Raw genomic sequence first — 56648 nt, 5'->3', positions numbered from 1 at the left:
ACCTCGCGAGAAAGGCCGCATCCGTGCTCAGGTTTATACTATCCTTCTTTGGATCCATCTTTAGTACCATCACCCTTGGCATTGCCATGGTGGCGCTGACCCTTGGGGCGGTATTCTGGATCTATGGTCGCGACCTGCCCAGCCATGAATCCCTGTCGCAGTACCAACCGCCCACCATCAGCCGGATCTATTCGGGCGAGGGGAGGATGATTGACGAATTTGCCAAGGAACGGCGCCTTTTCACCCCGTCAGAGGATATTCCCGATCTGGTGAAGCAGGCCTTTATTTCCGCCGAGGACAAGAATTTCTATAGCCACCATGGCTATGACGCCCGCGGTATCGCCGCCGCCGCCTTCGAGGCGGTACGCTCGCGCGGGGATAATGTGCGCGGGGCCTCGACTATTACCCAGCAGGTGATGAAAAACTTCCTGTTGTCCGGCGACCGCCGTGCCGCGCGCAAGATCAAGGAGATCATCCTGGCCACCCGGCTGGAGGAGACGCTCGACAAGGAACGGATTCTGGAACTCTATTTGAACGAGATTTTCCTGGGACAGAATTCCTACGGTGTGACGGCTGCGGCGCAGACCTATTTCAACAAAACCCTGGGCGAGCTGGCCCCACATGAGGCGGCGGCGCTGGCCTCTATGCCCAAGGCGCCGTCGGATTATCACCCGGTCCGCCAGAGGGAGCGTCTGCTGGCGCGCCGCAACTATGTGCTGCGCGAGATGCGCGAGAACGGCTACATCTCTCAGGCGGTGTATGACGTTGAAGTCGAACAGCCGCTGCGTTCAGTGCAGAATGGCGATTTCGCCAGTTTCCGCACCACATTGCCGCCGCGCGATTATTTCTCGGATGAGATTCGCCGCCAGTTGTCGGAAAACTTTGGCGAGGGAGAATTCTTCACCGGTGGCCTGTCTGTGCGGGCCACTATTGATGCCGAGATGCAGACCGAAGCGGCAGATGCGCTGCGCACCGGCCTGCAAAAATACGACCGCTCACGCGGTGTCTGGATTGGCACTGGTGTGACCCTGGAAGAGGCAGACCTGGCGGATGAAGCCAGCTGGCGCGCGGCGCTGTTGTCGGCAGAGGTTCCACGCGACATCACCCTTGGCGGCAAATGGCTGCCAGCGGTTGCGCTGGAGGTGGGCGACAAGGCCCTGGTGGTTGGCGTCGAAGGCGAAGAGGGCACCGGTGAGGTGCCGCGCGATGATATCAAGTGGATGAAGGGCAGCTTCAAGGACAATATCAGCCGCGGCGATGTGGTACTGGTGCGCGCCGTGCGTGGCGAAGACGGCAGCCTGAAACACTGGTCCCTGCGGCAGGTGCCAGAGGTGCAGGGCGGCTTTGTCGCCATGGATGTCAACACTGGCCGGGTTCTGGCGATGCAGGGCGGGTTTTCCTACCAGCATTCGGTGTTCAACCGCGCCACCCAGGCGCAGCGACAGCCGGGGTCCAGTTTCAAACCCTTTGTCTATGCGGCGGCACTGGACAGCGGCTATAGCCCGGCGACCATCGTTGTGGATGCCCCGATCGAGATCAACACCCCGCAGGGCCTGTGGCGCCCCAAGAACTCTTCCAACAAGTTTTATGGCCCTACACCGCTGCGCACCGGGATTGAGCGAAGCAGGAACCTGATGACCATTCGTCTTGCACAAGAGGTTGGCATGCCGGTGGTTGCGGGCTACGCGGAACGCTTTGGCGTCTATGATGATATGGGGCCTTTCCTTGCCAACTCGCTGGGGGCGGAAGAGACCACCTTGTATAAAATGGTGGCGGCCTATGCGATGTTTGCCAATGGCGGCGAGCGGGTGCAGCCGACCCTGGTGGACCGGGTGCAAGACCGTTATGGCCGCACCATCTATCGCCATGATGATCGCGACTGCGTCGATTGTTCCGCCCCCGGCCTGGCAGCGGGGCAGGCACCACGTATTGTCACCAATCGCGAACGGGTGATGGACCCGATCACAGCCTATCAGCTCAGCTCTATGATGAAGGGGGTGGTGGATCGCGGCACGGCCTCTAGCGTGATCGACCTGCCGGTGCCAACGGCGGGCAAGACTGGCACCACCAATGATTCCCGCGATGTCTGGTTTGTTGGCTTTACCTCCAATATCGTCGCCGGCTGCTATATGGGTTTTGACCAGCCACGGCCGATGGGCCGCGGTGCCTATGGTGGCACCATGTGTGGCCCGGTTTTCCAACAATTCATGGAGGTCGCGACTGAGAAATTTGGCGGCGGCCCGTTTGAGGTGCCTGAGGGCGGTCATTTCATCAAGATCGACCGCTACACAGGCGCACGTCTGCCCGACAGCGCCTCTGGTGCCTATGTGGTGGCAGAGTATTTCCGCGATGGCGCCGAGCCGATCTTTGGTCTCGCCTTTGATGGTGGTTTTGCGATGGGATCGGATCTGCCGCTGCTGGAAGAGGTGCAACAGTCTGGCCGTCAGGTCACCACCTCAAGCGGTGGCACTGCGGTGCTGGGCCCCAAGGCCACCTTTGGCACCATCACGTCGGGGGGGCAGTACTAAGGGCAGGGGACAAGCCATCCTGCCTGCGCCCGCCTGCGGCGTGCGACGTTTTCATGCCTCCGGCGGAGGTATTTCTGGTAAGATGAAAGCGGTAGGTGCAGGCTGCGTTGGGCCGTACGGCATAAGGCCTGTATCTGTGTTGCCTCGCGCTGCGGCGAGGCAGGCTGTCCTTGTCAGAGCTGGCGATCAGCGATGTTCCCATCCTGACAAGGGCGCGAATCATTGCCGTTGCTGCCACTTCGAAAGCCGCTTTTTCCAGAAAGGCCAGTCGGCTTGCCATCCGTCATGTTGGGGTGTCACTATTGGTAAGCTTGCAAAGCCAGCTGTCGGGTTTTGCGAGGCCATGACGCCGGGGGCGGTTTGAATTCCCTGGGCCGGGGGCGGTGCGCTGCTTGCCCGCAGGGGCCGCGTGGTCTATCACCCTTGCTTGATACGTAGTTCAAGGACATGACATGCGCGCTGAAACCCAAAACACCGTGGCCGAGATCGAGAAGTCGCTGGAGCTTCTGGCTCAGCGTCTGAATTGGGAAACGGCCGAATATCGCCTGGAGGAGTTCAACGCGCGGGTCGAAGACCCCAATCTGTGGGATGATGCCGAGGCGGCGCAGAAACTGATGCGCGAGCGGCAGAACCTGGTCGATGCCATTGATACCTATAAGGGCATAAAGCAGGATCTGGCGGACAATATCGAGTTGATCGAACTGGGGGAGATGGAAGAGGACGGCGAGGTCATCGCGGATGCCGAAGAGGCGCTGAAGGCGCTGAAGGAGACGGCGGCGGAGAAAGAGCTTGAGGCCCTGCTGGACGGTGAGGCTGACAGTAATGACACCTTCCTTGAGATCAATTCTGGTGCCGGTGGTACTGAGAGCTGCGACTGGGCCTCTATGCTGGCGCGGATGTATGTGCGCTGGGCTGAGAAAAAGGGCTATAAGGTTGAGCTGCAATCGGAGAGCGCGGGCGAAGAAGCGGGTATAAAATCAGCGGCTTACAAGATTTCTGGCCATAATGCCTATGGTTGGCTGAAATCTGAAAGCGGCGTGCATCGCTTGGTGCGTATCTCGCCCTATGACTCGGCTGCGAAGCGTCATACCTCGTTCAGCTCTGTCTGGGTGTATCCGGTGGTGGATGACAATATCGACATCGAAGTGAACCCGGCGGATATCCGTGTTGATACCTATCGTTCCTCTGGTGCGGGGGGGCAGCACGTAAACACCACCGATTCTGCGGTGCGGATCACCCACCACCCCACCGGGATTGTGGTGACCTCGTCGGAAAAATCGCAGCATCAGAACCGTGATATTGCCATGAAGGCACTGAAATCGCGGCTGTACCAGCAAGAGCTGGACCGGCGTAACGCTGCCATCAACGAAGCGCATGAAAACAAGGGCGATGCAGGCTGGGGCAGCCAGATCCGGTCTTATGTCTTGCAGCCCTATCAGATGGTCAAAGATCTGCGCACCAACCATGAAACCTCGGACACCAAGGGGGTGCTGGATGGTGATCTGGATGGCTTCATGGCGGCAACCCTGGCGTTGAACGTGGCCGGCAAGAGCCGTTCTGAAGCGCAGGGCGACTAGCGCCAAGCGGGCGCAGTGTGACGCCGGGGTTTGCCCCGGTACAGCTTTGGGGACGACCTGGCGGGCGTGAGGAAACTCTTGCGCCCGTTTTTATCTGCCTCGGGCGCGTCGTCAGCGCGGCGGCGCATCACACTGATTTTCAGTGAAAATGAAAGCTGCAGCGCGGGTGCGGCTTTTCAGGCGTGCCTTTGCCCGCTAGGCTGATTTTCAAATAAGTCAGGAGCAGGACTGCAATGTACGACCCCTATGGATCCGCGCAAGAATTGGTGCAGCAACTCAATACTGGTGCCCTGAGCGCAGTAGAGGTGATGCAGGCGACACTGGATCGGATCGACGCGCTGAACCCCGCCCTGAACGCCGTTGTTGCCCTGCGCCCGCGCGCTGAACTGATGGCCGAGGCTGCAGCTGCGGATCAGAAGGCCGAGCGCGGCGCGCTGCACGGGCTGCCCCTGGCAATCAAGGATCTGGCCAATGTGCGGGGCATTGCCTCGACCCAGGGATCGCCGTTGTTCAAGGATTTCATCCCTGATGCGGATGAGCTGTTCGTGGCGCGGCTGCGGGCTGCGGGGGCGATTATGATCGGCAAGACGAATACGCCGGAATTTGGCCTCGGTTCGCAGACCTTCAACCCGGTCTATGGTGCCACCGGCAATCCCTATGATCCGGCGCGCAGCTGTGGCGGATCTTCGGGCGGTGCGGCGGTGGCGTTGGCAGCCGGGCTGGTGGCGCTGGCGGATGGATCTGACATGATGGGCAGCCTGCGCAATCCGGCGGGCTGGTGCAATGTCTACGGGTTTCGCCCGACCTGGGGCTGGATCCCGGCAGAGCCGCAGGGCGATCTGTTTTTACACCCGTTGTCCACCGTGGGGCCGATGGCGCGCAGTCCGCAGGACATTGCCCTGTTGCTGGATGTGATGGCGGGGCCGGATCCGCGCCAACCGCAGGCGCGGGGCAGTTCTGCCACCCTGCCGCTGCCGGATGCCAAGCCGCAGCGCATTGGCTGGCTGGGCGATTGGGGCGGTGCCTTCCCGATGGAGGCAGGCATCCTGTCGACCTGTAGCGCCGCGTTGGAGGATCTGAGAGCATTGGGTCACCGGGTTGAACCCGTGGCGCCGCCCTTTCCGGCAGAGCAAATCTGGCAGTCCTGGATCACCCTGCGCTCTTTTGCGGTGGCAGCGGGGCTACGCCGGTTCGATGACCAGCAGCGCGCAGCGCTGAAAGACACCGCCATATGGGAGCTGGAGCGCGGCCTTGCCTTCAGTGCTCAGCAGATCCAGGCGGCCTCTGATATTCGATCCAATTGGCAGCGCCGGGCGAGCGAGCTGTTTCAAGACTTTGATGCGCTGGTGTTGCCCACGGCGCAGTGCTGGCCCTTTGCGCTGACCCAGGATTACCCGCGCGAGGTCGCAGGCACAGAGATGGACAGCTATCATCGCTGGATGCAGGTGGTCACCCCGGTCAGCCTGCTGGGGCTGCCCTGCCTGGCGGTGCCTGCCGGCTTTGGTGCGGCTGGGTTGCCAATGGGGCTGCAAATCTTTGCGCGTCAGGGGCAGGATCGCCAGTTGCTGGCGCTGGGCCAAGCCTATCATCAGGCAACCGGCTGGCCACAAAAGTCGCCACCACCAGGATCCGCGCCGAACAGTTGATGCGGCCAAAGACCTACAGTCCAGGTCGATAGAGATCAAATCTTCTGGGGAGGAGAACACAGATGGCGGAAAAACCCTTTGGCCTGCCAGAGCTGCGGCCAATGCAGGCGAATATTCTGAAACAGGCGCTGGTCCTTGGCTGGCAGGATTTTTGCCGCAAACCCGCCTATGGGCTGTTTTTTGCCGGGGTCTATGTGGCGGCGGGCTGGTTGATGAGCTGGATCACCCTGCAAACGGGCACCACCTTTTGGCTGGTGCTTGCGGCCATTGGCTTTCCGCTGATTGGCCCCTTTGCCGCCGTGGGGCTTTATGAAGTGTCGCACCGGCTGGAGCAGGGCGAACCGATGAACCCCTCTGCCATTCTGGGGGTGATCCTGCATCAGAGCCGCCGCCAGTTGCCCTCGATCTGTGCGATCATCATCGTGGTCTTTCTGTTCTGGTTCTTCCTTGGCCACATGATTTTTGCCCTGTTTCTGGGGCTGACAACGATGACCAATATTTCCAGCTCGCTAGAGGTGTTCTTGACCGCCAATGGCCTGATGATGCTGGCGGCTGGCAGCCTAGTTGGCGCCCTCTTTGCGCTGCTTCTCTATATGATTACGGTGATTTCCCTGCCGCTGCTGCTGGACCGGGAGGTGGATTTTGTCACTGCAATGATTGCCAGTTTTACCTATGTGCAGCGCAATTTTCTGCTGATGATGCTTTGGGGGCTGGGGATCGCGGTCTTGACCTTTGCGGCGCTGTTGCCGGGGGTTGCCGGGTTGTTCCTTGTTCTGCCGCTGCTGGGGCATGCAACCTGGCACCTCTACCGGTTGATCGCCCACTGACAACGCATTGACCGCTGCCCCGATGTGCCAGAGCGGCAGGTCAGTAAAACGGATCGTCCGGGCGCAACAGATGGCGATGATAGGGTTGCAGATCTTCGGCATCGGCAAAGCCTGCGCTGCGGGCGGTATTCAACGCCGGCCCCATTTTCTGTCCAAGATGTTCGTAGACCATGCGGGTGACCCGCTCTCCGCTGCCATCGCGTACGGTGCGCGCGACATAGCCAAGCCAGAAGTTATTCTCAATCGAGCTGATCCGTGACAGATAGTTGAAAGAATAGGTCATCGCATTGCGCCGCGAGAGGACAAAGGCGACACCATCTTCATGCGCGGTTACAAGGCCGCGAAATTCGCGCATCCTCGGCGTTTCCGGCAAGCCCTGAAAGCGCATGGAGTCGCGGGCCTCATAGCCTTTGATGAATGTGGCTGTGTTGGTTGAATGGAACACATAGACAAGACCAATGATGAATTTGTCACTGTGAATGAAACTGCGCCGGGTAAAGCGGTAAAATCCGGTTGGGAACATGGCCTCAGTCAACTGAGAGATACCATGGCCCAGAAAACCGGCGAGAAAGGGGCTGTCCAGCACCACCGGTTGACGCCCGATTGTGTCGACCGGCTCAAGCAGGATGCGCGCGTCCACGTCAAAGAAGGCGCAGATCCGGTCCAGTGTATCTGGGCGCGGAAAGCTTTCGCCGGACATGTAGCGGTTAAACTGGGTTCTGTTGATCTCTAGGCGGCGGGCCAGTTCAGAAATCGACGGATAGTTTTGCGCCAGCTGACGCAGATTGGTGCCAAACATATTGCGCAACTGCACTGGCGACCGGACCCGACCGCCATCGGTTTGATCTTTTCCGTCGTGGGGTTCTGGCATCTGGCGCTATGTGTCCTGTTGCTGTCGGGGTCTAGTGGATACGAATTCGTGACATCCTGGTTCAATTCTGTGTCAGAAGACTAGCCGGGGTGACACAAAAAGCAATGGTTCGACGCAGTTTTGACGATGTTTAATCCCTTCATTTGCAGCACACTTGTATTACCCAAGATACGAGGTCCGAAATGATTGGAATAGTTCTTTGGAGTGATGCTGCCGCCGGGAAGGGTGTTATCTGGTGTGAAGACCAGGGAGACCTGGCCTTCTATATCCATCGGGGCACCTGTGAAGACCACAAATTAGGTATTGGCGATTGGGTGAGCTTTGAGTTGATCCTGGCTTCTGATCTGCGTTTGGCGCGCGATCTCCGGGTTCTAGAGGAACCTGGTTGCCCAGAGCTGGTTGCCGATCTTGTTGCCTGTGGGCGCGGTGGCATGCCGCTGCCTGCGGATGACCTTGTTGCATCTTGGGAAGATCACAGCCTGGACATTGCGGTCTGTGATGCAGGGCAGGGCGGCTTTCCGGTGCCGCCGACGTCCTGGTCGCAGGGGCCAGCTCTGGCGCGTGACGACCCGAAGGTCGTGCGCTTTCCCACCCGGCATACCAGACGGCGGCGCAGTGCCTGACGGCTCATCCTGCGCTTGATGCGCTGGCGCGTATCGGCCAAAATCCCAATGAAAAAGGCCAGTCCGAAGACTGGCCTTGATACTGGAAAAGGCAGCGGTTGCAGTGTCTCAGCTACCGCGCAGCAGGGCGGCAACGCCGGTGCGTGCCACGTCGGTCAGGCCCAGCGGGCGCATCAGATCGGCAAAGGCATCGATTTTTTCCGGCGCGCCAGTGATCTCAAAAATGAAGCTGTTCAGGGTGCTGTCGACGACATTGGCGCGGAAGATATCGGCCAGACGCAGGGCTTCGACCCGCTTGTCGCCATCGCCCACCACCTTGAAAATCGCCAACTCTCGTTCAACCGAGTCACCCTCAACGGTGAGGTCATGCACTTCGTGTACCGAGACGATCCGGCCCAGCTGCGCCTTGATCTGTTCGATCACCTGCGGCGTGCCGGTTGTGACGACGGTGATGCGTGACATATGGCCGGTATGATCGACCTCGGCGACGGTCAGGCTTTCGATGTTGTAGCCACGCCCGGAAAACAGGCCGATCACACGGGCAAGGACGCCGGGTTCGTTTTCGACCAGAACGGCCAGGGTGTGTCTTTCTTCCTGGTCGGAAAAGGTTGGGCGTAGGTTATAGGCAGAATGCCGGGTAGAGCCTTTTTTGATGTGTAGGGCAGACATTGATGTCCCTTTCTAAAATTCATGCCATGGGGCCTATGGGCCTCGAAGGGCGGCCAACGGGGGCCAAACTGGGCGCCGGGCGTGATCGCCCGGCGCATGTGGTGAATGGCAGGCCTAAACCAGAACCGCGCCGCCAGCCTGGATGGCGCCCTGGGTGTCGGCCTCTCCCATCAGCATTTCATTATGGGCCTTGCCCGATGGGATCATCGGGAAGCAGTTTTCGTGCTTTTCCACCAGGCAATCAAAGATCACCGGGCCATCATGGGTGATCATCTCCATGATCGCATCGTCCAGATCTGCCGGATCTGAGCAAATGATGCCCTTGGCGCCAAAAGCTTCGGCCAGTTTCACAAAATCGGGCAGCGATTCAGACCAGGAATGGCTATAGCGTTCCCCGTGCAGCAGTTCCTGCCACTGGCGCACCATGCCAAGGCGTTCATTGTTGAGGATGAACTGTTTCACCGGCAGGCGATACTGGGCGGCGGTGCCCATTTCCTGCATGTTCATCAGCCAAGAGGCCTCGCCGGCGACGTTGATCACCAATGCATCGGGATGCGCCATTTGCACCCCGATAGAGGCCGGGAAGCCATAGCCCATGGTGCCCAGGCCACCGGAGGTCATCCAGCGGTTGGGATCTTCAAAGTTGAGATACTGCGCTGCCCACATCTGGTGCTGGCCCACTTCGGTGGTGATATAGCGATCATGGTCCTTGGTCAGGGCCTCCAACCGCTGCAGGGCATACTGCGGCTTGATGGTTTTTTCCGACCCAACATAGGCCAGGCAGTTGACCTTGCGCCATTCGCTGACCTGTTCCTGCCATTTGGCAATGGCCTCGCGGTTGACCTTGCGGCCACGCGATTTCCAGACTTTCAGCACATCTTCAAGCACATGGCCCACATCGCCAACGATGGGAATGTCGATGCGGATCACCTTGTTGATCGAAGAGGGGTCGATGTCGATATGGGCCTTTTGCGAATTGGGGCTGAAGGCGTCGATGCGGCCAGTGATACGGTCATCAAACCGGGCGCCGACATTGATCATCAGATCGCAGTCGTGCATCGCCAGGTTGGCCTCATAAAGCCCATGCATCCCCAGCATACCCAACCAGTTGTCGCCCGAGGCCGGATAGGCACCAAGCCCCATCAGGGTCGAAGTGATCGGAATGCCGGTGGCATCGACCAGTTCGCGCAGCAGCTGACAGGCGGCAGGACCAGAGTTGATAACGCCGCCGCCGGTATAGAATACGGGCCGCTCGGCGGTCTCGATGGCGGCGACCAGCTCGGTGATCTCTTCCATGTCGCCCTTGACGGTCGGCTGATAGCGCGAACCGGTTGGTTTCGCCGACTGATAGGTGCCAGTGGCAAACTGCACATCCTTGGGGATGTCGATCAAAACGGGGCCGGGGCGGCCAGAGGTGGCGACATGAAAGCCTTCGTGCAGGGTTGCAGCCAGCTTGTCGGTGTCTTTCACCAGCCAGTTGTGTTTGGTGCAGGGGCGGGTGATGCCAACGGTGTCGGCCTCCTGAAAGGCATCAGAGCCGATCATGAAGGTTGGTACCTGGCCGGTAAGCACAACCAGCGGAATGGAATCCAGCAGCGCATCGGTCAGCCCGGTCACCGCATTGGTGGCCCCAGGCCCCGAAGTCACCAAGACAACGCCGGGCTTGCCGGTGGAGCGGGCATAGCCTTCGGCGGCATGGACCGCGCCCTGCTCGTGACGCACCAGAATGTGGCGAATGTCATTTTGCAGGAAAATTTCGTCATAAATCGGAAGTACGGCGCCACCGGGATATCCGAAGATTGTGTCCACGCCCTGTTCCTTCAGGGCTTCGACTACCATTTTTGCGCCGGTCATTTCACGTGTCATCTGCTTTTTGCTCCAATTGGCGGCATCGTCCATTACGCATAAAAAAAGCCTCCGCTTATTCAAGGGGAGGCGCATGGGTTTGATTGTGGTCTACCGTTACCGGCCCATGCGCTTGGTTCCTACAATTACGACTAGGCTGGTCATGGCCAGGCTCTCCCTGTGTGCTACTGTACTACGTTGCAGCGGACATTATGTCTGCTGGAACGGGGCGTCAACAGGCAAAGACACTGAAAAAGAGTTGATTTGGGACATTTTCTTGCGTGCTGAAGGTTTTTTTTGTAATTAGTGGAAAAATGTGCGGGCCATTTCGGCTGAAAACACCTGCGCCGGATTAAAACTCGTGCCCGGTGCCCTGCAAAACACCGTGTTCCAGAGCATAGCGGGTCAGGCCTGCGGTCGAGGAAATGCCCAGTTTGCGCTTGATGTTCTTGCGATGGGTTTCGACCGTGCGTACCGAGATATCCAGGGTTAGCGCGACCGCCTTGTTGGATTTTCCCTGCGCCAATTCAAGCAGAATGGTCTGTTCGCGCCCGGTCAGGGCCTCGCGTGTCTCGCCATCTTTGGGTTTGAGCGAGCCTTCCGCTCCGGTACAGAGATAACGCTCTCCGCGCACCACCGCATCAATCGCCTGCTTGATTTCTTCGGTGGGTACATCCTTCAGGATATAGCCCATGGCGCCATGGCTCAGCGCGGTTGAGATATATTCGGGGCTGTCATGCATCGACAGGATCACGATCCGGGTTTCGGGCAGGCGCTCCAGGATCAGCTCGGTGGCGCTCAGCCCGCTAAGGCGCGGCATGTTGAGATCCATCAGGATAACATGCGGTGCCAGGGCGGCGGCCTGTTCCACTGCTTCGACCCCATCCACAAGGCAGGCCAGCACCTCGATGTCGTCATAGCTCTCGAGAATGGACTGGATGCCTTCGGCCACCATGGGGTGGTCATCGACGATCAAAACGCGCGTTACATCAGTCATGTCTTTTCCTTTGGCCTTTCTCTGGCCGCTGGTAGCGGTATCGCCAGTCGCCGACCCCCGGGGCTGGTGACGTCAGGATGATTTGACCCGCGGCTCATCGCTTAGGCTTTCCCCCGGTGCCAGCAGGTGGCTCAGGGGCAGGATGGCTTCGATCATTGTGCCGCTCTGGGTGCCACGTGATGACAGAATGCGTAAGGTGCCGTCAAGTTGCTCTATGCGTTCCTGCATATTGCGCAGGCCAATGCCCGCCCCGGTGCGGTCCTGTTCGGGGGGCAGGCCGGTGCCATTGTCAGAAATCCGCAGCGTCGCCCCCTTGGCGTGGCCGCGCAGATCCATCGACATCTCTGTGGCGTCTGCATGGCGTTCGATATTCATCAGCGCCTCTTGGGCAATCCGGTAGAGCGCGATCTTGGCTTCGGCATCCAGCCGGTTGCGAAATACCACTGTGCTGAAGTTGGAGGCAATACCGGTGCGCTGGGCAAAATCATCCGTCAGCGCCTGTAGCGCTGGCCCCAGCCCCAAATCATCCAACACCCCGGGCCGGAGATCACGGCTGATCCGGCGCACTTCGGTGATGGCGGTGGCGAGGTTTTCGATCCCTTTGTCCAGGGGCGGGAGCGCGCGCTGCAGTTCGCCACGCTTGAGCTGCCGACTGGCCGTGTCGAGGGTATAGCGCACGCCGACCAGGATCTGGCTGATACCATCGTGCAATTCGCGCGCCACCCGGCTGCGCTCTTCCTCCTGGGTGTCAAAAACCCGCTGGGTCAGCTCTTTCAGTTTGACATCGGCAAGGCGGCGTTCGCGGATGTTCAGCACCATGCCCGAGGCAAAGACAACGACCAGCGCTGCCAGCGCAATTGCCCCGGTATAGTAGAACGTGCGCTGCACCCGCGATTCCACCTCGGCACGGGCAGTTGCAACCGTGGCCAGCACATCGTCGATAAAGACGCCAGTGCCGACGGCCCATTGCCAGTCTTGCAGGCCGACAACATAGGCGATCATGCGCGCCTCTTCTCCGGTCGAAGGTTTTTGCCACATGAAGCTATGCCAGCCCGCCCCCTGTCGGGCCAGACGGATGAATTCATCTACCACCGGGGTGCCTTGGCTGTCCTTCAGGCCGGTCCAGTTGCGGGTTATGAACTCTGTCTGACGCGGGCTGACAAGATTGGTGCCGTCGTAATCATAGACAAAGAAAAAACCATCGGCGCCATAGATCATAGAAGACAGGATCTGCGTCACCTGTTGCTTGGCCTCTTCGTCGTCGGGCGCGGCGCGGCCATAGATAAAGGAAAACCCGTTGCGCGCCTGGGTCACATAGTTACGCAGCTCGGCCTTTTTGGCCGCCAAGAGCTGCTGTTGCAGGGCCTGAATTTCGCGCTCGGCAGAGCTGCGCGACTCAAACGCGATCAGCAGGGCAATCGCCGCCACCGCAACCACAAGCGGCAGCGTCGCCAGAATTGAGAGCTTCTGTGCGTAGTTTGGTCGAAAAATCATGCGAAAATTAGCCATGCGCCGAATCGTTACGCAATCTCGCAACCGAATCAAAGACCTGGCATTGGCATTTTGCCATGTCGGGTCGTGAAATCGCGACGGATTCGCAAAAATTGGCGGTCCAGCATTCAGGAATGGCCAGTTTTTGCGTCGCCTACGCAGTACTAGGTATTCACAAGCGCCATTCCGCCGCTAGGCTGACGCCACTCGAATAGATCCGTTCGGCCAAAGCCGGACATAGGGACTACTTATGGGAGGAGCACTATTATGGATCGTCGTTCTTTTTTGAAAACCTCTGCGCTGGGCGGGACCGCCGCAGCTGCAACCACTCTGGCCGCACCGGCCTATGCACAGGGTAAGCGCACCCTGACCATGGTCACCACCTGGGGCCGCGGTCTGGCAGGCGTGTTTGACGCCGCGCAGCGCGTTGCCGACAATGTCACCGCCATGTCCGATGGTCAGCTGACCGTTGACATCAAAGCAGCCGGTGAACTGGTTGGCGCGTTTGAAGTGTTTGACGCGGTGTCTTCCGGTCAGGCCGATATGTATCACGGCGCCGACTACTACTTTGTTGGTCAGCACCCAGGCTATGCCTTCTTTACCGCTGTGCCCTTCGGCATGACAGCAACCGAGCTGGCCAACTGGTACTACCAGGACGGCGGCATGGAGCTGCACGACGAGCTGGGCCAGATCTTTGGTCTGAAATCCTTCCTCGGCGGCAACACCGGCGCCCAGGCTGGCGGCTGGTACTCGAAAGAGATCAACAGCCCCGAAGATTTCAACGGTCTGAAGTTCCGTATGCCTGGCCTCGGCGGCAAAGCCCTGGGTAAACTGGGTGCCTCGGTTCAGAACATCCCTGGTTCCGAAGTGTATCAGGCACTGTCTTCCGGTGCCATCGACGGCACCGAGTGGATCGGCCCCTGGGCGGATGAAAAAGCCGGTTTCCAGGAAATCACCAAGACCTATTACACCGCCGGCTTCCACGAGCCAGGTGCCGGTCTGTCGGTTGCGACCAATCGTGACGTCTTTGAAAGCCTGTCGCCTGCGCATCAGAAGATCATCGAAATCGCCTCTGGTGAATGCCACCAGTGGAACCTGACACAGTTCCTGGCCAACAACGGTGCTGCGCTGCAGCGTCTGCAGGCTGGTGGCGTCAAGGTCATGGAATTCCCTGACTCCGTCTGGGATGCTTTCGGTGCGGCTTCGAAAGCAGTCATGGACGAAAACATGGGCGACGACCTGTTCAAGAAGATCCACGACAGCGCGATGAAGTCGATGAAGTCTTCTTCCGCTTGGCAGAACCTGTCGTCCGGTGTGTACACCGCACAGCGCGACCGCGTTCTGGGCTAATCGCCCCTGACGCATCTTTTGGACCCCCCGCCGGGCGCGGGGGGTCCCTTTTTCATTTTTGCCGCAGGCCAGAAGGCAGGGGTCATTCCCATAGGATGCTCATGCTGAGCAAACCGCGCCTCCAACCCGCCGCATGCAATCATCCGAGGGAACAATGCAGGACGACACAGGCATTTCCTTTTTCGGCGCTCTGTTCAACGGCCTGATCTGGCTGGTCCAGAACATCGCCGGCGCCTTTTATAATTTCGGCTACGCCGTAACCCACCCGCAGCTCTGGCTTGATTGGTCTGACAAGGCCTCGATCATGCGCTTTGTTTACTATGGCGGCTCGGTCGAGTTCTTTTTTGTGGTCTTCACCCTGTTTCTGATCCTGACGGCTATTGGCATCTATCGACGCCAGTTCATGTGGGGCATGGTTCGGGTGCTGGAAGGCTTTGCCAACGGCATCGGGCGGTTCTTTGCCTGGGCGGGTCTGATCATGGTGATCCAGCAGATCATCATCGTCTTTATGCAGCGGATCTTTGCGCGCCCAGAGATGAGCTTTGGTCTTGGCATTGCGGTTGAAAAAGACATCAGCTGGTTTGCCGAAGAACTGAAGCTCTACAATGCCTTGGTGGTCTGCCTTTGTGTGACCTACACCTTTGTGCAGGGCGGGCATGTGCGGGTGGATCTGATCTATTCCGGCATCAGTTTCCGCGCCAAGAAGGTGGTCGACATGGTTGGCTCGCTGATCTTCATGATGCCTGCGGCCGTGCTGACCTGGATGTATGGCTGGTACTTCCTGTGGCGCCATCTCATCGTGCCGAAGCCTTCGGCCTCTGACAGCCTGGAACGCCTGGTGATGAAGGCGCGCGCGCTGCGCTGGAACGTTGAAACCATCGGCTTTAGCCCGAATGGCTTTAACGGTTACTTTCTCTTCAAGATCTTGCTGGTGACATTCGCTGGCATCGTCTTTGTACATGCTGCTGCCTTCTTCTATCGCTCCCTGTTGGAGTTCATCGAAGGACAGGGCAGTGAAAATAAATACCTCGACAAGGATACCCTTGGAGAGGGCGAAGAAGCCTATGAAGGCGCTCATTAACCTAAGGGACAGCTGATATGCTTTTCGGTCTTGATGGCGTCGAACTCGGCCTGCTCATCGTATTCCTATGCCTTTTCGGAGGCATCCTTTCCGGCTTCCCGGTGGCCTTTGCCATCGGCGGTGCTGGTATCATCTCCTTCGGGATCATCGCGGCGCTCGACAGCGCCGGGCTGCTGATCCACCAAGCCATTGATACATCGTCTGCGGTGTATCAGGATCTGGTGAACAGCGGGGTGAAACCCGATGTCATTTCGGTCTTCCGCTATCCAGAGCTCCCACGCATTGCAGAACCTGTTTTTGCGCAGGGCTGGGAATATGCGATGGACCGCAACGTTTCCTTCATCGTGAACCGGATGAACGAACGGGTTCTGGCGGGGGCCTCCATTGAAACCCTGCTGGCGGTTTTGATGTTCGTTCTGATGGGGATCACCCTGGAACGGTCAAAAATCGCCAATGACCTGTTGACCACAATGGCGCGGGTCTTTGGCCCACTGCCTGGTGGTCTGGCGGTTTCCATTGTTGTGGTTGGGGCCTTCCTTGCCGCGTCTACCGGGATTGTTGGGGCAACTGTGGTGACCATGGGCCTGCTGGCTCTGCCCACCATGCTGCGCAACAACTACTCGCCGGAACTGGCTACCGGGGTCATCGCGGCCTCTGGCACATTGGGGCAGATCATTCCGCCATCAATCGTCATCGTTCTCTTGGGCACCCTGGCGGGGGATCTCTACTCGACCGCGCAGGAAAGCCGTGCGATGGATGTCGGCTGTTCCGACGCCCTGACCTATCTGGGTGAACCTGCCGTGGTTTCGGTGGGGACATTGTTCCAGGCGGCGCTGCTGCCGGGGATCATGCTGGCGCTGCTCTATGCGCTCTATGCCTTTGGCTATGCGATGCTGAACCCGGAAAAGGCCCCGGCTGTGGCGCTGGAAGCCAGCTCGAACGAGCCGGTCACCCGCAATGAGGCCCTGTTGTGGTTCCTCGGCGCACCTGCTGCCATCATCGGTGGTGCCATGCTTCTCGGCTCTTTCGGGGTGATCGGGTCGCAGAATATCACGGTTTCGGCCTTTTCCGATGCGGGGCAGACCGCGTCGCTGCGGACCAATGTGGGGCCTGACTGTCAGGCCGCCATGATCGATCTGCACGGCCAAGAGGCCTGGGATGCAGCGGTTGCGGAACAGGTGGCGATCGACGCCTCTGGTGGGGTTGCCCAGGCAACCAAGCTGACAGAGGAAGAGTTCGCCCAGGCCCAGGTCGACAAGATTGCAAATGCCGCGCCAATTGGCACTGGGATTACCATTCTTGTGGTCATGCTGGGGCTTGTGCTGGCGATCGGTCGCGGTGTGGCGCCGTCAAGGGATGTCAAACCACTGATCCTGGGGGCGATTGGCCTGCTGCTGGTTCTGTTGGTTGATGTGCTTTTGGTGGCACCAACGACGACACCAGGTGTGACGGTTCTGCTGATGGCCTTGCCGTTCCTGCTGGCGCTTTATGGCGCCCGTGAAGCAGCGGCGCGATGTGCCCGCAATGACCTGATCCGGGTGGTTTTCCCACCGCTGGTTCTGATTGTTGCGGTGCTGGGGTCTATCCTGGGTGGCATTACCAACCCGACGCCGGCAGCGGCGCTTGGGGCCGGTGGGGCGATCATGCTGGCGGCCTATCGTCGCCTGCAGGATGAGGGGCGTTCCGGCAAGATCATCATCTGGGCGACCTTTGCGGTGATGATTGCAATCCTGATCGGGGTGAACTTTGATCTGCGGATCAATCAGGAAAATGTCAGCTTTGAAAGCTGGATTGCCTTCTTCTTTGCTTATGGTGCCTATCTTTATGCGCTCTTTGGTCTGCTTTATGGCTGCTGGGTGTTGTTCAAAGGTGGCGTGCTGACCCCAGTGGTGCGGGAAACTGCCAAGGTGACCTCCATGGTCTTCACCATTCTGATCGGCTCTCAGCTGCTCAACCTGGTGGTGATTTCATTTGGTGGTGAACACTATATCCAGCAGTTCCTGAAGAGCTTTGACAACGAGCTGACGGTCTTCCTGATCGTTATGCTGGTGCTGTTCTTCCTTGGGTTCGTGCTCGACTTCCTTGAGATCATCTACATCGTGATCCCAATTGTCGGGCCGGTAATCTATGGCGGGTCTTTTGACCCCAAATGGGTGACGATCATGGTAGCGGTGAACCTGCAGACCTCCTTCCTGACCCCACCCTTTGGCTTTGCGCTGTTCTATCTGCGCGGGGTGGCACCCAAAGAGGTGACGACGGGGCATATCTATCGCGGGGTTCTGCCCTTCGTGCTGATCCAGGTGGCGGGTCTGGCGATCCTGTGGTTCTTCCCTTCGATCGTGACCATCGTGCCGGCTTTGATCCCGAACTAACCTGTCGGCATGTGTGACATGACCCAAAAGGGCCCCGAAAGGGGCCCTTTTTCTATGCCGACGGAGACCCGCCCTAGGTTCGCGCCGCATACCGCACTACTGAGCGGTACAGGCACCCCAGCGCCGCCCGAGCGGACGCAGCCAGCCAACATTAGGTCTAGGGGGGAGGATATAGCAGGCCAGCCGCCAGGCGAGGCGGGTTAGCGACTGCGGTGCAGCGGGGATTGCGGCAACTGGATATTGGCCACCTGTTCGGCAATGGGATCTGCCGACAGCGGATGGGTGCTTTCGGTAAAATCAGTAGGATCCTGCATCTGTTTCCAGCTGCCTTGATGATAGATCTCAAGGCCTGAAAATTTTTCCTTATAGGCCATCTTGCTGCTGCCCGGCACCCAGTAGCCAAGATAGACATAGGGCAGGCCACTTTCCTGCGCGATCCTGATATGATCAAGGATCATATAGGTGCCAATCGAATTCTGCGGCTGATCCGGGTTGTAAAAGGAATAGACCATGCTCAGCCCATCTTCGAGCACATCCGTCAAAGACACCGCAACAAGTTCGCTGAACTGCGGTTCGCTATATTCTATGACGCGGGTGCGGATTGGCGTTTCCTCAATCATCGCGGCGTATTCAAAGACATCCATATCCGCCATGCCGCCATCGGAATGGCGGCTGTCCAGATAGCGGCGAAACAGGCTGTACTGGTCCTCTGTCGCCCAGGGCGAGGTGGCGCGCCGCTGCAGGTTGGCGTTGCGTTTCAAAACGCGCTTTTGGCTGCGGGTCATGGTAAAGGCGCTGGTATCGATCCGCGCTGACATACAGGCTGAACACTCGGAACAGGAGGGCCGATAAAGCACATTCTGCGAGCGGCGAAACCCCTGTTGTGACAGGCTGTTGTTCAATTGCTCGGCGCCATCCCCCTGCAACGACGTGAACAGCTTCCGCTCCATCCGGTTTTCCAGATAGGGGCAGGGCTGCGGCGCAGTAACATAGAACTGAGGAGCAATTGGAAGTGTATGGCGCATCTGGGCCTTGTTGTGCAGAGGGTTTTCTTGATCATAAGAGGCCCGTACAGGATATCAATGGCCCAGCCCTGTGCAAGCCTGCATTGAGACAAGGTTAAGGCCGGGCCGCTGCCGCGTTATCCCAGGCGGTCAAATCAGGCGCCCGCGGCTCCTTTTGTCAGGCCTCTGCCCGCGCTCAGGCGCGGCGGTTGATCATGACAGTCCCCAGGAGAGAATCGCTCAGCCCCTGGCCGCGCGCGGTGGTCAGCATCATTATCACCGAAATCACCTGCAAGACCGGAATGGCCAGCGACAGGGAATAGCCGGTTGTATGCAGCGTTGCTTGCCCGGCATCCAGACGCCGCCCGTTCAGGGCGCGCAGTTCGATCCCGGCAAAGCGCATCCCTAGGGTGGCAGAGCCATTGGCGATGGTCACGGCGCGGTAAACAAAGCCGATAACCAGATAAAGCAGCGGCCAGATGAACAGGCCGACAAAGGCCGTCAAGAGGACGGTAATAAGGCAAAGCCCGAAAATAAGGATACTGTCGATGACCCAGGCGACCAATCGTTTGGGGGCAACAGAAGCATAGAATTCAGCCTGGTAATCGGGATCGGGCAGGGCGGTCATGAGCGGTCTTTCAAGGTTGTTTCAGGGTAGGGATTGACCCGCGCACCGCCCCTTTGGGCCTTGGTGCGCAGATCGAGAGCCAGCGGTCGGCCCTAGTGGGCCTTGGCGGCGTGATCGTTTTCGTCGTTCTCACCGGTCTCGGGGGCAGTTTCGGGCATTTCGCTGCGTTCGTCCATGAACTGGTCGAATTCAGCCTTGTCCTTGGCATCACGCAAGCGCTGCATAAAGCTCTCAAAGTCATGCTGCTCCTGCTCCAGCCGACGCAGCGTGTCTTCCTTGTAGGCATCAAAGGCCGAGTTGCCAGAGGGTTTCATTGCCGACATTCCATGGCTGGCCCAGGCTTTGCGGCTACGGCTACGGCAGGATTTGTTGAACATACGTTTGCTCCAGATCATGTAGAAAAGCAGGGCAAGGCCGATTGGCCAGAAAAAGACAAAGCCAAGCACCATGGCGGCAATCCAGGCACCTTTGCCTTTTTGGTCCAACCAGGCCTCGCTACGAGTGAACCACCCCTGCTGGCTGTGGGGCGGGGTGGGGGAGGTAATAGCTGTCATGTTCCGTCTCCAGGTTATGCGGTCTTGCGACCGGGCTTGTCGTGTTTGGCACGATGTAAATGCCTTTCACATTACTGCATATCGGATCTGGGTGGACTGGCTTCAAGGGGCTATGTAAATCTTTTTTACATAATGTGAGTAAGGTTCTGATTTAATTCATTATATGTTTGTAGCGGGACACGGATTTCTGCAGCTTCGGACATAGATATTTGCAGCAAATGATTTTTGGCAGCAGATAGCCTCGCGCGCCCCGCTAGCGCATTGATTTGAAGCTTTGCAAGGCCGTTTCAAATGGGTGTAGCGGGACACGGATTTTTTCAACTTTGGACATAGATATCTGCAGCAAACGATTTTGAGCAGCAGATAGCCCCGCGCGCCCCGCTAGCGCACTGACTTGAGGCTTTGCAAGGCCGTTTCAAATGGGGCGTTAAAGGCAGTTTGAAACGGCCCATTTGAAACGGACCTGGATGTGATGGTAATCCGACCTGAGGTGCCCTCCTAGGCGGCCTAGAGCAGGGCTGTGCTCCATACCTATGGCCGGTGTCAGCCCAAAGCAGTCCTCTCTCTGGTGAACTGACACCAGCATTGAGAATACGAGACGGGCGAAAACCGGTCATTCTCGCGTTCGGCTGCGAATGACCATGATTCTCAGAAGAGTCGACACTCGCCCCTTGAGCTCCAGCCTCGGCATTACGTAGGAACACGGCAGTAGGCAGCAGCGTCCAAGGCGCCAATAAGCGCAGGAAAGCAGGCTCCCGCTGGCATTCGGCTAGACTTACCTCTGTACACTGTTGGCAACCCTGCTCCGATATGGTTTGCGGTACTCAAATTCTGAGGACCGCAAACCATTCGCGTAACGAGTCACACTCTTGTTAGATGGCCTCGAGTTGCGTCTGAAACAGCCCCCAAGGACTGCTAAGCTACGCCCGAATTGAGCTGCTCCTGCAACTCCTGAATTAAGTACTCGAATTCGGCTAGGGGCAACTGTCCCAGAATTGCATTCTTCAATGAATTCTCAGTCACCCCCGGCTTCGTTCTATAGCAACACTTTTCATTCAAGCCGGCATCACAGTAATCACAATGAGGGACGCCCGTAGTGCCGCATCCGCCAGGCAATTCCCTTATAAATTGCCTAAGCTCGTTACAGAAACCATCTAAAAGAACCTTTCCCTTTACGAACCGTTTCAAACTAGAGATGGAGGCACTGAGACCATACGGCTCAGCAAAATCAACTAGTGCCTGCCGCTTGGCTTCCAGGCTATGGACCAGCCCAGCGTCGTTGAGACGCCCAACCCCATCCGAATATCTGAACGCAGATTGGTAGTTATCTTCAACAGCTCCTCGCAACGCTTCAACGCTAGCTAGAAACAGGACATCATTTGCATTGCAAAATTTATCGTATGCTTGCTCCGCAACCTGACTGAGACGATCATCTTGTGGCGCATAAGTCGAGTCAGCCAGGCATCTAGTTATAACCGACCTACAAGCGAAATGGCTCTCCATGGAGTAATGCTTGAGGACAACTACATTTCCGTTTTGAGGCATTTCCCCTCTGAAATCACGAACATCTTTATCTATAATCCCAAGAATATTTTTTGGGACATAAGGCCTCAGGTCGTCCTCCTCTTCTAGTTCAGCGAAAAGACGTACAACCTCAGAGCACCCCTCTCCAAAGTTTGCAATAAGTTCAACAGGCTTGAGTACGACATCTCGATCAAGCCTGGAAACAATCCTTTGATAAACTTGAATATCCGTGATGCCCTCTAAGATAATGGCAGCTTGTCCGGACATGATTGCGTCGTTCACAATTTCGGACTTCGTCGGCAATTCGTAGCCGCCATTTTCAACGGTCAACGAGGCTTCCCCCGACTTCAAGTTTGCAGAGTGTGTTTGGGTTTTGACTGATTGCAGGGGAATGCGACGCCGCAATAATTTGGCAGTCTGGAAGAATGCCTTGAAGCAATCCAAGAACTTCGCGCTGCCATTTCAGGTTGAGTGATATTTCCGGCTCATCTATGAAGATAAAGTCACGCCCTCTCCCAGCCGTTGAAATCAGCGTCAGGAACGTAAGAATATGGCGTTCACCACTGGAAAGCTCGCCCAACCCGTGGCGCTCTTCATCAATCTCAATATAGGCACTGCGAGAGCTTTCAACTACAAGCTTCTTTCCAAACTCGAGTTGGTCATTGAAGGCAGACACGATTACGTTGACACCGTCGAGGCTTTCATCCTCAACCTCAAGCTCTCGGATCATATTGCGGAACATGTTAATTAATATCGGATTGTCGTCGGGCGTGACTTGAGCATCATCGGAACAATACAGGTCTAGCGTATTTCGAACCATACTCATGAAGGCATTTTCGTCTGGCCCAGAAAGCGCACTCTCTATTCTGCTCTGGTACTTTTTCAGTGACGCGAGAAATTCAGGTGTTGACTGTTCATCACTTCGGTTGAGCTCAGGGTTCTCGACTAAAGTCGCAATCGTGTCAAACAGAGCGGCCTGAATATTTTTAGTAGTCTTGTAACGCGCTTCTCGATACTGATCCGAGAGGATATCCTCGATATTTTCCATCTTGATAGATTTGAGGTTGAGATGAGCAACGTCGAAATCGATCTCTCTTTGCCTTGAACTGTTTCGGCTCCTTCTTCTCAGAAAATAGGCGAGTTCCGATGATAAATTTCGCATGTCGTCCCGGAACCCCGAATCCCGCGCGATTTCTGAGGGTCTATAATCGTGCGTACCTCTGAAACCCCGTCGAGAATTTTTGCTGTATCTGTAAAGAAAGTCGAAGATAATCTCAGGATTAACGGACAGGTTTTGAGGTGCAATCCCGCGCTCCACACCAATTGAAAGGGACCTTAACTTGTCGAACTCTGGGTACTCTTCAATATGCCACTCATAACCGCTTTCACCGTTAGATTCAGCGTATACGTGATACTCAGACTTTTCGATCTCCCCAACTAGGGTGCAGTCTATTCTTTGAACCTTATTTGCCAAAAGGATTGACTCAGATTGCGAGAAGAATGAACTCATTATTTGAAGCATGGTCGTCTTGCCAACACCATTGGGTCCATACATGACGCTGGTTGGTCCGTCGGCAAAAATCAAATTTGCAGCTCTCTGCTCCGCTTTGAATCCTGATACCTGGAATCTCTTGATTCTCATTTTTCTAAATCTCCTAACGAAGTTTTTTTCGCCGCAACTAAAATTTTGCAAAGGCTCACCTTACGCTGTGCGTGACAATCTCAGCAGTCAAGGTAAATGTCGACGGACTAAGTGGGGACGGCAGCGTTTCTTTTTGGCGTGATGCGGCAAATTCGCTTCAGAGCGCCGTCTCTGGCAGCGTTGGTCTCAAGCTGTCTTTGGCGTGAATGTCGCGGTTAGGCTGCCTGCTGCCCTCCGCTTGATTCTCCCGGCACAGGGGGCCGGTTTGGGTCGCGTGCTTCTTCCATGACTTCTCGCGGTGGCCCTGACTTTGCAAAGTCCGCAATCTGCGCATAGCAGCCAGAACAGGTGTTTAAACACCTGTTCTGGCCCATTTACCCCAGTAGGTCCCGCGCCCCCATCAGCAGTAGATCGGCTCCCAGCGGGGCCAAGGCCCGTTTCCAAAGCTGCAGGGCCGTCTCCCCCGGCAGGATCTGGATGCGCTCCTGGAACCTCCGCCCGCCCGCGACAACCACCGGCCCGCCGTCGACCTGATCGGTGAGCCAGTAGACCGTGCCCCCGGTCATGCGCTGGCTATCGGCCAGGCAATCGCGGATTGCGTGGCGGCCGGGATAGGCGGGCAGCAACGAGGGGTGGTAGCCGATGGCGCCGAGCCGGGCCAAGCGGATGAACCAGCTGGGCAGGATGCGGAAAGAATGGGCCGAGACGATCAGATCGGGGCACCAGGGCAGATCCGCGCCGATAAGGGGCACGCGGCGGTCTTTCACCACGTAGCGCAGGCCAAGGCACTCAGCGGCGGCAATGGGGGCGCGCTCCCCCGGCTCGGTAATCAGGCAGGCCTCAAAGCCCGCTTCGGTGAGGCGCACCAGCACCTCGGCCGCGAGCCAGGAACAGCCAATCACGGCAATGCGGCGGGGGCTACTCTTCGACATATCGAAACCCCTGCACGGCCCGGAAATGCCCGCCAAGCTTGCCGACGATGCCGTTCTTGCGTGTCGCCTTACACCCCAGCGCCGCCGAGGTCTGGTGCCACAGGGGCTGGTTGCGCAGCGCAGCCGCCAGTCCGGGGTGGGAGGTATGGAACAGCGTCGGCAGGGGCTTGTCGTAGCGGTTCACCCCGCGCCGCCACAGCGCCGCCAGTTCATTGAGGAAACGCAGGCCAAGGCCCGCCCCCTGCCATTCCGGCATGATCACCAGACGGCAGGCCCGCGCCTCGACCAGACCGGGGCGCGGGCTGAAGGCGATATGCGCCACAGGCTGGCCATCGACAAAGCCGACATAATAATCGGCCGCCACCATGCGGGGCAGCTTCAGGTAGTGATGCGGCTCAAACAGGGGCCAGTAGGAACCATCGGTCTTGTGAATGTCCATTGTGAGGCTGGGGGCACGTCGAAGACGCCTCCATTTAAACTCGGCCGAGCGGGTGTCGATGACCCAATCCGGCTGCAACCAGGGCACCACATCCTCGTGGCAGGTGACGCCAACAAACTGGCCCGCCCCCCGGCGCCAGCCCTTGGCAAAGGCGGCTGCCCCGATCCGGGCCACCCGGCGGTCGATGGTCGAAGTGAACTCATCCAGGACAGCCAGTTTAGGGCGCTCGCACAGAAGCCGCGCCAGCCCGGCCCTGAACTGTTCGCCATTGGACAGGCAGTGGAAGGGGCGCAGCCAGCTTGGCACGGTGCCAAGCCCCACGGCGGCCAGGGCAGCAGTGACCTGGCCCATCTCCGCCTCGGGCGCAATGGCGTCGATCAGGGCCGCATCCCTAGGCCAGCGCGGTGCCCTATCAAAGCGTTTGCCGAACAGGGCACGGGCGAGAGAGGTCTTGCCGGTTCCAGATGGGCCGACGATCAGGCCGATCTGCCAGGGCCGCGCGGCAAGATCTGCGTCAATGCTCAGACGAAAGTCGGCGTCGCCTTCCACATTGAACATGCTGGACACACGGGCGGCACGGTAGGTTGCAGGGATGGGGGCGGGGTGGTGGATTTCAACCTTCATGTGTTCACCACCTTGCAGCGATGCCCCTGCGCCTTCAGCGCCTCAAAGAGGGCCGCCTGCGCGGGTTCGTCCTCGGCCAGGACAATGATGCCGAACTGCGGTTTATAGCGGTTCCCCTTGGGCTTTCCGGGGGCGCCCTGGGGCAACGGCGGGAGGTCGATTTGTTGAGATTTGGGCATTGTGGCCCTCCTGTCCTTTGCGCTCGGTAGTCTGGCGCTTGGGGGAAGGGCTCGGCGGCCTCAAAACATTATGTGCCTTGCATCTTGGGCACTTGATTGCCAGCAGCCCGGAGAGGGCTTGAGGCTCGAATTTAAATAACAATTTGCGGCACTCGCCGCAACGCTGCTCTTGCAGGAACAAGTGGAATCACCCCATTGAGACCGCACCCTCGCGAGGGGTGGGGCGGCCATGAAGCTTATGCTGGTCGGCGGGGTCAGCTGTTTAATTTTGGCCCCGTGTCGGGGGGCGTTGGCGCGCCCCTCGGCCCCCGGTCATGGCGACCAGGTGCCCCCCTTGTTAGCAATGGACAAAGAGGCGGAAAAACCCGCAAGTTGTTTTGCGCCTTAACCGGCCCCGACGGGTGAATAGCGCACCGGCAGGCCATTATAGGTCAGGCCCTCGATCAGTTCCGGCTTGTCGCTCATGTGGCCAGTGAAGTCCCAAATGGCATCTGTTGCCTGGCCGTAGACAAAGAGGGTGTCTTTCCCAAGAGAGGCGGCCAGCTCCTGCGCTTCGCGGGACAATGTGGCACCGATGCCCTCGCCCCGGCGGCTTTTGTGAACCCAGACCATGATCGGTGTGAAGGCCCTGGCGGCATCAAAGGGGAGGTTTCCCGCTTCGGCCTGCTCTTTCACCCAAGGGTCATTGAGGGACGGAAAGACCATATAGCTACCGATCAGACAGTTGCGCTCGTCCACCGCCAAAACCATCTGCGTGTCCAGATCGACCAGGCCGGGGTAGCGCGCAGCGCGCCCCAGTCCTTCTGCCATCCAATCCTGCATATTCAGAGCGGCAATGGCTTTTTGGCGCATCGCGGCGACGTGTCCCTTGACAAAGGTGGTCATGAATACACCGCCAATCCTGTCTTGAGGGCCTGCATTGCCGACCAAAACCCTGGCCCCAAGAGGGAGGTCAAAATCGCTCATGCCTCGCCCCCCCCCACACAAGCCCCCCCCTGCAAACCTTTTAAAATATACGTCTATCCGCGATCTTCCGGTGCCTTCGGGCCTCTTCCGGCTGCTGCAGATACCGATGTCCAGCTACAGGCTGGATCGGAAAGGGGTGCGCCAAGGCAATCAGCGCAGGGCGCGGGGTAAATTTGCGGTCGTGCTATTCTTCAAAAGAAGACAACTGCGAGGCTTGACCTCCATTTTTCTTTGAAATATCACCTGCACCAAGAGAGCGGGCGTTGTGTAGTGGTAAGACCTTAGCCTTCCAAGCTAATGACGCGGGTTCGATTCCCGCCGCCCGCTCCAGTATCACCGCTGACAACTCCCCCCAAACATTACCCTATGTGACAGACCTGTCTTGTCGTGTTTTTGCTGGACCGTCTGGTTTGGGACTGGGTTGCGACGTTTTAGCCTCAGGCCCTGTCTGAGCCCATATTTCCCTGGTTTGTCGGCACCCAGAGCCCACAGCCGCTTGACCTGCAGGTCTGGCGGGGCCATGAACCTGACTGGACCGCAGGGCGAGGGGCCCTGACAGGGAAATCGGCAAAAGGATCCGGCATGGCGCGAAACAAGGTTTCTCCGACCTCGCAAGAAGAGCGTGAGAGCTCTCGGGAAATTGGCGTTCTGGGGGCGTTGTGGCCCTTTATGCGCCCCTACCGGCTGCTGATGTTTGCTGCCACCTGTGCCCTGGTGATGACCGCTGGTCTGTCGCTGACGCTGCCTTTGGCGGTGCGGCGTGTCGTCGACAATTTCCGGGTGTCGGAAAGCGCCTTGCTGAACCAGTATTTCATGGCTGCGCTGGTCATTGCTGCCCTGTTGGCGGTCGGAACCGGGCTGCGCTACGCGCTAGTGACCCGGCTGGGAGAGCGGGTTGTTTCGGATATCCGCAAAGCGGTGTTTGACCGCGTTATCGGCATGAGCCCGACCTTCTTTGAAAAGATCATGACCGGAGAGGTACTGAGCCGGATCACCACCGACACCACGCTGATCCAATCTGTTTTGGGTTCGTCTGTGTCGATTGCCCTACGGAACCTGTTGATCTTTATTGGTGGCATGATCTTGATGCTGCTCACCTCGGCTAAATTGACCGGCATGGTCCTGTTGATTGTGCCTGCGGTGATTGTGCCGATCATGGTTTTGGGGCGGCGGTTGCGCGGTATCAGTCGCGAAAATCAGGATTGGATCGCGGCCTCTTCGGGCAATGCCGGCGAAGCGCTTGGCGCGGTGCAGACGGTGCAGGCCTTTACCCATGAGGCCGCCAGCCGGGAGCAGTTTTCCAAGATGACCGAGACCGCCTTTGGTGTGTCTGTCACGCGGATCAAAACCCGCGCCTATCTGACTGTGATCGTTATTTTCCTGGTGTTTTCCGGTATTGTCGGGGTGCTTTGGATGGGGGCCAATGACGTGCGCGCAGGCGTGATGAGCGAAGGCACCCTGATCCAGTTTGTCATCTATGCGGTTTTGGTCGCCGGGTCTGTTGCGGCCCTCTCTGAAATCTGGAGCGAGCTGCAGCGCGCCGCTGGTGCCACGGAACGGTTGATCGAGCTGCTGAACGCGACGGATACGGTGAAAGACCCCAGTGCTGCAGCGACGCTGCCCACCCCGGTGCGCGGTGAAATCTCTTTTCAGGGGGTTTCCTTTGCCTATCCGGCACGCCCCGCTGTGCAGGCCCTGGATGATGTGAACCTTGAGGTGAAGCCGGGTGAAACCGTTGCCTTTGTCGGGCCTTCGGGGGCTGGCAAGACCACCATCATCCAGATGATTCAGCGGTTTTACGACCCGGATAGGGGTGCTGTGTTGCTGGATGGTATCGCCCTCCGCGATCTGCGGCGCGATGACTTTCGCAAACATATCGCCATGGTGCCACAGGATCCGGTGATCTTTGCTGCCTCGGCGCGCGAGAACATCCGCTTTGGCCGTCCGGAAGCCACGGATGCCGAAGTCGAAGCCGCTGCCGCTGCCGCCGCTGCGCATGATTTCATCTCTGCCTTGCCAGAGGGCTACGACAGTTTTGTGGGTGAACGCGGTGTGATGTTGTCGGGGGGGCAGAAACAGCGGATTGCGATTGCCCGCGCCATCCTGCGCGATGCGCCGGTGTTGCTGCTGGACGAGGCCACCTCGGCGCTGGATGCTGAAAGCGAACGACTGGTGCAGGCCGCGGTGGACAAGCTGAGCCTGAGCCGCACCACCCTGATTGTGGCGCATCGTCTTGCCACGGTGAAGAAGGCTGATCGCATCGTCGTGATGGAGAATGGCCGGGTGGTTGCCACTGGCACCCATGATGCGCTGGTGGCTGAAGGTGGGCTATATGCGCGGTTGGCGCGGTTGCAGTTCACCGATGGGTTGGCGGCCGAATAGCCGCTAGCCCGGCGTGGCGGGGGCAGGGCGCCTGCCATGCTTATGATTATGCCTCGGTCGGATTGGCCGGGGCGCTTTTACTGCCTTGGTATCGGCCTGTTTTGATCTGCGTCGATTTCTATTGACCTGTATCGCCACGTCAGTTTTCCCTCTTGCCTTGACGTGACCCCGCGCATGCGCTTGCACGCTGCGCCGTTTGGTCCCAAATTGAGCCCAAAGAGGATATCTCCTGGGCATGCCCGGGGTTAGGGGAGGATAGGAATGGCTTTTGCCACGATTGAAGACAGCATTGCGATGGAACAGGAAGCAACCTGGGAGGAACGGGATAACCCGGTAACGCTGTACCAGTTGTTGTCGCGCACCACGGGCAGGTTTCCCAATAACAACGCCGTCAGCTATCAGATCTTTTCCGGCCCCACGGATAAGGCGGAAACACTGACCTGGAGCCAGTTGAAGGATCAGGTCACCCAAGCGGCGAATATGTTCCGCAAGCTGGGCATCGGCGAAAAAGACGTGGTGGCCTATGTGCTGCCCAACAGCAATGAAACCCTGGTAACGATGCTTGGCGGTGCGGTGGCAGGGATCGTCAACCCGATCAACCCGCTGCTGGAGCCGGAACAGATCGCGTCTATTCTGCGCGAAACCAAGGCCAAGGTCGTGGTGACGCTCAAACCTTTTCCCAAAACCGATGTGGCGCAAAAAGTAGCCGAGGCGGTGCGCCATGCGCCGGGGGTGAATACGGTGCTAGAGGTGGATCTGAACCGCTATCTGACGCCGCCAAAATCCTGGATCGTGCCGCTGCTGCGCCCCAAGCTGGAAAACAAGGATAAAATCGCCCACGCGGATTACAAATCCTTCCGTCGAGAGATGCTGAAACAGCCCACCACCCTGGCCTTTGCCGATAGTACCACGGACCGGGTGGCCTGTTATTTCCATACCGGTGGTACTACCGGCATGCCCAAGGTGGCGCAGCACACCTATTCAGGCATGATTTACAACGGCTGGATTGGCGATACGCTGTTGTTCACCGAGAATGACAACATCATGTGCCCGCTGCCGCTGTTTCATGTTTTTGCCTGCCATGTGATCATCATGGCATCGCTGTCTTCCGGGGCGCATGTGGTCTTTCCAACGCCGCAGGGCTATCGTGGCGAAGGTGTTTTTGACAATTTCTGGAAACTGATCGAACGCTGGAAGATCACCTTTATCATTACCGTGCCGACGGCCATTTCGGCCAAGATGCAGCGCCCGGTGGATGCGGATATCTCCACCGTCAAGACTGCTTTTTCGGGGTCTGCGCCGCTGCCGGTTGAACTGTATCGTCGTTTCCAGGACGCTACAGGCATCAATATCATCGAAGGCTACGGTTTGACCGAGGCCACTTGCCTGGTGTCGTGCAACCCGGTCGACGGGGAAAAGAAGATCGGCTCTATCGGCATCACCTTCCCCTATACAGATGTCAAAATCGTCAAGAGTACGGCTGATGGCATGGTCGAATGCGGTGTCGATGAGGTGGGCGAAATCTGCATCTCGAACCCCGGTGTCTATGCCGGCCACACCTATACCGAGGCGGCGAAAAACGTCGATCTCTACTATCAGGACAAATATCTGCGCACCGGTGATCTGGGTCGCTTTGACGCGGATAGATATTTGTGGATTACCGGTCGGGCCAAGGACCTGATCATTCGTGGCGGCCACAACATCGACCCGGCTGAAATAGAAGAGGCCCTGCTGGGCCATGAGGCGGTCGCCTTTGCCGGGGCGATCGGCCAGCCCGATGCCCATTCCGGAGAGCTGCCCTGCGCCTTTGTCGAGCTGGTCGACGGGGCCACTGCCACGGCAGAGGAGCTGCTGGAGTATTGCAAGATCCATGTGCATGAGCGCGCCGCAATCCCCAAACACCTGACGGTGATGGACGAGCTGCCCAAAACAGCTGTTGGCAAGATCTTCAAACCGGATCTGCGCAAACATGCCATCGCCCGTGTCTATAATGACGCGCTGCTGAAGGCGGCCTGTCCGGCGCGGGTAGAGGCGGTGATCGACGATAAAAAGCGCGGCTTGGTTGCTCAGGTTGTGGCCAATGGTGCCAGAGATGGGGATATTGCTGGCGTGCTGGGCGGCTTTACCCGTCCCTGGGAACACCTGCCCGCCGAGACGAGCTGATAGATGGCGGATCGAACCGGGCGGGGCGCCAGGGCGAGGAAAAACAGCCAGGCATCGGGGGCTTTGGCCGTGCCTGGAGGTCCGCGCCTTTGATCAGAAATTCGCCCTTGCCACAGGACGCGCCCCAGCCGGGCGCGTCTTTTTTCTTCATTTGCCATTTCCATCACCGCTTGCTCTGGCCTAGTCTTGCGCCGTGAAACTACCGCTACGAAGGATCGGGAATGGACTACGAACGGCTGATCGACGAAGAAACCTGGGCCTTCATTCGCAAGACCGGGGAGTGCTATCCAGAGGATGCTGTCGCGCAAAGCATCGCCGAGCAGCGCACGCTTTATGATGAAATGGCGCGGGCCTTCCTGGCGGCACGTCCGGCCTTGGTCGAAACCGAAGACCGCCAGATCAGCGCTGCGCCCGGCAATCCCGATGTGTCGCTGCGGATCTACAGCGCGGGCGATCCAACGCGCACGGTACTGTTTTGCCATGGGGGCGGCTTTGTGGTTGGCGGCCTTGAGAGCCACGATGACATTTGTGCCGAAATCTGCGCCCAGACTGGCTATCGCGTGGTGGCCGTGGACTATCGGCTGGCGCCAGAACATCAACACCCGGCGATGTATGACGATGCATGGCAGGCGCTGTGCTGGGTGATCACGACCTATGGCGAGGGGGTTGTGCTGATGGGCGATAGCGCCGGGGCAAATCTCTGTGCTGCGCTGGCCCATGGGGCGCGGGGCGAGGCCGCGGTTCAGGCGGCCATTATGGGGCAGGTTCTGATCTATGGTGCCTTTGGCGGCGATGTGAATGCAGGATCCTACCTTGAACATGCGCATGCCCCGATGCTGACCCGTGACGAGGTGCTGTTCTACCAGGACATTCGCCGCCCCAAGGGCAGCAGTCCCAGCACAGAGGCTGACCCCAGCTATGCGCCGTTGCAAGATAGCGATTTCAGCCATCTGCCGCCCACGGTGCTGGTATCGGCCGATTGCGACCCGGTGCGCGATGACAGCCGCGACTACCGCGACAAGGTGCTTGCTGCGGGCGGCAAGGCCTATTGGGTCAACGAGCCGGGCCTGGTCCATGGCTATCTGCGGGCCCGCCACACAGTGGGGCGCGCCCGCGATAGCTTTGAACGGATCTCTGCAGCGGTAGAGGCCCTGGGGCAAGGGCTTTGGCCCTATGATTAACGCGCGTTGGGGGCTTCGCTGAGAAACGACTGCGCCTTCATTGTATCGGCTACAGGCGCGCCCAGTCGGCTTAGGATGGTGGGGGCCAGTTGACGCTGGTCGATAACATCGTCTTTCGCCGGCCCCTGCGCATCGCCAAAGTAGTAGAGCGCGGTTTCCTGTTGCAGCGCGCTGCGCCCGCCGTGATGGCCGCGTTCGTCCTGGCCATGGTCGGCGGTGACGATCACCTCATAGCCCATCTGACGCCAGCGGCTGATAAAGGGGGCCAGCATTTCATCCATGACAAAACAGGCGTGGTCCATTTCCTGGCAGTCATGGAAAAAACGATGTCCCATACTGTCAAGCGTGCAGGTGTGCAGCATGCCGTAGTTCAGGCCAAAGCGCAGGCAGAGATTGGTCAGGGTGCCAAAGAGATCCACATCCGAGGGCGTCATCTGGTTGGTCAGACCATAGCCAGTCATGGTGTGGAAACGACCATGGTTGATACTGTCGCTTTCGGGTTCGTCATATTCAATATCGCGCACAAAATCAAAAGGGTGGCGGTTGAAAAACTGCGACCAGAAACTGTGCGCCACGGCCCCTGTGGTGCCCCCGGCTTCACGAACTTGGGAAAAGACATCCTTGTGTTCCAGTCGAAAGACATTGCCATTTCCGGTACAGCCATGTTCGGCCGGGGCCACGCCTGTGTGGATCGAGGCATAGCAACTGGCTGAAATTGAGGGCAGCACCGCGCGCTGTTTCCAGACACGGGCGTCGCCGCTGTCGACCCAGCCTTCCAGATTGCCAAATAGCCGCCGAAAGTTGCGATAGGGCACCCCATCCAGAATGATGAGAAGCAGTTTGTTGTCCATGGCGCGAATCCTTTGTCTCTTTGCCCCATCATTGCGATCAAATCTTGAATTGCCATTCAGAAAGTTGATCCTGGCGTGAAATGGCATCATCATAGGGCCGTGATGGCGCGTCACGGCCTACAGAAAGCGCCGCGCCATAGCATCAGGCCCGCGCAATCGCGCGGGCCTGAGCCTGTCATTCGTGTTGGTTGGTGGGGCGCGCTTGGCTCAGTTGCCGGCGCTTTCCATCTTGCGGTTGGAAATCACCTCTTCCAGCCAGCCCAGACGCATTTCCGGCACCGAGCTGAGCAACAGATCTGTGTAGTCGTCAAAGGGCGGGCTCAGCACCTGGGTCTTGCTGCCATAGCGCTGCACCTTGCCCTGATACATCACCGCAATGGTGTCGGAAATGGCGCGCACGGTGGCCAGATCGTGGGTGATGAAGAGAAAGGCAACATCCTCGATCTTTTGCAGGTTCAACAAGAGCTTGAGAATGCCATCCGCGACCAGTGGATCCAGCGCCGAGGTGACCTCGTCACAGATGATCATCTTGGGTTTGGCCGCCAGGGCGCGGGCAATGCAGACCCGCTGCTTTTGTCCGCCTGACAGTTCTGCCGGGTAGCGATCCATGAAGTCTTCGCCCAGCTCGATCTCGTCCAGCAGTTCGATGATCCGCTTGCGTTTTTCCTTGCCCGACATGTTGAAATAGAACTCAAGCGGCCGACCAATGATGGTGCCCACGGTCTGACGTGGATTCATCGCCACATCTGCCATCTGGTAGATCATCTGCAATTCGCGCAGATCCTCGCGCGAGCGTCCCGCCAGATCGGGCGAGAGCGTCCTTCCGGCAAATTCGATCTCGCCTTCGCGCGGCGGCAATAGCCCGGTGATCACCCGCGCAAGGGTCGATTTGCCCGACCCGGATTCGCCCACCACCGCCAGCGTCTGCCCCGGATAGAGATCGACATTGACGTTGTGCAACACATCGAACTGCGTGCCCTTGTAGCGGGCAGTGATATTGCGCACGCTCAGCACGGGATCCCCGGCAGACTCTTTTTCCGCATGTTCAATCGACCGCACCGAGACCAGCGCCTGGGTGTAGTCTTCTTGCGGGGCGTTGATGATCTGATCAACCGAGCCATATTCGACCATATTGCCGTGGCGCAGCACCATGATATCGTCGCTGACCTGGGCCACAACGGCCAGATCATGCGTGATATACAGGGCCGCAACACCCGTTTCGCGGATGGCGGCCTTGATGGCCATCAACACGTCGATCTGGGTGGTGACATCCAGCGCGGTTGTTGGTTCATCAAAGACCACCAGGTCCGGTTCGGGACACAGCGCCAGCGCCGTCATACAGCGTTGCAGCTGCCCACCAGAGACCTGATGCGGATAGCGGTCGCCGATGGTTTCAGGGTTGGGCAGGCCCAGCTTGTCAAACAGATCTCGGGCGCGGGCCTCTGCCTCTTTGCGGCTGAACTTCTTTTGTTCGACAGCCGCTTCGACCACCTGGTCCAGGATCTTTTTTGCCGGGTTGAAAGAGGCGGCGGCAGATTGGGACACATAGGTCACCTCGGCGCCGCGCAGTTTGCGAATGTCGCCAGTGCCCGATTGCAGCACATCGCGGCCATTGATCCAGACCTCACCCCCGGTGATTTTGACACCACCGCGGCCATAGGCCATGGCGGCTAGGCCAATGGTCGATTTGCCTGCCCCGGATTCCCCGATCAGCCCCAGAACCTTGCCCTTTTCCAGATCAAAGCTCACCCCGTGGACAATTTCGATGTCATGGGGTTTTTCACCGGGCGGGTAGACCGTTGCGCCGATTTTCAGGTCGCGGACCTTCAATTGTGGATCGCTCATCCGCGGCCTCCTTTCAGTGAGGTGGTTCGGTTCAGCACCCAATCCGCCACCAGATTGACCGAAATAGCCAGGGTGGCGATGGCAAAGGCCGGCATCAGCGCGGCAGGAATGCCATAGACGATACCTTCGGCGTTTTCCTTTACGATGCCGCCCCAATCCGCCTGTGGTGGTTGGATCCCAAGGCCCAGGAACGACAGGGTCGACACAAAGAGCACCATGAAGATAAAGCGCAGCCCCATTTCAGCCACCAGCGGTGACAGCGCATTGGGCAGGATCTCACGGAAGATGATCCAGATGGTTTTTTCACCACGCAGGCGCGCAGCCTCGACGTAGTCCATGACCTCGATATCCACCGCGACAGCACGCGACAGGCGGAAAACGCGGGTGGAATCCAGGAGGCCCATAACCAGGACCAGCACCGGCAGGGTGACAGGCATCACCGACAGGACAACCAGCGCAAAGATCAGCGAGGGGATCGACATCAAGAGATCGACAAAGCGCGACAGCAGCTGATCAACCCAGCCCCCGGCGACAGCGGCCAGAAACCCGAGCACAGATCCGGTGGTAAAGGACAGGATGGTCGCAGCGGTGGCAACAAAGATGGTGGTACGCCCGCCATAGATCATCCGGGACAGAAGATCGCGGCCAATGCCATCGGTGCCCAGCAGGAATTCGGCGCTGGGGGGATCCCAATAGCCCGTGCTGACCACCTCGGCATAGCCGTAGGGGGCCAGGAGCGGCGCGAAGATGGCGGCAAGAAAGTAAAGTGCGGTAAAGAAGAGCCCAATGGCTGCAGCAAGAGGTATTCTCATTTTGGATGCCTCAGTCTTGGGTTGGACAGGATAGAGACAATGTCGGCGATCATGTTCATGCCGATGTAGACGGCGGCAAAGATGATGCCGCAGGCCTGCACAACGGGCACGTCGCGTTTGGAAACACTGTCCACCAGATATTGGCCCATGCCAGGATAGACAAAGACAACTTCGATCACCACGACGCCGACAACCAGATAGGCAAGGTTCAGCATCACCACATTGACGATGGGTGCGATGGCGTTTGGCAGCGCATGGCGCACAATCACCTGCAGCCCGTTCAGGCCCTTCAGTTCAGCCGTCTCGATATAGGCCGATTGCATCACATTCAAAATGGCGGCGCGGGTCATGCGCATCATATGGGCCAGCACGACCAGCGTCAGGGTCGCGACGGGCAGGGCGATAGATTCCAGTTTGTCGAACAGCGCCGCATCCGGGCGAAAGGCCGTGGCGGTGGGGTAAAACCAGCCCAGTTTGACGCCAAAGAAGAACATCAGGACATAGCCGATCAGAAATTCGGGAATAGAGATTGAGGCAAGCGTGACGCCAGAAATCGCCTTGTCGGGCCAACGTTCGCGAAACCGCACCGCCAAAAGCCCCAGGAAGATCGCCAGCGGCACGGCGACGATGGCGGCCCAGAAGGCCAGGAAGAGCGTATTGGACAGGCGCTGAGAGATGCTTTCGCCGATATCGCGCCCAGAGGTCAGAGCAGTGCCCAGATCGCCCTGCACAAGACCGCCCAGCCAAGAGAGGTAGCGCTGCAAGGCGGGTTCATTCAGGCCAAGTTCGGCACGCAGGTTTGCCAGGGCTTCAGGGGTTGCAGATTGTCCCAGAATGGACTGTGCCACATCCCCTGGCAGGATGATTGTACCGGCAAAAATCAGCCCCGAGACGAGAAACAACAGGATGAGGCCCAACGCAATGCGTTGGGCCAACAATTTGATAATCAGGGGCATCTTATGCCTTCACCCACATTTTCATTGGGGCGTAGGCGTTCATCAGCGGCTGGCCTTTGGTGTTTTCCACCCAGCCACCCAGACGATCCGATGTCGCATCAACAAAATCGTTGAACATCGGACAGATCAAGCCGCCTTCGTTGCGCTGGATTTCGCCCATGTCCGCATACATTTGCGTCCGCTTGGCAGTGTCCAGCTCGGCGCGGGCTGCCAGCAGCAGCTGGTCGAACTTTTCATTGTTGAACCGGGTGTCGTTCCAGTCTGCCGTCGACAGATAGGCGGTGGTGAACATCTGGTCCTGCGTCGGACGACCCCCCCAGTAGCTGGTGCAGAAGGGCTGTGCATTCCAGACCTCGGACCAGTAACCGTCATTGGGCTCGCGCTTGACGTTCAGGTTGATGCCCGCGCTGGCACAGGACTGCTGGAACAGGGCTGCCGCATCTGGTGCGCCGGGGAAGGAGTTATCCGAGGTGCGCAGCAGGATCTCGCCATCATGCCCCGATTTTTTCAGGTGGAACATGGCTTTATCCGGGTCGTATTCACGCTGCTCGGCAGGGGTGAACATCGGATAGGAAGAGTTGATGGGGCTGTCGTTGCCAACAGAGCCATAGCCGTTCAGAACCTTGTCGACCATTTCCTGACGGTTGATGCCATATTTCAACGCCATCCGCAGATCGTTGTTGTCAAACGGCGCGGTGTCGCAGTGCATGATGAACACATAGTGGCCAGGGCCGGATGTGGAATGCACATTGATATTGGGAGCGCGGTCAACCAGTTTCGCCGTCCGGGGTGGAACCCGGTCGATCATGTCAACCTGACCAGACTGCAGCGCAGCAACGCGGGCGGTGTTGTCGTTGATCACGATCAGCTCAATGGTGTCGGCATAGCCAAGGTCGCCCCAGTGGTTGGGGTTCTTTTCGGCGACGATACGCACGCCCATGTCTACATCCTTGAGGATATAGGGACCGGTACCAATGGCGGCGGTGGGATCATCCATGCCACCATTCGGCTGGATCACCAGGTGGTAATCGGCCAGCAGATAGGGAAGGTCGGCGTTGGGCGATTCCAGCTCAATAACAACATTGTTGCCATCGGCCGACACGTTCTTGATGCCGCGCATGATGCCAAGCGCGCCAGACTTGGTGTCTTCGCCCGAATGGCGTTCCATGGTTTTGACGACGTCTTCGGCGGTGACGGATTTACCGTTGGAGAAGGTGATGCCTTCGCGGATCTTGAAGGTCCAGACGCGGGCATCAGCCGAGGCCTCATAGCTTTCCGCTACTTTGCCATCCAGGCCGCCATCGTCGTTCAGTTCTACCAGGGACTCGCCCCAGAGGCGGATCATCATCAAGGCGACCATATTGGTCGACAGGGCTGGATCCAGGCTGTCGGTGGTGCTGCCGCCTTGCAGGCCCATACGGATGGTCCCCCCCTTTTGCGGCTCGGCAGCGTGGGCTTGCGAGGTCAGCAGGGTGCCGGCAGCGGCGGCGCTAAAGCCCAGGGCGGCGGCTTTTGCCATGAAGTCGCGGCGGCTGAGTTTGCCGGCGGCGGCATGGCGTGCCAGAAAATGAAGGTGATCGTTCATCGATGTCTCCCAGTTATTATATTTGCGGCCTGCGATCCCGGAACGCGACCTTGGCGGCAATTTCTTGTATGGTGCGACAAGATTTGCGCATTTGCCGCGACCTCGCAAGCTTTAATAACGACAAGGCCGGGCTGCGGAAACTTTTGCAAAGTTTCACATTCCGCCCGGTGTCGCCTTCTTAAGGTGTCATGCCGCATTTGCGAGGTAAACCAGCTTTTGTAGCGGTATTTCACTTCTGCTGAGTTTTTATGACCTTTGGGACCAAGCCCTGCATTTTTTGGGAAAACTGTCGGGCAATGGGGCGTTTCTTGTAAAACTGATGCGAATCCGACCTCGAATGGTCAAAGAGCGACTCTGTCCTGCCACTGCAGAAAGGACGGGTCTAAGGGGCGGAACCTGGCAAGTCGTCGGCAGTGGCGCGCGCGGCCTAGCGGTCGGCGCTGTCCATCCAGATGGTCACGGGGCCATCATTCAGCAGACGAACCTTCATATCGGCGCCAAATTCGCCGCGTTGTACCGGCAGACCCAGCGCTTCCAGTTGATCGGCAAAATAGAGGTAGAGCGCCTCCCCCTCTGCAGGGGGCGCGGCCGTGGAAAAGCCAGGTCGGTTGCCACGGTGGGTTTCGGCGGCCAGGGTAAATTGGCTGATCACCAGAATAGACCCCGAAATATCCACCACAGAGCGGTTCATCTTGCCGGCATCATCGGTAAAGATCCGCAGCTTGGCGATCTTTCTGGCCAGGTAATCGGCCTGGGATTTGCCGTCGCCCTGCATGGCGCAGATCAGCACCAAAAGCCCGGCGTCGATCTCGCCGATCACCTGTTGATCGACGGTAACCGAGGCTTGCGAAACACGTTGAATGACTGCACGCATGGAGAAAGAACCTTTGCAACCGCCTTTACGGCGGCGGGGGACAGGGGCCAGCGTCTAGTCGCGCCAGTCGGTGAATTCAGGCAGGGCGGCGCGGCTGGTGCGAAAACGATTGGCGGGGTGGTCCGGATCGCCATAGCCAAAGGAAATGGCGCAGAGGATCTGGCGGTCCTCTGGAATTTGCAGCATTTCGTGCAGCAGCGGCGCAAAAGAGGCCACCGCCGCCTGGGGAATGCTTGCCACGCCGACAGCCTGTGCCGCTAGGGTGAAGCCTGCGACAAAACCACCGCAATCCATCGCGCCATATCCTCCCAGATCGTTTGGTGTCGACAGCACCGCGCAGTGGGGCGCGCCAAACAGGGTGAAATTTTCCATCATCTGCCGGGCAGATCCGGCGCGGTCGCCTTTTTCGACCCCGACCGCCTCGTATAATGCCCAGCCGCATTCCCGGCGCCGGGCTTTATATTCATCCAGATAGGCCTTGGGGAAGTCGAGATCAGGACTGTGGCCGCCCGCCATGGCCGCCTGTGTCAGGGCGTGACGCAGGCGATCGGTTTCTGCGCCGCTGGTCACGGTGACTTTCCACGGCTGCGCGTTGCACCAAGAGGGAACTTTCTGGGCGCATCTCAGGATGTCTTCGATCATCGCGCGCGGCAGCGGATCGGGGCGAAAGGCGCGGCAACTGTGGCGGGCGGAAAACAGCGCCTCAAGAGCGGGCAGGCTGGGCAGCGGAGCGGTCATATTATGTCGTCCTGTCATCAGGTATTGGCATTTGTCTTGCGGGTTTCTTGCCCCGGATTTTGGGAAATCATACCGCCGACGGCTAGCTTTGGGCGCCAAAATAGGCGGCGACGCCCAACAGCGCGAGCCCCAGAAGAACGGCACCGGCGATCTTCCAGCTGGAATAGGGGCGTTCGCCCTGAACCCTGCCGCTTTGCCCGTTGATTACAAAGCGATAGGTCTTGCCGCGATATTTATAGGCGGCCATCCAGACCGGCAGCAGCACATGTTTGAAGGTCACGTCCGAAAGCGCCGTGTCGATGTTTGAAATACGCTGGCGGTCGCCGCCGATGTCAAACCGGACGTCGCGTTCGATCACTCGATCCATATGGGCGCGTGCCTCATTAAAGCCCTCGTCCAGGGGGATGGCATAGGCTTCGGCGCGAAAGCCGGCCAGAAACTGCGGCTGATAGGGGGCAAGATGCGACAGATCCCAGGGTTCCAGCGCATCGGTATAACGTTTTGGCAGGCTCTTGGAGGCCAGCACCAGCACATCGTCAAAGAACCGTGAAACCCGGCCGGACACCGGGGTCCAGCGGATCTTGGCCACCCTGCGGATTTCTGCCTTGCCATCCACCATCACCGTTTCAGAGACGTAATAGGTGGTGCCCCGCGCCCCGGAATAGCGGCTCTTGGTCTTGGCGTCATAGGTCCAGTAGGGGACGTAGATTCCCTCCATGCGCCGCCCCTTGCGGGCATAGGCCTGCAGGCCATTAGGGGCAAACCACAGAGAGCCGAGCCAGTTTGCCATAGCCTTTTGTGCGGCAGGTTCTGCCAGCATGAAGGGCACGACGCCCTTGGGTTTGATGTGGCGGCTCTCGCCGGTATCTGCCACTACGGGGGTAGCGCAGAACGGGCATTCCAGCGCATGGGTTTCATCCGAAAACTCGACCTGGGCGGCGCAGTTGGGGCAGGTGGAAACCCGCGTTACCTCCATCTCGGCTTCGGGCAGGCGCGCGGCCAGCGCGGCCTTGAAATCCAGCTCGCGCAGGGCACCGCCCTGTGGGGCGGCCTCTTGCACCGCTTGACCATGACCACAATGGCCGCAGATCAGGCGCCCTTCCTTTGGGTCAAAACGGTAGTCGGCACCGCATTGTTCGCAGGGAAAGCGGTTGGTTTCGATCGGGCTTTGCGGGCCTGCTGGGTCCCAGCTGTCTTGCGGGGCGGCTGGTGGTGCAGGTGGCGGAAGGTCAGTCACAATACTACCAAGGCTAGAGGCCGAAAACTGGCCAGTGAGAGCAAGTTGCGCAAAAACGGGTGCCGGTTTTGCGCTAATGAACATGCTATATCGAATGTCTATGGCCAGTCACGTGGATGCAAGTGAACGCGACAAGCCCTGGAATAGCGCCAGCGGCGCGGCATCAACGGGCCGGTTGCCTGCTGCGACTTAGGCGGCTGGCGGCGGTGGCGGCGGTGGCAGGATAGTGAAGAGCTGTGCCAGTTCAGCGACGTCACCGGCGCGCATCCACCCGTCCTGGCCAGGTGTCCACACATGGGTGTCACGGGTCAGGCTACCCTCCTGTGCCATGCGGCCCAGACGCGCCTTGGAAAAGGGCCCAGAGGTGGTGCCATTCTCAGCCGTGTGCCAGACATGTTCGACCGGCGGTGGCGGTGGGGCTGCGGGGGCGGCTGCCTGCGCTGGTGCTGCGACGGCAGGGCGGGCCCCCCAGGGGCCAGCGGCCTGGCCGGTATTGGCCATTTGTTGCGCCATGGCCATCCCCATGCCCATGCCCATTCCGGCCCCCATGCCACTGTTTGGGGCGGTTGCGGCGGCTTCCATTGCCTCGGCGGCGGCAAATTGGGTATAGCGGCCCAGATCGCCGACAATGCCCATCTGGGTGCGCTTGTCCATCGCCTGTTCGACCGCAGGCGGCAGCGAGATGTTTTCAATATACAGTTCGGGGATGCTCAGCCCGTATTCCGCCAGGGTTGGCGCGATTTCGGCAGCGACCAGCTTGCCCAGATCAGCGGTATTGGCCGCCATATCCAGCACCGGAATGCCCGATCCTGCCACCGCGCGCGAAAACTCTTGCACGATGATATTGCGGATCTGGAAAGAGATCTCATCCATGGTGAATTCACCATCGGTGCCAACGATTTCAGTCAGAAAGCGCGCGGCATCCACCACCCGGACCGAATAGCTGCCAAAGGCGCGCAGTCGTACCGGGCCAAATTCGGGATCGCGACAGATGATCGGGTTCTTGGTGCCCCATTTCAGGTTGTTGAAACGGGTTGTATTTACAAAATAGATTTCGGATTTGAACGGCGACTGAAAACCATGATCCCAGTGCTGCAGTGTGGTCATCACCGGCATGTTGTTGGTTTCAAGCAGGTAAAGGCCCGGCGTGAAGACATCTGCCAGCTGGCCTTCGTGCACAAAGACCGCCGATTGGCCTTCGCGGACGGTCAGCTTGGCGCCGTATTTGATCTCATGCGCTTCGCGTTCAAACCGCCAGACCATGGTGTCGCGGCTGTCATCGGTCCAGTGGATGACGTCGATGAATTCGCCTTTGAGAAAGTCAAATATTCCCATGGTTCAGGTCCTTTTCTATAGTCGTATGTAAGGCAGGCAAACGGGGCAGTTGCAGCTAGAGAGGCTGCCCCATTACGTCGCGGGCAAGGATGCGTATGATGGGGCGGGCTTCTTCGACGCTCATGCCTGTGCGCAGGCGCGGATCATAGAGCATTTCCAACAGCAGCTCGTCATGACGGGTCAAGAAGGCAAATTCATCATCGTCATTAAAGATAGAGGGGCGGGCGCGCGGGCTGTCGTTCAGCAGGCCAAGGCCCTGCGCGACCTCTTCGTGGATGCAGCTGTCGCGCACCAGATCGGGGTGTTCGGCGCGGATCAGCGCAACGCCGCGCAGATAGTCGAACGGTGCATTCTGTGGGCCGCCTGCCAGCACAAAACAATAATGCGTGCGCGGTGGATTGATAAAGAGTTGCAGGTCGTTGTCGCTGAGATTGGGCAGCAGGGAGCGGACCGTTTCGGCCACAAAGGCGCGGTCATCGGCACTGGCAAAGATCACGTGGAAATTGCCCCGTCTCGGCGCGGTTGTGATGCTATGGCCGGTGACCCGCGCCAGCCGTTCGCCATAGGCGCGCAGCACCTTGCGATCACGATTTCGTTGGCTTTCGGGCACCGAGGGGCCAAATTCGGCAACCAGTTTCACCGGGCCGGACCAGCGGCTTAGCCCACCGGTCAAACCGCCGCCGCGCCCACCATATTCACTGTAAAAGGCAATGGCCTCAAAGTGCTCTGCCAGATCATCGGCATCAAAGGGGGTTTCCGGCCCGCCGCCGTCCGTGCGCAGCAATCCGCGGGTTAGTAGATCCTGTTGCAGCACCCGGTAATAGTTGCGCAGCTGGGCGCTCTCGGCCGAGGGGGGGCGATAGGCTGCAGGCAGCACATCTGGACGCGGCTGCGGTACCAATGATGTGGTATCATTGACGGGCAGACAGGCGGTCAGCACCGCGAGGGCGGCAAGGCCAATGCCTGCCGCTGCCGGGGGGGCGAGGCTGCGCCACAGGGCCATGGACGCCCGCCGCATTTAACCAGGTACCGAGGTGGCGGCGGTATCGCCGACCCCATCCTTGCGCGCCTTGGCAGCCGCCAATGTGTCGCGCAGCTCGGCTTCCATCTTTTTCAGCTCTGCTTCGGCGGCAGCACGGCGGGCCTTGCCTTCATCGGCGATTTGCAGGCTTTCCTGGATGGTGCCCACCAGATCCGCATTGGCCTGTTTCACGGCTTCGATGTCAAAGACGCCGCGCTCCATCTCTTCTCGGATCATCTTGTTGCTTTGGCGCAGGTTGGCCGCATTGGAGGTCAGCAGCTCATTGGTAAGATCATTGGCCGAGCTGACCGCCTGGGCGGCCTCGGCAGAGCGCTGGATGGTAACCGCCTGGGCAAGCTGGGTTTCCCACAGCGGTACCGTATTGACGAGGGTTGAGTTGATCTTGGTGACCAGGCTTTTGTCGTTTTCCTGCACCAGCCGGATCGAGGGCAGCGACTGCATGGTAACCTGGCGGGTCAGCTTGAGATCATGCACCCGGCGTTCCAGATCGTCACGGGCAGCACGTAGATCGCGCAGCTCTTGTGCGCGCATCACCTGATCGGCCTCTGGTGCGGCGGCAACGGCGGCCTCCAACGCTGGGATATCCGTGGCATCCAGATCGGCCAGCTTGGCCTCGCCGGCAGCGATGTATAGCGCCAGTTCGTCATAAAAGTTCAGCGTTTTCTCATAAAGCATATCCAGCGATTTGATGTCTTTCAGCAGGGTGTGCTCATGGCCCAACAGATCATCGGTGATCTTGTCGATCTGGCCTTGAATGCTTTCAAACCGGGCGGTGAATTTGGCAAAGGGCGCGGCGCGGCCCAAAAGGCGCTCCCAGAAGCTGGGTTTGCGGCGCACGTCCAGTTCCGAGACCGAAAAGCCGCGGATGGTGGTGACGATATTGCGTAGCGAGTCGCCTGCCGGGCCGACATCCTTGTTGCGCACATCCGCCAGCATAGCCTGACTGATTGTCTGCAATTCCGCCTGAGCGCCAGAGCCGAAGCGGATGATCGAATTGCTGTCGCCCATGTCGATTTCACCGATCCGGGTCTGGATTTTAGCGCTTACCTCTGGCGTGGCCTCTTGCAGCGGCGCCACTGCCTCAACGGGTTCGGGCAGGGTTGTGGCGGCAACAGCCATGACCTGGGCCTCGGCTTCGGCGGCTTTTTTTTGAACTATTTCAGACATCAAGAGGGTTCCTTGCAAAGAGGTTAGCTACGGTCCAGATGGACGCCTTCACGCTGTAGCCGGTCGCGCAGCACATCAATTTCAACGGTCAGATCGCTGCGGTCTTCCAGCAGCATCTTGCGGGTGCGGGCAGTAAAGTTCTGTTCCAGGTCGTGCAGCAGGGCCAGGTAATCGCTGCGGGCCGTCGCATCGCCGCTGCGGGTGTATATGTCGGCAAATTTCACTGTGGCGTCGCGCGCGCCCTGCAAATAGACCGTCAGGTACTTGCGGGCGGCGGTCAGATCGCGCGGGTCTTCTTCGACCGTGCGAAACAGCTCGCGCGCGACGGCCTGAAACTGTTCGACCCTTTCTTCGACCTCGCGGTCGCGGGCCCGCAGCGCGGCATCGGTCATGGCATCCAGGTTGAATTCAGCTTCCTCGACGGCGCGGGCTACCCGGTTTTGCTGAAAGTCATCAATGCCTTCGGTGCCCTTGTTCTGCAAAGGATCCAGACCAAAGGCAGCCAGATGCAACCCGCAGGTCGCTAGGCCATAGATGGTGGCAATCAGCAGACCCGGTTCGGCCTTCCAGGCGGCAAGCGCTGCGCCGGTGCCAACCAGAAGGGCGGCCAGGATCTTGCGGGGCAGGGCGGGGCGGCGGGCCACGCGCCGGGCCTGAAAGGCAGCTGTGGCGCGCAGGCCTTCGCGTAGCATATAGGCCCCGCCCGTCCAGAGTGCCGCCGCCACCAGCCCGAGGGCCAGCCCGGTTGCGCCGTCATTGAGAGAAAGCAGCAGCATCAGCCCCGCTGGGATGAACATCAGGTTCGCGCGCAGCCCCACCGGATCGGTGGTGGCATTGCGGGTGCTGGCATGGGGACGCGCCAGGGGCGCATTGTCAGAGGCGGCGCCTTGCTCTGCGCTGTCCCGGCCAGAGCGGGAGGAGCCCTTGGGGCTGAATTTACCGCCAAACTGTTGTGCCATGCGTCAGCCCCCCACGATCCAGCCAGTGCTCAGGCCGATCATCAGGAATAGCAAAGCGGCAAAGGCAATTTTCTGCACGCGTGTTCCCCTCGCAAAGCGCTGTTGTCTCTTGTTACCAAGAAACTAGGGGATGCGAGAGGTACTTGCTAGGGGGAAGTCTTCCCGAAGTGCCTCAGCGGCGGGGATTCTTGCCACCGGGGCGATTTTTTGGCCCTGATGTCCGGCCTGCAGGTTTGCCTGATGCTCCGCTTCCGCTGGGTTTTCCGCCAAATTTACCGACAGGTTTTCCACCTGTTCTTGCGCCAGGTTTGCCGACGCCGCGCTGGCTATCGGATTGTTTGCCAGGGCCGCCGGGGCGTCCGGTTGGCGCCCCCACCGAGCGCCCAGCAGGGGCACCGGGCCTTCCCGGTTTTCCTGCTGGTTTTCCGGCCGCTTTGCCAAAGGGCTTGCCGCGGGTGGGCCGACGGGCCGGGGTCTCTTCCACCTCTTCGGGTTCCAGCCCCAACTGATCGCGCACCACACGCGGGCGCAGCTCTTCCACCTCGCCCAGCTTCAGGGTGCCCAGCTGAAACGGGCCATAGGATAGCCGCAGCAATCGGTTGACGTTAAAGCCGATATCTTCCAGCGCGCGGCGGATCTCGCGGTTCTTGCCTTCGCGTATGCCGATGGTCAGCCAGGCATTGGCGCCTTGCTGGCGATCCAGCGCAACCGTCATGGGCTGAAAGCGTTCGCCGTCAATCACCAACCCCTTGCGCAGGGGTTCAAAATCTTCGTCCTTGGGGCGGCCATTGATCCGCACCCGGTAGCGCCGCAACCAGCCTGTCGAGGGCAGCTCAAGGCGGCGTTTGATGCCACCATCATTGGTCAGCAGCAACAGCCCTTCGGAGTTGAGATCCAGGCGCCCAACCGTCATCACCCGCGGCAGGTCTTCGGGCAGTTCGTCAAAAATGGTGCGCCGCCCCTTTTCATCGCTGTTACTGGTCACCAGCCCGGCGGGCTTGTTGTACAGCCACAGGCGGGGTGCTTCGGCCTCGGGCAGGGGTTTGCCATCCACCAGAATGCGGTCAGCGCTGCTGACATTCAGCGCCGGGCTGTCGATCTGGCTGCCGTTGACCTTGACCCGACCCTCGGCAATCATGCGCTCGGCCTCGCGGCGCGAGGCAACACCCGCCCGCGACAATACCTTGGCGATGCGGTCCCCGGTTGGGGAGCCGTCGCTAGGGGAGGACGCATCAGGCACTGCCTTGCTGGCAGACTTGGCGGAGGCTTGGGCCTTGGATGGGGCCTTGCCCTTGGGGGGTCGGGGTGCTTTGCTCATGGTTTTGGGACATAGAGCATTCCGCTGGCTTGCGAAAGCTCCCATTCCGGGGCAGGAAAGGCCATGGAAAGAAAACCCGCCATGTTCACATCGCATATGGAAACAGCCCTTGCAGAGGCCCGTGCCGCCGCCGCGCGGGGGGAAGTGCCGGTTGGGGCCGTGCTGGTCGCGCCGGGGGGGCAGGTGGTGGCACGCGATGGCAACCGCACCAGGGCGCTGTCGGATCCCACCGCCCATGCCGAGATTCTTGTGCTGCGCGCGGCCTGTGCCGCTGTCGGCGCAGAGCGGCTGCCGGGCTATGATCTCTATGTCACGCTGGAGCCCTGTGCCATGTGTGCGGCTGCCATCGCGGCGGCCCGCATTCGGCGGGTCTATTACGGTGCATCAGACCCCAAGTCTGGCGGCGTGGCGCATGGGGCCTGCGTGTTCTCGCACCCCCAGGCGCATCACGCGCCAGAGGTCTATGAGGGTATCGCCGAGCTGGAAGCCGCAGAGATCCTGCGCGATTTCTTTGCCGCCCGCCGATAGGCGCATGGCCGGTGTCCCTGCGCTGCCGCTGTTTCGCCGACTGGATTTTTGCCCGGCATTTCAGTAGGTGAGGCGAGGTCAGGGCGGTTTGAACGGCGCGCCGTGGTCAAAACAACGGGGGCAAGGAAAAGGGAATAGGCGAATGAGCAAAGTGATCACCGGGCAAGACGGCCAGCCCCGCTGCGCCTGGAGCGCCTCGGCGCCTGAATTTGACGCCTATCATGATGCCGAATGGGGCTACCCCGTAGGGGATGATATCCGCCTGTTTGAGAAAATCTGCCTCGAGAGCTTTCAGTCGGGACTGAGCTGGCGCACCATTCTGGCCAAGCGGGAAAATTTCCGCCGCGCCTTTTGCGGTTTCGACTGGACTGTGATCGCCTCTTTCACCGAAGAGGATGTCGAACGGCTGCTGCAGGATGAGGGCATCATTCGCCATCGCGGCAAGATCGAATCCGTGATCAACAATGCCCGCTGCGCCCAGGAACTGGTGGCCGAAGCGGGCTCGCTGGCGGCGTTTTTCTGGAGCTTCGAGCCAGACCCCAAGACGCTGCCAGAGCCGCAGACACAAAGCACCAGCCCCGATTCTGTTGCCCTGTCCAAGGCCCTGAAGAAACGGGGCTGGAAATTTGTCGGCCCCACCACCGCCTTTGCCTTCATGCAGGCGATGGGCTTGATCAATGATCATGCCAGGGGCTGCATTTGCCGTGCCAAAGCCGATGCCGCACGCGCCGCTTTTATCGCCCCACAGGTAACGCCGGGGGCGTGACGCAACCGCGCCGGGCGTTGCCCGGCGCCCGGCCCAACGGGCGCGGTTCTGCGCAGCAGAGCCGACAACGGGCGGGAGCGCTTCCTGCGCGTTTCAGACCTCGATTGCCTGCATTACCTGCGGTTCGATCACCGCGACGTCGGGCAGGGCCTCGATCAGAACATCGGCGCTCTGCTCCAGGATGGGAAAGGTGCGGTAGTGGCAGGGAATCAGCATCTTGAACTTGAAATAGCGCTTTGCAGCATAGGCGGTCTGCTGCATATCCATGGTGAAATGGCCCCCCGCGCTCAGGATGCCGATATCGGGTTTGTAGTAGTCGCCGATCCAGTCCATATCTGCCATCAGGGCTGTATCGCCGGACAGATAGATCGTCCTGCCCTCGGCCATGATCACATAGCCCACCTCAGAGCCGCCGGCCCGTAGCCCCTCTTCGGTGGTAAAGGTCGAGCTGTGCGAGGCAGGCACCATGGCCAACTTTGGCCCGCCCAGATCCACCGTGCCGCCCTTGTTGAAGCCTATGGTGGAAATCCCCTCGCTTTCGCCCCAAAAGCCCATCAGGTCATACTGCCCCACCACCGGGATTTTCAGGGCCTTGGCCAGCGGCAGCACATCCACCACATGGTCAAAATGGGTATGGGTCAGAATGATATGGGTCGCACCGTTCACCGCCTCGTCGTGCTGGCTCTCTTGCAGCGTCGGATTGCCGGTCAGCCAGGGATCAACCAGCAACACCCTGTCGCCTGTTTCGATGCGAAAGCTGCCATGTCCCAGCCAGATGATTTTCATGTCGCTCTCCCTTGGTTTCAAATCAAGCGTGTGTGTCGTCAGCCTAGGGGCTGTGCAGATGAATGCCACCCCATTCTGGCCCGAAGCGCCCCATTGTGGCGCAACACATGTACACGCGGCAGTGCATGGGCTGATTATTGCTGCTGCTTTTGGCGGCAGGTGGCGGGGCAGGGTCGTCCCGCAGTGGATTTTGACGCGGTTTTCCCCGATATTCACACCACCAGAGCAGAGCACAGGCTTGCGGCGCGCGCATCGCCCCGGTAAATGCCACCATGAACACGAGATGAGGGTTTCCATGTCGATTGACCAAAACACCGCCGCCAAAGTGGCCAAACTGGCCCGGATCAAGGTGGAAGATGACGCGCTGCCAGCCCTGGCCGCCGAATTCAACACGATCCTAGAGTTCATCGAACAGCTGAACGAAGTCGATGTGGAAGGGGTTGAGCCAATGACCTCGGTCACGCCTCAGCGTCTGAAACGGCGTGCGGATGTGGTCACCGACGGCAACCAGCAGGACAGGATCCTGTCCAATGCCCCCGATGCCCGCGAAGGCTTTTTTGCTGTCCCCAAAGTGATGGAGTGAACAGATGAGCGATCTGAACAAATTGGGCCTGGCAGAGGCCCGCGATGCGCTGCGTAAGGGCGAAACCACCTCTGTTGAGCTCACCCAGGCCTGCCTCACTGCCATCGACAAGGCGGATGCGCTGAACGCTTTTGTGCATAAAACCCCGGAAATCGCGCTGGAACGCGCCGCCGCTGCAGACGCACGGCTGAAACAAGGCGATGCGCCAGCCATGTGCGGTCTGCCCGTTGGAATCAAGGACCTGTTCTGCACCAAGGGGGTGGCCAGCCAGGCGGCGTCCAACATCCTCGAAGGTTTTGTGCCAGAATATGAAAGCACCGTTTCGCAGCAATTGGCGGATGATGGCGCGGTGATGCTGGGCAAGTTGAACATGGATGAATTTGCCATGGGCTCGTCCAACGAGACCTCCACTTACGGCAATGCGGTCAGCCCTTGGCGGCGCGAAGGATCCGATGCGCAGCTGACACCGGGGGGCTCTTCCGGTGGTTCCGCCGCTGCCGTTGCCGCTGACCTTTGCCTTGCTGCAACCGGCACCGATACAGGCGGGTCGATCCGCCAGCCTGCGGCCTTTACCGGCACTGTTGGCATCAAGCCAACCTATGGCCGTTGCTCGCGCTGGGGTGTCGTTGCTTTTGCCTCTTCGCTGGATCAGGCTGGTCCAATGACCAAATCGGTGCGTGATGCGGCCATCATGCTAGAGGCGATGTCGGGTCATGACCCCAAGGACAGCACCAGTGCCGATCTGGCGGTGCCAAACTTCGAGGCGATGCTGACGGGCGATATCCGTGGCAAAAAGATCGGTATCCCCCGGGAATATCACATGGAGGGCATGCCCGCCGAGATCGAAAAGCTCTGGGCTGAAGGGCGGGACATGCTCAAGGCGGCAGGTGCCGAGATCGTCGATATCTCTCTGCCGCATACCAAATATGCGCTGCCAGCCTATTACGTGATTGCCCCGGCCGAGGCCTCGTCGAACCTGGCGCGCTATGATGGTGTGCGCTATGGAAACCGCGCCACGCTCGAAGCGGGCGATGGGATCACCGAAATGTATGAAAAGACCCGCGCTCAGGGCTTTGGCGATGAGGTGAAGCGCCGCATTATGGTTGGCACCTATGTGCTTTCGGCTGGCTTTTACGACGCCTATTACAACCGGGCGCGCCGGGTGCGTAGCCTGATCAAGCAGGACTTTGAGAATGTCTTTGCTGCAGGTGTCGATGCAATTCTGACCCCTGCGACCCCCTCGGCGGCCTTTGGTTTGGGCGAAATGTCCGATGCCGACCCGGTTGCGATGTATCTGCTGGATGTCTTTACCGTCACCGTGAATCTTGCCGGTCTGCCCGGGATTGCCCTGCCTGCGGGGCTGGACAGCCAGGGGCTGCCACTGGGCCTGCAACTGATTGGGCGCCCCTGGGAAGAGGGAGATCTGCTCAATACCGCCTACGCGTTGGAGCAATCGACCGGATTTGTGGCAAAGCCGGGAAATTGGTGGTAAGCTCAGCGCAAAGAAGAGCAGATAAACAGGTAGGTCCCATGCGTGTCATTGTTACACTTGCTGCCCTTGGCAGCGTCTTGAGCGTTGCAGCATGTTCCCCGCCTGTACCTGATAGCGCGGCAGGGGTTGGCCTTGATGGTGACCCCTTTGCCCCTCCGCCAGCGGTGGGGACGACCATCAACGGCGATGCCCTGGTGCCGCCAGCGGCCATCTCAAGCGAGAGTCTGGAGCTGCGTAACGAACCGGTGCCAAACGCACCGCGCAGTCCGGCCCGCAGCACCACCGCGTCCAGCAGCGCCGCCGTCGGCTATGGCAGCAGCACGACTGCGGCGAATATCGCAGCGGAAACTCAGGCGGCCCTGCGGGCAGCCGGGTCCAATTCGGGCCAGGCCCCGGTCGAGGCCAGCCCCGCGAATCCGGCCCCAGCGCTGATCGGCAATCCCGGAATTTCGGATGAAAACAGCTTTGATGCGGTGGCTTCTCGCCAAACCATCGAAAGCGACGCTGCGCGGCTGGCCAATCAGCGATCGCAGTATCAGCAGGTTGAACCCACTGCCTTGCCCAGCCAGGCAGGCAGCCGTGATCCCAATATCGTGCAATATGCCCTGAGCACCTCTCATCCGCGTGGCACCAAGCTCTACAGCCGGGCCGGCATCAATCTGCGGGCGCGGTCCGCGCGCAACTGCGCTGGTTTTCTCTCGCCGGATCTGGCCCAGATTGCTTTTCTTGACGCGGGCGGTCCGAAGCGTGATCGCCAGGCACTTGACCCCGATGGCGATGGCTATGCCTGCGGCTGGGATCCACAGCCCTACCGGCGGGCCGTGCAAGGCAATTCCTGATGCCGGGTGCGGCGGGTTCTGAGGCGAGCGCTATCGCCGCGCCTGATCCGGTGGCGCCTCTCAAGGCAAACTGGTGCCCCAGCCCCAATCACGGCAGGCGCCGCGACGGATTGAAACCACATTTGGTGGTTCTGCACTATACTGCAATGACCAGCGCTGAGGCGGCGCTTGCACGGCTTTGTGATCCGGCGGCGGAAGTCTCAGCCCACTACCTGATCGGGCGCGACGGGCAATTGTGGCAGATGGTACGCGAAGACCTGCGCGCCTGGCATGCTGGTGCTGGCGTCTGGCGCGGCCACGAGGATATAAATTCACGTTCTATCGGCATCGAGTTGGACAATACCGGCAACCACCCTTTCTCCGCGCCGCAAATGGCGGTGCTTGAAGGACTGTTGCGTCAACTCATGACGCGCTGGGAAATCCCGCCCGAGGGTGTCATCGGGCATTCCGACATGGCTCCGGGGCGCAAGATCGACCCCGGACCGCGCTTTGACTGGGGGCAGTTGGCGGTCCTGGGATTGGCACGGACAACACCCGCAATCACCGGCGGCACGCGGCTCTGCGATCCTGATGTGCCGCTCTCAGATCTGTTGCGCCGTTATGCGCGAGATCTGGGCTATACAGCCCCCGTAGATGACGCGACGCTCTTGGCCGCGCTACGCCTACGCTACAGGCCCTGGGCCCAAGGCCCGTTGGCGGCTGAGGATGTAGAGCCGTTGGTGCAGTCTGATCTTTGGGTTTGAGGGATTTACGAGGCTCTGCCTCGTGCTCCGGGATATTTTTAGCCAAATGAAGGGCGCACACTTTTCATTTGGCTAAAAATATCCCGGGGTGAATTGGCCAGAGGCCAAGAGGGGCAGCGCCCCCAGAGCGCTTGCACCTTGACGCGGGCTGTCGGGAGGAATAGGCGGACAGAGCGCAGAAGGCTGGACGGCCGCGCTGGAAGCTTTGCTTTCGCGAGGAAAGTCCGGACTCCCTATAGCAATGGTGCCGGGTAACGCCCGGGCGGGGTGACCCGACGGAGAGCGCCACAGAAAACAAACCGCCACGTTCTGGGCGCTGTCAAGGCAAGCAGGTTGAAGCGTGGTAAGGGTGAAACGGTGGGGTAAGAGCCCACCGCGCCGCTGGCAACAGGGGCGGCATGGCAAGCCCCACTGGGAGCAATGCCAAATAGGGTCCCCGCGCGGGCAGGTCGGCGTATGCCGAAACCGCCGCTAGGCATGCTATAGCCGAGAGGGACCGGGTTGGCAGCTAGAGGTGCATAGCAATATGCATCGCAGAGGAATGGTCGTCCAAGGAGCGCATGCTCTGGGACAAAATCCGGCTTACAGGCCTTCTGCGCATTTTACGACCTGGAGTGGCGGGAGCTACTTGCCTATTCAGGCAACAGGTAGACAACTGGCAGCACAGCGGATTCCCCGCAGCCTGCAGGAAAACCGGGGGCATTCCCAGAATTCCGCAGCAATCACGTGGGAATCCTATTGACTTGGGGGCTGGGGCAGGTACAAGCCACGCTCGTATAGGAATTTACCGAGAGGCCCCTGCCTTTTCGGACGCAGGAGAAGCACCATGGCGAAGCCGACCACAATCAAGATCCGCCTGAACTCGACCGCGGGCACCGGCCACTTCTACGTGACCAAGAAGAACGCGCGCACCATGACCGAAAAAATGGTTGTACGTAAGTACGACCCGGTTGTACGCAAGCACGTCGAGTACAAAGAAGGCAAAATCAAGTAAGCCTTAGCCGGTCTTACATGAATTAAGGGTCACGCATTGCGTGGCCCTTTTGCGTTTGTGCTGTTCAGTATCTAGGTGCAAGGCCATCAACTGGCGCTGCGTAACATTTATTCTACGCGGAGGACATAGAGGCTGGCTATGATGCGGGTACTGCCAGCCATCTGGGGTGGTCGCTAAAATTCAATTGGAAACAGCTGAAAAAGCGTATCATTATCAAACTGGTAAGGCCTGATTTTGCCCCATTCCCTATCTAGATTGATGGCGTGGAATGGTGAATATAGGTGGTGTCATGGTTAAGAGTGCGTTGTTTAGCGCCGCATTTATGTTTGCGGTTGGTCCCGAGCCAAATCCGGTTTCGGAAAATGTTGTTCCCCTGCCCATAGAGGTTGCTGCTACTGGCTTGGAGGCCAGGGGCGCCTCAAGAGATCTGGGGGCTTTTGCAGGCCAACCCTCCCGAGAAATTGAGCCGGTTGCATCCGGCACGCAGCGGCGGGTGGTGCAGGTTCTCGGGCGGTCGCTGTCGCTCTCTCTGATGCGGGCGGATCGCATGGGATTGGCGGTTCTTAGCGTACCAAAGCGGAGTGTCATTGCCAATCTCCCCAACCTGGAGCCCGATGCCTTTCGCAGTCTGGTGGCTGTGGAAACGGGCTGTCGCCCAGTTGGGCAGGTTCAGGTGGTCGGCGGCAAAGGTGGCACGATGGCGCTGGCCACAGGGCTGTTTTGCAGCTAGCGGGCTGGTCTTTCATTCTGCTTTAAATCCGAGAGCCGGGTTGGCGAGGTCTGTGACTTATAGAGCGGAGGTCATTTAGGCCCGCCACTCGGCCATGGTCAGGACCGGTTTCAAGCCCTGGCTTTCAAACAGGCCTGCGGAGGTCTTGTTGAAGGGGGCGTAGGTGGTGGCGATGGTGCCGATCCCCAGGGTCTTTGCCCGCTGTTTGACCACAGTGAGCAGGGCTTGCCCAACGCCCATGCGGCGAAAGGCCTTTGCGGTGGCAATATGGTGCACCATCACGCGGGTTTCTTCAAACAGGACAGGCAGCGGCGGACGGTGTTCAACGCCATAGATGACATAGCCCAAGAGCGCACCCTGAGGGCTTTCAGCTATGAGCGCGGTGATATTCTCTGCCTGTAGCCACTCTTGCAGCCACAGCGCGAGCGCCGTGTCAGAGGGGGCGGCGGGGTAGCGGGCGGGCTGATGTTCAACATGCAGGGCGTGCAGGTCTTGCAGTAGCGGGATAAGGCGGGCGGCCTCGCTTGGCGGTAGGTCAAGAATTTCCATTGGCTTCCTGTGTATCAATTTATCAAAGAATGGCTGTTCAAAAAGAAACGAGGGGCGGATCGTTGTGATCCGCCCCTCGCTGTAGGTCTTGGAATTTTTTTATCGCTTATTCGCGATTGCCAAGCAGCTGGAGCAACATCATGAAGAGGTTGATGAAGTCCAGATACAGGCTCAGCGCGCCCATGATGGCGGCCTTGCCCAGCCATTCTTGATCGCCGGAATGGGCCATCTCAAGGTAGGTGGTCTTGATCCGCTGGGTGTCATAGGCGGTCAGCCCGGCAAAGATCAGCACACCAATCACGGAAATCGCAAAGGCCATGGCGCCGGACTGCATGAACATGTTGACGATTGACGCGACGATCAGGCCAATCAGACCCATGATCAGGAAGGCACCCATCGCCGAGAGGTCTTTCTTGGTGGTGTAGCCCACCAGGGACAGCCCCGCAAAAGAGATCGCGGTGATCAGGAAGACCTGAATGATCGACTGCCCGGTGAAGACCAGAAAGATCGAGCTGAGCGACAGGCCCATAACTGCGGCAAATGCGTAGAACAGCAGCTGTACGCCTGCGGCGGGCATGCGGTTGGCAGCGGCGCCAAAGCCAAAGATGAAGGCTAGCGGAGCCAGCATGATGACCCATTTCAACGGCGACAGGTAAATCGCATTGCCAAAGCTGGTCAGGTATTTGCCTTCAGCGATCATTGCGCTGTCGCCAGCCGGGTCGCCGGTGACGGCCAGATTTGACAGAGCCCAGGCCGCCAGGAATGTGATGAAGAGGCCTGACGACATTGTGCCGTAGACCTTGTTCATATGGGCGCGTAGCCCTGCGTCGATCTCTGCAGTGCGGGTGCCTGCAGCGGATCTTATTGTATCAAACTGTGCCATGTATCATGGTCTCCGTTCCAAAGTCTCCCTTGCCGACCCCAATACGCCAAAGCGCGCCAGGAGGCATTCCCGCTAAATATCGGCTTTCTTTGGCGTCCATTCAAGGCTCTTGGCTAAAAATCCCCCTAAAAACGTAAAAAGACCTGCCGCATTCAGGGGCAGGTCTTTTTAGCGCTGTCTGAGCAGGCTGTTGGCGGGCACCTGGGTCTTTACCAGTGCCAGCTTTCCGGCGCATCCCAGAGAGGGCGCGCAGCTTCTTTCAGGGCCTCTTCACGGGTGATGCCAATGTCTTCCAGCGCGGCGGCATCCAGGGCTTTCAGGGCGCGGCGTTGGCGCAGCAGGGCAGCCCGATCGGCAATATGGGACAAAAGGCCAAAGCGCGCAGTCCGCGGCCGGGCGCCGGTGGTGGCGCAGGAGGTTACATTGTAAGTCATCGTCTCTGTCCTTTCATTCAACATTGATGCGTTTTTAGGTCTTCATCATTTCTATTGATGTATATGGTCTATTGTGATCTATTTTGAAAACGAATGTTATTGATGGAATGCATCAGGAGTTGTGATGGCACGGAATTTGGATATCACCACGCTGCGGTCCTTTGTGGCGGTAGCTGACTATGGCGGCGTCACGCGGGCGGCTGGCTTTCTGCATCTGACGCAATCGGCGGTGTCGATGCAGCTCAAGCGGCTGGAAGAGCTGTTGGGGCTGGCCTTGCTGGATCGGTCTGGCCGGACCATTGCATTGACCCCGTCGGGAGAGCAGCTGCTTGGCTATGCCCGGCGCATGGTGGCGCTGAACGACGAGGTCATCGGGCGGCTGACCGATCAGGCCTTTGAGGGCGAGGTGGTTCTGGGGGTGCCGCATGATGTGGTTTATCCGGTGATCCCGCAGGTCTTGCAGCGCTTCAATGCCAGTTTCCCACGGGTGAATGTCAATCTGGTGAC

52 protein-coding genes, 1 tRNA gene and 1 other RNA gene (1 of these 54 only partly in view) are annotated in these 56648 nt (G+C 59.1%); 22 read left to right on the top strand and 32 right to left on the bottom strand.

All coding sequences use genetic code 11. The features are described from left to right. The first annotated feature begins 23 nt into the window (after positions 1-23). The 4 genes from ACN0VH_RS14740 (at position 24) to ACN0VH_RS14725 (ending at position 6578) form a co-directional block, all read left to right on the top strand. Positions 24-2528 carry a penicillin-binding protein 1A gene (locus ACN0VH_RS14740; RefSeq protein ID WP_417701012.1) on the top strand — a complete coding sequence of 835 codons (2505 nt, stop codon included), beginning with the start codon at positions 24-26 and terminating at the stop codon, positions 2526-2528. Between the two features lie 452 nt (positions 2529-2980). Next, positions 2981-4105: a peptide chain release factor 2 gene (gene prfB / locus ACN0VH_RS14735; protein WP_278924278.1), complete on the top strand. Its 1125-nt coding sequence runs from the start codon at positions 2981-2983 to the stop codon at positions 4103-4105. A gap of 233 nt (positions 4106-4338) precedes the next feature. Then, positions 4339-5751, top strand: coding sequence for an amidase (locus ACN0VH_RS14730; protein WP_417701011.1), 1413 nt, complete (start codon positions 4339-4341; stop codon positions 5749-5751). Positions 5752-5813: 62 nt separating this feature from the next. Continuing rightward, positions 5814-6578, top strand: a complete 765-nt coding sequence (locus tag ACN0VH_RS14725) for a DUF2189 domain-containing protein (RefSeq protein ID WP_417701010.1) — start codon at positions 5814-5816, stop codon at positions 6576-6578. A gap of 40 nt (positions 6579-6618) precedes the next feature. Here ACN0VH_RS14725 and ACN0VH_RS14720 read toward each other — a convergent pair whose 3' ends face one another. Beyond that, positions 6619-7377: a helix-turn-helix domain-containing protein gene (locus tag ACN0VH_RS14720; RefSeq protein ID WP_417701025.1), complete on the bottom strand. Its 759-nt coding sequence runs from the start codon at positions 7375-7377 to the stop codon at positions 6619-6621. A 254-nt stretch (positions 7378-7631) separates the two neighbouring features. Here ACN0VH_RS14720 and ACN0VH_RS14715 point away from each other — a divergent pair, with 254 nt between their 5' ends. Then, positions 7632-8072 (top strand): hypothetical protein, encoded by a 441-nt coding sequence (locus ACN0VH_RS14715; protein ID WP_278924275.1) that lies wholly within the window; start codon positions 7632-7634, stop codon positions 8070-8072. Between the two features lie 108 nt (positions 8073-8180). Here ACN0VH_RS14715 and ilvN read toward each other — a convergent pair whose 3' ends face one another. The 4 genes from ilvN to ACN0VH_RS14695 all read right to left on the bottom strand — a co-directional run bounded on the left by ilvN (position 8181) and on the right by ACN0VH_RS14695 (position 13092). Next, positions 8181-8741, bottom strand: coding sequence for an acetolactate synthase small subunit (gene ilvN, locus ACN0VH_RS14710; protein ID WP_278924274.1), 561 nt, complete (start codon positions 8739-8741; stop codon positions 8181-8183). Between the two features lie 114 nt (positions 8742-8855). Beyond that, on the bottom strand, positions 8856-10607 hold the full coding sequence (locus tag ACN0VH_RS14705; protein ID WP_417701009.1) for an acetolactate synthase 3 large subunit: 1752 nt from the start codon (positions 10605-10607) through the stop codon (positions 8856-8858). A gap of 331 nt (positions 10608-10938) precedes the next feature. After that, positions 10939-11583, bottom strand: coding sequence for a response regulator transcription factor (locus ACN0VH_RS14700; protein WP_278924272.1), 645 nt, complete (start codon positions 11581-11583; stop codon positions 10939-10941). 72 nt (positions 11584-11655) lie between these two features. After that, positions 11656-13092, bottom strand: a complete 1437-nt coding sequence (locus tag ACN0VH_RS14695; protein WP_278924271.1) for a cache domain-containing protein — start codon at positions 13090-13092, stop codon at positions 11656-11658. Positions 13093-13341: 249 nt separating this feature from the next. On the opposite strand from ACN0VH_RS14695, the gene ACN0VH_RS14690 reads away from it, so the two are divergent. The 3 genes from ACN0VH_RS14690 (at position 13342) to ACN0VH_RS14680 (ending at position 17877) form a co-directional block, all read left to right on the top strand. Continuing rightward, positions 13342-14424 carry a TRAP transporter substrate-binding protein gene (locus tag ACN0VH_RS14690; protein WP_278924270.1) on the top strand — a complete coding sequence of 361 codons (1083 nt, stop codon included), beginning with the start codon at positions 13342-13344 and terminating at the stop codon, positions 14422-14424. 154 nt (positions 14425-14578) lie between these two features. After that, positions 14579-15505: a TRAP transporter small permease subunit gene (locus ACN0VH_RS14685; protein WP_278924269.1), complete on the top strand. Its 927-nt coding sequence runs from the start codon at positions 14579-14581 to the stop codon at positions 15503-15505. Between the two features lie 17 nt (positions 15506-15522). Beyond that, entirely contained in the window at positions 15523-17877 is a 2355-nt protein-coding gene (locus tag ACN0VH_RS14680) for a TRAP transporter large permease (protein ID WP_278924268.1), read from the top strand. A 200-nt stretch (positions 17878-18077) separates the two neighbouring features. Here ACN0VH_RS14680 and ACN0VH_RS14675 read toward each other — a convergent pair whose 3' ends face one another. The 10 genes from ACN0VH_RS14675 to ACN0VH_RS14630 all read right to left on the bottom strand — a co-directional run bounded on the left by ACN0VH_RS14675 (position 18078) and on the right by ACN0VH_RS14630 (position 26288). Then, positions 18078-18902 carry an arginyltransferase gene (locus ACN0VH_RS14675; RefSeq protein ID WP_278924267.1) on the bottom strand — a complete coding sequence of 275 codons (825 nt, stop codon included), beginning with the start codon at positions 18900-18902 and terminating at the stop codon, positions 18078-18080. Positions 18903-19077: 175 nt separating this feature from the next. Then, positions 19078-19509, bottom strand: a complete 432-nt coding sequence (locus tag ACN0VH_RS14670; protein ID WP_278924266.1) for an RDD family protein — start codon at positions 19507-19509, stop codon at positions 19078-19080. 92 nt (positions 19510-19601) lie between these two features. Next, complete coding sequence (locus ACN0VH_RS14665) at positions 19602-20063, bottom strand: DUF2852 domain-containing protein (protein WP_417701008.1); 462 nt, start codon at positions 20061-20063, stop codon at positions 19602-19604. 915 nt (positions 20064-20978) lie between these two features. Continuing rightward, a complete protein-coding gene (locus tag ACN0VH_RS14660; protein ID WP_417701007.1) occupies positions 20979-21917 on the bottom strand; it encodes a DUF4435 domain-containing protein in 939 nt (312 codons plus the stop codon). After that, positions 21907-23229 (bottom strand): AAA family ATPase, encoded by a 1323-nt coding sequence (locus ACN0VH_RS14655; protein ID WP_417701006.1) that lies wholly within the window; start codon positions 23227-23229, stop codon positions 21907-21909. The genes ACN0VH_RS14660 and ACN0VH_RS14655 overlap by 11 nt, the downstream gene beginning before the upstream one ends. A gap of 374 nt (positions 23230-23603) precedes the next feature. Next, on the bottom strand, positions 23604-24161 hold the full coding sequence (locus ACN0VH_RS14650; RefSeq protein ID WP_417701005.1) for a formyltransferase family protein: 558 nt from the start codon (positions 24159-24161) through the stop codon (positions 23604-23606). Continuing rightward, positions 24148-25224, bottom strand: coding sequence for an ABC transporter ATP-binding protein (locus tag ACN0VH_RS14645; protein WP_417701004.1), 1077 nt, complete (start codon positions 25222-25224; stop codon positions 24148-24150). The genes ACN0VH_RS14650 and ACN0VH_RS14645 overlap by 14 nt, the downstream gene beginning before the upstream one ends. Continuing rightward, positions 25221-25403, bottom strand: a complete 183-nt coding sequence (locus ACN0VH_RS14640) for a hypothetical protein (RefSeq protein WP_417701027.1) — start codon at positions 25401-25403, stop codon at positions 25221-25223. Before ACN0VH_RS14640 ends, ACN0VH_RS14645 begins: the two co-directional genes overlap by 4 nt. After that, entirely contained in the window at positions 25327-25584 is a 258-nt protein-coding gene (locus ACN0VH_RS14635) for a Com family DNA-binding transcriptional regulator (RefSeq protein WP_417701003.1), read from the bottom strand. Before ACN0VH_RS14635 ends, ACN0VH_RS14640 begins: the two co-directional genes overlap by 77 nt. Before the next feature lie 203 nt (positions 25585-25787). Beyond that, the gene (locus tag ACN0VH_RS14630) at positions 25788-26288 is read right to left on the bottom strand and encodes a hypothetical protein (protein WP_417701002.1); all 501 of its coding nucleotides are present in this window, start codon (positions 26286-26288) and stop codon (positions 25788-25790) included. A 337-nt stretch (positions 26289-26625) separates the two neighbouring features. Here ACN0VH_RS14630 and ACN0VH_RS14625 point away from each other — a divergent pair. The 4 genes from ACN0VH_RS14625 (at position 26626) to ACN0VH_RS14610 (ending at position 32095) form a co-directional block, all read left to right on the top strand. Continuing rightward, positions 26626-26699: transfer RNA gene (locus ACN0VH_RS14625), tRNA-Gly, on the top strand. A 252-nt stretch (positions 26700-26951) separates the two neighbouring features. Beyond that, positions 26952-28751 carry an ABC transporter transmembrane domain-containing protein gene (locus ACN0VH_RS14620; protein WP_417701001.1) on the top strand — a complete coding sequence of 600 codons (1800 nt, stop codon included), beginning with the start codon at positions 26952-26954 and terminating at the stop codon, positions 28749-28751. Positions 28752-29012: 261 nt separating this feature from the next. Next, complete coding sequence (locus ACN0VH_RS14615; RefSeq protein WP_417701000.1) at positions 29013-30914, top strand: acyl-CoA synthetase; 1902 nt, start codon at positions 29013-29015, stop codon at positions 30912-30914. Positions 30915-31135: 221 nt separating this feature from the next. After that, positions 31136-32095, top strand: coding sequence for an alpha/beta hydrolase (locus ACN0VH_RS14610; RefSeq protein WP_278922663.1), 960 nt, complete (start codon positions 31136-31138; stop codon positions 32093-32095). On the opposite strand, the gene ACN0VH_RS14605 is transcribed toward ACN0VH_RS14610, so the two are convergent. The 13 genes from ACN0VH_RS14605 to ACN0VH_RS14545 all read right to left on the bottom strand — a co-directional run bounded on the left by ACN0VH_RS14605 (position 32092) and on the right by ACN0VH_RS14545 (position 46814). Beyond that, positions 32092-32946 (bottom strand): alkaline phosphatase family protein, encoded by an 855-nt coding sequence (locus ACN0VH_RS14605; RefSeq protein WP_278922662.1) that lies wholly within the window; start codon positions 32944-32946, stop codon positions 32092-32094. The two genes, ACN0VH_RS14610 and ACN0VH_RS14605, sit on opposite strands and share 4 nt — an antisense overlap. A gap of 207 nt (positions 32947-33153) precedes the next feature. Next, positions 33154-34791, bottom strand: coding sequence for an ABC transporter ATP-binding protein (locus ACN0VH_RS14600; RefSeq protein WP_278922661.1), 1638 nt, complete (start codon positions 34789-34791; stop codon positions 33154-33156). Next, the gene (locus ACN0VH_RS14595; RefSeq protein WP_278922660.1) at positions 34788-35603 is read right to left on the bottom strand and encodes an ABC transporter permease; all 816 of its coding nucleotides are present in this window, start codon (positions 35601-35603) and stop codon (positions 34788-34790) included. The genes ACN0VH_RS14600 and ACN0VH_RS14595 overlap by 4 nt, the downstream gene beginning before the upstream one ends. Then, positions 35600-36559 carry an ABC transporter permease gene (locus ACN0VH_RS14590; protein WP_278922659.1) on the bottom strand — a complete coding sequence of 320 codons (960 nt, stop codon included), beginning with the start codon at positions 36557-36559 and terminating at the stop codon, positions 35600-35602. Before ACN0VH_RS14590 ends, ACN0VH_RS14595 begins: the two co-directional genes overlap by 4 nt. A 1-nt stretch (position 36560) precedes the next feature. Then, a complete protein-coding gene (locus ACN0VH_RS14585; RefSeq protein ID WP_278922658.1) occupies positions 36561-38144 on the bottom strand; it encodes an ABC transporter substrate-binding protein in 1584 nt (527 codons plus the stop codon). 427 nt (positions 38145-38571) lie between these two features. Further along, the gene (gene dtd / locus ACN0VH_RS14580; protein ID WP_278922657.1) at positions 38572-39018 is read right to left on the bottom strand and encodes a D-aminoacyl-tRNA deacylase; all 447 of its coding nucleotides are present in this window, start codon (positions 39016-39018) and stop codon (positions 38572-38574) included. A gap of 54 nt (positions 39019-39072) precedes the next feature. After that, positions 39073-39756: a nitroreductase gene (locus tag ACN0VH_RS14575; protein WP_417700999.1), complete on the bottom strand. Its 684-nt coding sequence runs from the start codon at positions 39754-39756 to the stop codon at positions 39073-39075. 82 nt (positions 39757-39838) lie between these two features. Next, a complete protein-coding gene (locus ACN0VH_RS14570) occupies positions 39839-40993 on the bottom strand; it encodes a primosomal protein N' (replication factor Y) - superfamily II helicase (RefSeq protein ID WP_417700998.1) in 1155 nt (384 codons plus the stop codon). A 189-nt stretch (positions 40994-41182) separates the two neighbouring features. Beyond that, positions 41183-42328, bottom strand: a complete 1146-nt coding sequence (locus tag ACN0VH_RS14565) for an SPFH domain-containing protein (RefSeq protein WP_417700997.1) — start codon at positions 42326-42328, stop codon at positions 41183-41185. Positions 42329-42383: 55 nt separating this feature from the next. Then, positions 42384-43331: a DUF2927 domain-containing protein gene (locus tag ACN0VH_RS14560; RefSeq protein ID WP_278922653.1), complete on the bottom strand. Its 948-nt coding sequence runs from the start codon at positions 43329-43331 to the stop codon at positions 42384-42386. 15 nt (positions 43332-43346) lie between these two features. After that, positions 43347-44537 (bottom strand): toxic anion resistance protein, encoded by a 1191-nt coding sequence (locus ACN0VH_RS14555; RefSeq protein WP_417700996.1) that lies wholly within the window; start codon positions 44535-44537, stop codon positions 43347-43349. Positions 44538-44560: 23 nt separating this feature from the next. After that, a complete protein-coding gene (locus tag ACN0VH_RS14550) occupies positions 44561-45496 on the bottom strand; it encodes a 5-bromo-4-chloroindolyl phosphate hydrolysis family protein (RefSeq protein WP_278922651.1) in 936 nt (311 codons plus the stop codon). Positions 45497-45668: 172 nt separating this feature from the next. Beyond that, positions 45669-46814, bottom strand: a complete 1146-nt coding sequence (locus ACN0VH_RS14545; protein WP_417700995.1) for a pseudouridine synthase — start codon at positions 46812-46814, stop codon at positions 45669-45671. A 63-nt stretch (positions 46815-46877) separates the two neighbouring features. On the opposite strand from ACN0VH_RS14545, the gene ACN0VH_RS14540 reads away from it, so the two are divergent. Then, the gene (locus ACN0VH_RS14540; protein ID WP_278922649.1) at positions 46878-47342 is read left to right on the top strand and encodes a nucleoside deaminase; all 465 of its coding nucleotides are present in this window, start codon (positions 46878-46880) and stop codon (positions 47340-47342) included. A gap of 142 nt (positions 47343-47484) precedes the next feature. Further along, complete coding sequence (locus tag ACN0VH_RS14535; protein ID WP_278922648.1) at positions 47485-48108, top strand: DNA-3-methyladenine glycosylase I; 624 nt, start codon at positions 47485-47487, stop codon at positions 48106-48108. Between the two features lie 93 nt (positions 48109-48201). Here the strand turns inward: ACN0VH_RS14535 and ACN0VH_RS14530 are convergent, their stop codons facing one another. Beyond that, on the bottom strand, positions 48202-48894 hold the full coding sequence (locus ACN0VH_RS14530; RefSeq protein WP_278922647.1) for a metal-dependent hydrolase: 693 nt from the start codon (positions 48892-48894) through the stop codon (positions 48202-48204). A 295-nt stretch (positions 48895-49189) separates the two neighbouring features. Here ACN0VH_RS14530 and gatC point away from each other — a divergent pair, with 295 nt between their 5' ends. The 7 genes from gatC (at position 49190) to ACN0VH_RS14495 (ending at position 54275) form a co-directional block, all read left to right on the top strand. After that, a complete protein-coding gene (gene gatC / locus ACN0VH_RS14525) occupies positions 49190-49477 on the top strand; it encodes an Asp-tRNA(Asn)/Glu-tRNA(Gln) amidotransferase subunit GatC (protein WP_278922646.1) in 288 nt (95 codons plus the stop codon). A gap of 4 nt (positions 49478-49481) precedes the next feature. After that, entirely contained in the window at positions 49482-50969 is a 1488-nt protein-coding gene (gatA, locus tag ACN0VH_RS14520) for an Asp-tRNA(Asn)/Glu-tRNA(Gln) amidotransferase subunit GatA (protein ID WP_278922645.1), read from the top strand. A 38-nt stretch (positions 50970-51007) separates the two neighbouring features. Continuing rightward, positions 51008-51808, top strand: a complete 801-nt coding sequence (locus ACN0VH_RS14515) for an RAD23 family protein (protein WP_417700994.1) — start codon at positions 51008-51010, stop codon at positions 51806-51808. 110 nt (positions 51809-51918) lie between these two features. Beyond that, positions 51919-52551 (top strand): N-acetylmuramoyl-L-alanine amidase, encoded by a 633-nt coding sequence (locus ACN0VH_RS14510; protein ID WP_417700993.1) that lies wholly within the window; start codon positions 51919-51921, stop codon positions 52549-52551. A 175-nt stretch (positions 52552-52726) separates the two neighbouring features. Further along, positions 52727-53152, top strand: an RNA gene (gene rnpB, locus ACN0VH_RS14505) — RNase P RNA component class A. Positions 53153-53377: 225 nt separating this feature from the next. After that, the gene (gene rpmG / locus ACN0VH_RS14500) at positions 53378-53545 is read left to right on the top strand and encodes a 50S ribosomal protein L33 (RefSeq protein WP_007814563.1); all 168 of its coding nucleotides are present in this window, start codon (positions 53378-53380) and stop codon (positions 53543-53545) included. Positions 53546-53834: 289 nt separating this feature from the next. Further along, on the top strand, positions 53835-54275 hold the full coding sequence (locus ACN0VH_RS14495; RefSeq protein WP_278922642.1) for a hypothetical protein: 441 nt from the start codon (positions 53835-53837) through the stop codon (positions 54273-54275). A gap of 75 nt (positions 54276-54350) precedes the next feature. Here ACN0VH_RS14495 and ACN0VH_RS14490 read toward each other — a convergent pair whose 3' ends face one another. The 3 genes from ACN0VH_RS14490 to ACN0VH_RS14480 form a co-directional block, all read right to left on the bottom strand. Next, a complete protein-coding gene (locus ACN0VH_RS14490; protein ID WP_417700992.1) occupies positions 54351-54824 on the bottom strand; it encodes a GNAT family N-acetyltransferase in 474 nt (157 codons plus the stop codon). 106 nt (positions 54825-54930) lie between these two features. After that, a complete protein-coding gene (locus ACN0VH_RS14485) occupies positions 54931-55707 on the bottom strand; it encodes a Bax inhibitor-1/YccA family protein (protein WP_278922640.1) in 777 nt (258 codons plus the stop codon). A 209-nt stretch (positions 55708-55916) separates the two neighbouring features. Beyond that, positions 55917-56141 (bottom strand): YjiS-like domain-containing protein, encoded by a 225-nt coding sequence (locus ACN0VH_RS14480; RefSeq protein ID WP_278922639.1) that lies wholly within the window; start codon positions 56139-56141, stop codon positions 55917-55919. 124 nt (positions 56142-56265) lie between these two features. On the opposite strand from ACN0VH_RS14480, the gene ACN0VH_RS14475 reads away from it, so the two are divergent. Continuing rightward, positions 56266-56648 carry the start of a LysR family transcriptional regulator gene (locus ACN0VH_RS14475; protein ID WP_278922638.1) on the top strand. 499 nt of this gene lie beyond the right edge of the window, so 383 of the gene's 882 nt are visible here — the first part of the coding sequence; its start codon is at positions 56266-56268; the stop codon falls past the right edge of the window.

This window comes from Pseudophaeobacter sp. (genome assembly GCF_048267565.1).
Classification (GTDB): domain Bacteria; phylum Pseudomonadota; class Alphaproteobacteria; order Rhodobacterales; family Rhodobacteraceae; genus Pseudophaeobacter; species Pseudophaeobacter profundi.
Note: the sequence above shows the minus strand (reverse complement) of the source record. Positions and strands in the feature narration are given on the sequence as shown.

Excerpts from the sequence above, each read along its gene's own strand:
- ACN0VH_RS14695 (WP_278924271.1), bottom strand. The coding sequence starts at position 13,092 with ATGGCTAATTTTCGCATGATTTTTCGACCAAACTACGCACAGAAGCTC.
- ACN0VH_RS14705 (WP_417701009.1), bottom strand. The coding sequence starts at position 10,607 with ATGACACGTGAAATGACCGGCGCAAAAATGGTAGTCGAAGCCCTGAAG.
- ACN0VH_RS14620 (WP_417701001.1), top strand. The coding sequence starts at position 26,952 with ATGGCGCGAAACAAGGTTTCTCCGACCTCGCAAGAAGAGCGTGAGAGC.
- ACN0VH_RS14685 (WP_278924269.1), top strand. The coding sequence starts at position 14,579 with ATGCAGGACGACACAGGCATTTCCTTTTTCGGCGCTCTGTTCAACGGC.
- ACN0VH_RS14670 (WP_278924266.1), bottom strand. The coding sequence starts at position 19,509 with ATGACCGCCCTGCCCGATCCCGATTACCAGGCTGAATTCTATGCTTCT.
- ACN0VH_RS14725 (WP_417701010.1), top strand. The coding sequence starts at position 5,814 with ATGGCGGAAAAACCCTTTGGCCTGCCAGAGCTGCGGCCAATGCAGGCG.
- ACN0VH_RS14540 (WP_278922649.1), top strand. The coding sequence starts at position 46,878 with ATGGAAAGAAAACCCGCCATGTTCACATCGCATATGGAAACAGCCCTT.
- ACN0VH_RS14665 (WP_417701008.1), bottom strand. The coding sequence starts at position 20,063 with ATGACAGCTATTACCTCCCCCACCCCGCCCCACAGCCAGCAGGGGTGG.
- ACN0VH_RS14600 (WP_278922661.1), bottom strand. The coding sequence starts at position 34,791 with ATGAGCGATCCACAATTGAAGGTCCGCGACCTGAAAATCGGCGCAACG.
- ACN0VH_RS14615 (WP_417701000.1), top strand. The coding sequence starts at position 29,013 with ATGGCTTTTGCCACGATTGAAGACAGCATTGCGATGGAACAGGAAGCA.
- ACN0VH_RS14530 (WP_278922647.1), bottom strand. The coding sequence starts at position 48,894 with ATGAAAATCATCTGGCTGGGACATGGCAGCTTTCGCATCGAAACAGGC.
- ACN0VH_RS14480 (WP_278922639.1), bottom strand. The coding sequence starts at position 56,141 with ATGACTTACAATGTAACCTCCTGCGCCACCACCGGCGCCCGGCCGCGG.
- ACN0VH_RS14610 (WP_278922663.1), top strand. The coding sequence starts at position 31,136 with ATGGACTACGAACGGCTGATCGACGAAGAAACCTGGGCCTTCATTCGC.
- ACN0VH_RS14550 (WP_278922651.1), bottom strand. The coding sequence starts at position 45,496 with ATGGCACAACAGTTTGGCGGTAAATTCAGCCCCAAGGGCTCCTCCCGC.
- ACN0VH_RS14595 (WP_278922660.1), bottom strand. The coding sequence starts at position 35,603 with ATGAGAATACCTCTTGCTGCAGCCATTGGGCTCTTCTTTACCGCACTT.
- ACN0VH_RS14640 (WP_417701027.1), bottom strand. The coding sequence starts at position 25,403 with ATGCCCAAATCTCAACAAATCGACCTCCCGCCGTTGCCCCAGGGCGCC.
- ACN0VH_RS14650 (WP_417701005.1), bottom strand. The coding sequence starts at position 24,161 with ATGTCGAAGAGTAGCCCCCGCCGCATTGCCGTGATTGGCTGTTCCTGG.
- ACN0VH_RS14645 (WP_417701004.1), bottom strand. The coding sequence starts at position 25,224 with ATGAAGGTTGAAATCCACCACCCCGCCCCCATCCCTGCAACCTACCGT.
- gatA (WP_278922645.1), top strand. The coding sequence starts at position 49,482 with ATGAGCGATCTGAACAAATTGGGCCTGGCAGAGGCCCGCGATGCGCTG.
- ACN0VH_RS14560 (WP_278922653.1), bottom strand. The coding sequence starts at position 43,331 with ATGGCCCTGTGGCGCAGCCTCGCCCCCCCGGCAGCGGCAGGCATTGGC.
- ACN0VH_RS14605 (WP_278922662.1), bottom strand. The coding sequence starts at position 32,946 with ATGGACAACAAACTGCTTCTCATCATTCTGGATGGGGTGCCCTATCGC.
- ACN0VH_RS14585 (WP_278922658.1), bottom strand. The coding sequence starts at position 38,144 with ATGAACGATCACCTTCATTTTCTGGCACGCCATGCCGCCGCCGGCAAA.
- ACN0VH_RS14655 (WP_417701006.1), bottom strand. The coding sequence starts at position 23,229 with ATGAGAATCAAGAGATTCCAGGTATCAGGATTCAAAGCGGAGCAGAGA.
- ACN0VH_RS14680 (WP_278924268.1), top strand. The coding sequence starts at position 15,523 with ATGCTTTTCGGTCTTGATGGCGTCGAACTCGGCCTGCTCATCGTATTC.
- ACN0VH_RS14565 (WP_417700997.1), bottom strand. The coding sequence starts at position 42,328 with ATGGGAATATTTGACTTTCTCAAAGGCGAATTCATCGACGTCATCCAC.
- ACN0VH_RS14700 (WP_278924272.1), bottom strand. The coding sequence starts at position 11,583 with ATGACTGATGTAACGCGCGTTTTGATCGTCGATGACCACCCCATGGTG.
- ACN0VH_RS14485 (WP_278922640.1), bottom strand. The coding sequence starts at position 55,707 with ATGGCACAGTTTGATACAATAAGATCCGCTGCAGGCACCCGCACTGCA.
- ACN0VH_RS14715 (WP_278924275.1), top strand. The coding sequence starts at position 7,632 with ATGATTGGAATAGTTCTTTGGAGTGATGCTGCCGCCGGGAAGGGTGTT.
- ACN0VH_RS14590 (WP_278922659.1), bottom strand. The coding sequence starts at position 36,559 with ATGCCCCTGATTATCAAATTGTTGGCCCAACGCATTGCGTTGGGCCTC.
- rpmG (WP_007814563.1), top strand. The coding sequence starts at position 53,378 with ATGGCGAAGCCGACCACAATCAAGATCCGCCTGAACTCGACCGCGGGC.
- ACN0VH_RS14555 (WP_417700996.1), bottom strand. The coding sequence starts at position 44,537 with ATGTCTGAAATAGTTCAAAAAAAAGCCGCCGAAGCCGAGGCCCAGGTC.
- ACN0VH_RS14730 (WP_417701011.1), top strand. The coding sequence starts at position 4,339 with ATGTACGACCCCTATGGATCCGCGCAAGAATTGGTGCAGCAACTCAAT.
- ACN0VH_RS14720 (WP_417701025.1), bottom strand. The coding sequence starts at position 7,377 with ATGTTTGGCACCAATCTGCGTCAGCTGGCGCAAAACTATCCGTCGATT.
- ilvN (WP_278924274.1), bottom strand. The coding sequence starts at position 8,741 with ATGTCTGCCCTACACATCAAAAAAGGCTCTACCCGGCATTCTGCCTAT.
- ACN0VH_RS14490 (WP_417700992.1), bottom strand. The coding sequence starts at position 54,824 with ATGGAAATTCTTGACCTACCGCCAAGCGAGGCCGCCCGCCTTATCCCG.
- dtd (WP_278922657.1), bottom strand. The coding sequence starts at position 39,018 with ATGCGTGCAGTCATTCAACGTGTTTCGCAAGCCTCGGTTACCGTCGAT.
- gatC (WP_278922646.1), top strand. The coding sequence starts at position 49,190 with ATGTCGATTGACCAAAACACCGCCGCCAAAGTGGCCAAACTGGCCCGG.
- ACN0VH_RS14545 (WP_417700995.1), bottom strand. The coding sequence starts at position 46,814 with ATGAGCAAAGCACCCCGACCCCCCAAGGGCAAGGCCCCATCCAAGGCC.
- ACN0VH_RS14630 (WP_417701002.1), bottom strand. The coding sequence starts at position 26,288 with ATGACCACCTTTGTCAAGGGACACGTCGCCGCGATGCGCCAAAAAGCC.
- ACN0VH_RS14575 (WP_417700999.1), bottom strand. The coding sequence starts at position 39,756 with ATGACCGCTCCGCTGCCCAGCCTGCCCGCTCTTGAGGCGCTGTTTTCC.
- prfB (WP_278924278.1), top strand. The coding sequence starts at position 2,981 with ATGCGCGCTGAAACCCAAAACACCGTGGCCGAGATCGAGAAGTCGCTG.
- ACN0VH_RS14675 (WP_278924267.1), bottom strand. The coding sequence starts at position 18,902 with ATGCGCCATACACTTCCAATTGCTCCTCAGTTCTATGTTACTGCGCCG.
- ACN0VH_RS14690 (WP_278924270.1), top strand. The coding sequence starts at position 13,342 with ATGGATCGTCGTTCTTTTTTGAAAACCTCTGCGCTGGGCGGGACCGCC.
- ACN0VH_RS14495 (WP_278922642.1), top strand. The coding sequence starts at position 53,835 with ATGGTTAAGAGTGCGTTGTTTAGCGCCGCATTTATGTTTGCGGTTGGT.
- ACN0VH_RS14535 (WP_278922648.1), top strand. The coding sequence starts at position 47,485 with ATGAGCAAAGTGATCACCGGGCAAGACGGCCAGCCCCGCTGCGCCTGG.
- ACN0VH_RS14515 (WP_417700994.1), top strand. The coding sequence starts at position 51,008 with ATGCGTGTCATTGTTACACTTGCTGCCCTTGGCAGCGTCTTGAGCGTT.